The 55,543-nt window shown below is 61.4% G+C and carries 57 protein-coding genes and 1 tRNA gene (2 of these 58 only partly in view); 35 read left to right on the top strand and 23 right to left on the bottom strand.

Annotation, left to right across the window (positions count from 1 at the left end; translation table 11 throughout):
- Positions 1–1,373 carry the 5' portion of an NAD(P)H-hydrate dehydratase gene (locus ACKLNI_RS11570; RefSeq protein WP_413719223.1) on the bottom strand. Its footprint begins 238 nt before the window's first position, so the window shows 1,373 of its 1,611 coding nt (coding positions 1–1,373); it begins with the start codon at positions 1,371–1,373; its stop codon lies off the left edge, out of view.
- 215 nt (positions 1,374–1,588) lie between these two features.
- Here ACKLNI_RS11570 and ACKLNI_RS11565 point away from each other — a divergent pair, with 215 nt between their 5' ends.
- The 8 genes from ACKLNI_RS11565 to ACKLNI_RS11530 all read left to right on the top strand — a co-directional run bounded on the left by ACKLNI_RS11565 (position 1,589) and on the right by ACKLNI_RS11530 (position 8,488).
- Positions 1,589–1,927 (top strand): P-II family nitrogen regulator, encoded by a 339-nt coding sequence (locus tag ACKLNI_RS11565; RefSeq protein WP_413719222.1) that lies wholly within the window; start codon positions 1,589–1,591, stop codon positions 1,925–1,927.
- 51 nt (positions 1,928–1,978) lie between these two features.
- Positions 1,979–3,385, top strand: a complete 1,407-nt coding sequence (gene glnA, locus ACKLNI_RS11560; RefSeq protein ID WP_413719221.1) for a type I glutamate--ammonia ligase — start codon at positions 1,979–1,981, stop codon at positions 3,383–3,385.
- Between the two features lie 476 nt (positions 3,386–3,861).
- A complete protein-coding gene (locus ACKLNI_RS11555) occupies positions 3,862–4,110 on the top strand; it encodes a hypothetical protein (protein WP_413719220.1) in 249 nt (82 codons plus the stop codon).
- 1 nt (position 4,111) lies between these two features.
- Positions 4,112–4,522, top strand: coding sequence for a helix-turn-helix domain-containing protein (locus tag ACKLNI_RS11550; protein WP_413719219.1), 411 nt, complete (start codon positions 4,112–4,114; stop codon positions 4,520–4,522).
- The gene (locus tag ACKLNI_RS11545) at positions 4,522–4,995 is read left to right on the top strand and encodes a hypothetical protein (protein ID WP_413719218.1); all 474 of its coding nucleotides are present in this window, start codon (positions 4,522–4,524) and stop codon (positions 4,993–4,995) included. The genes ACKLNI_RS11550 and ACKLNI_RS11545 overlap by 1 nt, the downstream gene beginning before the upstream one ends.
- Before the next feature lie 796 nt (positions 4,996–5,791).
- Positions 5,792–6,883 (top strand): acyltransferase family protein, encoded by a 1,092-nt coding sequence (locus ACKLNI_RS11540; RefSeq protein WP_413719217.1) that lies wholly within the window; start codon positions 5,792–5,794, stop codon positions 6,881–6,883.
- A gap of 504 nt (positions 6,884–7,387) precedes the next feature.
- Complete coding sequence (locus ACKLNI_RS11535) at positions 7,388–7,699, top strand: DUF1330 domain-containing protein (RefSeq protein WP_413719216.1); 312 nt, start codon at positions 7,388–7,390, stop codon at positions 7,697–7,699.
- A 384-nt stretch (positions 7,700–8,083) separates the two neighbouring features.
- Complete coding sequence (locus ACKLNI_RS11530) at positions 8,084–8,488, top strand: hypothetical protein (protein ID WP_413719215.1); 405 nt, start codon at positions 8,084–8,086, stop codon at positions 8,486–8,488.
- A gap of 183 nt (positions 8,489–8,671) precedes the next feature.
- On the opposite strand, the gene ACKLNI_RS11525 is transcribed toward ACKLNI_RS11530, so the two are convergent.
- Positions 8,672–9,142, bottom strand: coding sequence for a nucleoside deaminase (locus ACKLNI_RS11525; RefSeq protein WP_413719214.1), 471 nt, complete (start codon positions 9,140–9,142; stop codon positions 8,672–8,674).
- 489 nt (positions 9,143–9,631) lie between these two features.
- Between ACKLNI_RS11525 and ccoG the strand changes: the two genes are divergently transcribed.
- The 5 genes from ccoG to ACKLNI_RS11500 all read left to right on the top strand — a co-directional run bounded on the left by ccoG (position 9,632) and on the right by ACKLNI_RS11500 (position 15,453).
- Positions 9,632–11,047, top strand: coding sequence for a cytochrome c oxidase accessory protein CcoG (ccoG, locus tag ACKLNI_RS11520; protein ID WP_413719213.1), 1,416 nt, complete (start codon positions 9,632–9,634; stop codon positions 11,045–11,047).
- Entirely contained in the window at positions 11,044–11,499 is a 456-nt protein-coding gene (locus ACKLNI_RS11515) for a FixH family protein (RefSeq protein ID WP_413719212.1), read from the top strand. The genes ccoG and ACKLNI_RS11515 overlap by 4 nt, the downstream gene beginning before the upstream one ends.
- A 1-nt stretch (position 11,500) precedes the next feature.
- The gene (locus ACKLNI_RS11510) at positions 11,501–13,660 is read left to right on the top strand and encodes a heavy metal translocating P-type ATPase (RefSeq protein WP_413719211.1); all 2,160 of its coding nucleotides are present in this window, start codon (positions 11,501–11,503) and stop codon (positions 13,658–13,660) included.
- Positions 13,660–13,818, top strand: coding sequence for a cbb3-type cytochrome oxidase assembly protein CcoS (gene ccoS, locus ACKLNI_RS11505; protein ID WP_413719210.1), 159 nt, complete (start codon positions 13,660–13,662; stop codon positions 13,816–13,818). Before ACKLNI_RS11510 ends, ccoS begins: the two co-directional genes overlap by 1 nt.
- 243 nt (positions 13,819–14,061) lie before the next feature.
- Positions 14,062–15,453 carry a DegQ family serine endoprotease gene (locus tag ACKLNI_RS11500; RefSeq protein WP_413719237.1) on the top strand — a complete coding sequence of 464 codons (1,392 nt, stop codon included), beginning with the start codon at positions 14,062–14,064 and terminating at the stop codon, positions 15,451–15,453.
- An 80-nt stretch (positions 15,454–15,533) separates the two neighbouring features.
- Here the strand turns inward: ACKLNI_RS11500 and ACKLNI_RS11495 are convergent, their stop codons facing one another.
- Positions 15,534–16,367: an N-formylglutamate amidohydrolase gene (locus ACKLNI_RS11495; protein ID WP_413719236.1), complete on the bottom strand. Its 834-nt coding sequence runs from the start codon at positions 16,365–16,367 to the stop codon at positions 15,534–15,536.
- 171 nt (positions 16,368–16,538) lie between these two features.
- Between ACKLNI_RS11495 and ACKLNI_RS11490 the strand changes: the two genes are divergently transcribed.
- The 4 genes from ACKLNI_RS11490 to ACKLNI_RS11475 all read left to right on the top strand — a co-directional run bounded on the left by ACKLNI_RS11490 (position 16,539) and on the right by ACKLNI_RS11475 (position 18,662).
- Positions 16,539–16,613, top strand: a tRNA-Val gene (locus ACKLNI_RS11490).
- Positions 16,614–16,692: 79 nt separating this feature from the next.
- Positions 16,693–16,818: a type B 50S ribosomal protein L36 gene (gene ykgO / locus ACKLNI_RS11485; RefSeq protein WP_005850168.1), complete on the top strand. Its 126-nt coding sequence runs from the start codon at positions 16,693–16,695 to the stop codon at positions 16,816–16,818.
- Positions 16,819–16,910: 92 nt separating this feature from the next.
- Positions 16,911–17,687 carry a methyltransferase domain-containing protein gene (locus tag ACKLNI_RS11480; protein ID WP_413719209.1) on the top strand — a complete coding sequence of 259 codons (777 nt, stop codon included), beginning with the start codon at positions 16,911–16,913 and terminating at the stop codon, positions 17,685–17,687.
- 288 nt (positions 17,688–17,975) lie between these two features.
- Positions 17,976–18,662 (top strand): hypothetical protein, encoded by a 687-nt coding sequence (locus ACKLNI_RS11475; protein WP_413719208.1) that lies wholly within the window; start codon positions 17,976–17,978, stop codon positions 18,660–18,662.
- A gap of 48 nt (positions 18,663–18,710) precedes the next feature.
- Here the strand turns inward: ACKLNI_RS11475 and pnp are convergent, their stop codons facing one another.
- Entirely contained in the window at positions 18,711–20,849 is a 2,139-nt protein-coding gene (pnp, locus tag ACKLNI_RS11470; RefSeq protein WP_413719207.1) for a polyribonucleotide nucleotidyltransferase, read from the bottom strand.
- A gap of 216 nt (positions 20,850–21,065) precedes the next feature.
- Positions 21,066–21,485, bottom strand: a complete 420-nt coding sequence (locus ACKLNI_RS11465) for a DUF3775 domain-containing protein (RefSeq protein WP_413719206.1) — start codon at positions 21,483–21,485, stop codon at positions 21,066–21,068.
- Positions 21,486–21,561: 76 nt separating this feature from the next.
- On the opposite strand from ACKLNI_RS11465, the gene ACKLNI_RS11460 reads away from it, so the two are divergent.
- Positions 21,562–22,308, top strand: a complete 747-nt coding sequence (locus ACKLNI_RS11460) for a hypothetical protein (protein WP_413719205.1) — start codon at positions 21,562–21,564, stop codon at positions 22,306–22,308.
- Between the two features lie 7 nt (positions 22,309–22,315).
- Here the strand turns inward: ACKLNI_RS11460 and ACKLNI_RS11455 are convergent, their stop codons facing one another.
- From ACKLNI_RS11455 to rbfA, 8 genes are all read right to left on the bottom strand, one after another.
- Positions 22,316–23,419, bottom strand: coding sequence for a THUMP domain-containing class I SAM-dependent RNA methyltransferase (locus ACKLNI_RS11455; RefSeq protein ID WP_413719204.1), 1,104 nt, complete (start codon positions 23,417–23,419; stop codon positions 22,316–22,318).
- A gap of 76 nt (positions 23,420–23,495) precedes the next feature.
- Positions 23,496–23,765 carry a 30S ribosomal protein S15 gene (gene rpsO, locus ACKLNI_RS11450; RefSeq protein WP_413719203.1) on the bottom strand — a complete coding sequence of 90 codons (270 nt, stop codon included), beginning with the start codon at positions 23,763–23,765 and terminating at the stop codon, positions 23,496–23,498.
- 173 nt (positions 23,766–23,938) lie between these two features.
- Complete coding sequence (locus ACKLNI_RS11445) at positions 23,939–25,879, bottom strand: phospholipase D-like domain-containing protein (protein ID WP_413719202.1); 1,941 nt, start codon at positions 25,877–25,879, stop codon at positions 23,939–23,941.
- A 62-nt stretch (positions 25,880–25,941) separates the two neighbouring features.
- On the bottom strand, positions 25,942–26,805 hold the full coding sequence (locus tag ACKLNI_RS11440) for a YiiX/YebB-like N1pC/P60 family cysteine hydrolase (RefSeq protein ID WP_413719201.1): 864 nt from the start codon (positions 26,803–26,805) through the stop codon (positions 25,942–25,944).
- Positions 26,806–27,383: 578 nt separating this feature from the next.
- Positions 27,384–27,929, bottom strand: coding sequence for a DUF1643 domain-containing protein (locus ACKLNI_RS11435; RefSeq protein WP_413719200.1), 546 nt, complete (start codon positions 27,927–27,929; stop codon positions 27,384–27,386).
- On the bottom strand, positions 27,926–28,831 hold the full coding sequence (gene truB / locus ACKLNI_RS11430) for a tRNA pseudouridine(55) synthase TruB (RefSeq protein WP_413719199.1): 906 nt from the start codon (positions 28,829–28,831) through the stop codon (positions 27,926–27,928). The genes ACKLNI_RS11435 and truB overlap by 4 nt, the downstream gene beginning before the upstream one ends.
- Before the next feature lie 52 nt (positions 28,832–28,883).
- Positions 28,884–29,630 (bottom strand): phosphodiester glycosidase family protein, encoded by a 747-nt coding sequence (locus tag ACKLNI_RS11425; protein ID WP_413719198.1) that lies wholly within the window; start codon positions 29,628–29,630, stop codon positions 28,884–28,886.
- Entirely contained in the window at positions 29,596–29,994 is a 399-nt protein-coding gene (gene rbfA / locus ACKLNI_RS11420) for a 30S ribosome-binding factor RbfA (protein WP_413719197.1), read from the bottom strand. Before rbfA ends, ACKLNI_RS11425 begins: the two co-directional genes overlap by 35 nt.
- Before the next feature lie 91 nt (positions 29,995–30,085).
- Between rbfA and dapB the strand changes: the two genes are divergently transcribed.
- Positions 30,086–30,898: a 4-hydroxy-tetrahydrodipicolinate reductase gene (gene dapB, locus ACKLNI_RS11415; RefSeq protein ID WP_413719196.1), complete on the top strand. Its 813-nt coding sequence runs from the start codon at positions 30,086–30,088 to the stop codon at positions 30,896–30,898.
- 58 nt (positions 30,899–30,956) lie between these two features.
- On the top strand, positions 30,957–31,313 hold the full coding sequence (locus ACKLNI_RS11410; RefSeq protein WP_413719195.1) for a dihydrodipicolinate reductase: 357 nt from the start codon (positions 30,957–30,959) through the stop codon (positions 31,311–31,313).
- Between the two features lie 12 nt (positions 31,314–31,325).
- Here ACKLNI_RS11410 and ACKLNI_RS11405 read toward each other — a convergent pair whose 3' ends face one another.
- Positions 31,326–31,505, bottom strand: coding sequence for a DUF1674 domain-containing protein (locus tag ACKLNI_RS11405; RefSeq protein ID WP_413719194.1), 180 nt, complete (start codon positions 31,503–31,505; stop codon positions 31,326–31,328).
- Between the two features lie 70 nt (positions 31,506–31,575).
- Between ACKLNI_RS11405 and ACKLNI_RS11400 the strand changes: the two genes are divergently transcribed.
- The 9 genes from ACKLNI_RS11400 (at position 31,576) to ACKLNI_RS11360 (ending at position 41,903) form a co-directional block, all read left to right on the top strand.
- Complete coding sequence (locus ACKLNI_RS11400) at positions 31,576–32,829, top strand: RsmB/NOP family class I SAM-dependent RNA methyltransferase (RefSeq protein WP_413719193.1); 1,254 nt, start codon at positions 31,576–31,578, stop codon at positions 32,827–32,829.
- A gap of 134 nt (positions 32,830–32,963) precedes the next feature.
- Complete coding sequence (locus ACKLNI_RS11395) at positions 32,964–34,664, top strand: heparinase II/III family protein (protein WP_413719192.1); 1,701 nt, start codon at positions 32,964–32,966, stop codon at positions 34,662–34,664.
- Between the two features lie 22 nt (positions 34,665–34,686).
- Positions 34,687–36,276 (top strand): bifunctional phosphoribosylaminoimidazolecarboxamide formyltransferase/IMP cyclohydrolase, encoded by a 1,590-nt coding sequence (gene purH / locus ACKLNI_RS11390; protein WP_413719191.1) that lies wholly within the window; start codon positions 34,687–34,689, stop codon positions 36,274–36,276.
- Positions 36,276–36,773: a signal peptidase II gene (gene lspA, locus ACKLNI_RS11385; protein ID WP_413719190.1), complete on the top strand. Its 498-nt coding sequence runs from the start codon at positions 36,276–36,278 to the stop codon at positions 36,771–36,773. The genes purH and lspA overlap by 1 nt, the downstream gene beginning before the upstream one ends.
- Positions 36,774–36,800: 27 nt before the next feature.
- The gene (locus ACKLNI_RS11380; protein WP_413719189.1) at positions 36,801–37,322 is read left to right on the top strand and encodes a DUF3035 domain-containing protein; all 522 of its coding nucleotides are present in this window, start codon (positions 36,801–36,803) and stop codon (positions 37,320–37,322) included.
- 96 nt (positions 37,323–37,418) lie between these two features.
- Positions 37,419–38,762 (top strand): M16 family metallopeptidase, encoded by a 1,344-nt coding sequence (locus ACKLNI_RS11375; protein WP_413719188.1) that lies wholly within the window; start codon positions 37,419–37,421, stop codon positions 38,760–38,762.
- Complete coding sequence (locus ACKLNI_RS11370; RefSeq protein WP_413719187.1) at positions 38,759–40,072, top strand: M16 family metallopeptidase; 1,314 nt, start codon at positions 38,759–38,761, stop codon at positions 40,070–40,072. The genes ACKLNI_RS11375 and ACKLNI_RS11370 overlap by 4 nt, the downstream gene beginning before the upstream one ends.
- A gap of 36 nt (positions 40,073–40,108) precedes the next feature.
- Positions 40,109–41,011 carry an NAD-dependent epimerase/dehydratase family protein gene (locus ACKLNI_RS11365; RefSeq protein WP_413719186.1) on the top strand — a complete coding sequence of 301 codons (903 nt, stop codon included), beginning with the start codon at positions 40,109–40,111 and terminating at the stop codon, positions 41,009–41,011.
- A 79-nt stretch (positions 41,012–41,090) separates the two neighbouring features.
- Positions 41,091–41,903: a universal stress protein gene (locus ACKLNI_RS11360; protein WP_413719185.1), complete on the top strand. Its 813-nt coding sequence runs from the start codon at positions 41,091–41,093 to the stop codon at positions 41,901–41,903.
- A 9-nt stretch (positions 41,904–41,912) separates the two neighbouring features.
- Here ACKLNI_RS11360 and ACKLNI_RS11355 read toward each other — a convergent pair whose 3' ends face one another.
- The 6 genes from ACKLNI_RS11355 to ACKLNI_RS11330 form a co-directional block, all read right to left on the bottom strand.
- Positions 41,913–43,616, bottom strand: coding sequence for an ankyrin repeat domain-containing protein (locus ACKLNI_RS11355; RefSeq protein WP_413719184.1), 1,704 nt, complete (start codon positions 43,614–43,616; stop codon positions 41,913–41,915).
- Between the two features lie 159 nt (positions 43,617–43,775).
- The gene (locus tag ACKLNI_RS11350; RefSeq protein ID WP_413719183.1) at positions 43,776–44,282 is read right to left on the bottom strand and encodes a CarD family transcriptional regulator; all 507 of its coding nucleotides are present in this window, start codon (positions 44,280–44,282) and stop codon (positions 43,776–43,778) included.
- A gap of 266 nt (positions 44,283–44,548) precedes the next feature.
- Positions 44,549–44,884 carry a ferredoxin FdxA gene (gene fdxA, locus ACKLNI_RS11345; RefSeq protein WP_413719182.1) on the bottom strand — a complete coding sequence of 112 codons (336 nt, stop codon included), beginning with the start codon at positions 44,882–44,884 and terminating at the stop codon, positions 44,549–44,551.
- A 51-nt stretch (positions 44,885–44,935) separates the two neighbouring features.
- On the bottom strand, positions 44,936–45,304 hold the full coding sequence (locus ACKLNI_RS11340) for an RNA-binding S4 domain-containing protein (RefSeq protein ID WP_413719235.1): 369 nt from the start codon (positions 45,302–45,304) through the stop codon (positions 44,936–44,938).
- A complete protein-coding gene (locus tag ACKLNI_RS11335; protein WP_413719181.1) occupies positions 45,301–48,186 on the bottom strand; it encodes a helicase-related protein in 2,886 nt (961 codons plus the stop codon). The genes ACKLNI_RS11340 and ACKLNI_RS11335 overlap by 4 nt, the downstream gene beginning before the upstream one ends.
- A 70-nt stretch (positions 48,187–48,256) precedes the next feature.
- A complete protein-coding gene (locus ACKLNI_RS11330; protein WP_413719180.1) occupies positions 48,257–48,811 on the bottom strand; it encodes a TlpA disulfide reductase family protein in 555 nt (184 codons plus the stop codon).
- A 24-nt stretch (positions 48,812–48,835) separates the two neighbouring features.
- Here ACKLNI_RS11330 and argH point away from each other — a divergent pair, with 24 nt between their 5' ends.
- Genes argH through ACKLNI_RS11310 form a run of 4 tightly spaced genes read left to right on the top strand, consistent with a single transcriptional unit; the run spans position 48,836 to position 50,809 of the window.
- The gene (gene argH, locus ACKLNI_RS11325; RefSeq protein ID WP_413719179.1) at positions 48,836–50,224 is read left to right on the top strand and encodes an argininosuccinate lyase; all 1,389 of its coding nucleotides are present in this window, start codon (positions 48,836–48,838) and stop codon (positions 50,222–50,224) included.
- Entirely contained in the window at positions 50,221–50,373 is a 153-nt protein-coding gene (locus tag ACKLNI_RS11320) for a hypothetical protein (RefSeq protein ID WP_413719178.1), read from the top strand. Before argH ends, ACKLNI_RS11320 begins: the two co-directional genes overlap by 4 nt.
- Positions 50,370–50,492 carry an argininosuccinate lyase gene (locus tag ACKLNI_RS11315; protein WP_413719177.1) on the top strand — a complete coding sequence of 41 codons (123 nt, stop codon included), beginning with the start codon at positions 50,370–50,372 and terminating at the stop codon, positions 50,490–50,492. Before ACKLNI_RS11320 ends, ACKLNI_RS11315 begins: the two co-directional genes overlap by 4 nt.
- The gene (locus tag ACKLNI_RS11310; RefSeq protein ID WP_413719176.1) at positions 50,492–50,809 is read left to right on the top strand and encodes a DUF2834 domain-containing protein; all 318 of its coding nucleotides are present in this window, start codon (positions 50,492–50,494) and stop codon (positions 50,807–50,809) included. The genes ACKLNI_RS11315 and ACKLNI_RS11310 overlap by 1 nt, the downstream gene beginning before the upstream one ends.
- Before the next feature lie 34 nt (positions 50,810–50,843).
- Here ACKLNI_RS11310 and ACKLNI_RS11305 read toward each other — a convergent pair whose 3' ends face one another.
- A complete protein-coding gene (locus ACKLNI_RS11305) occupies positions 50,844–52,409 on the bottom strand; it encodes an inorganic phosphate transporter (RefSeq protein ID WP_413719175.1) in 1,566 nt (521 codons plus the stop codon).
- Positions 52,410–52,693: 284 nt separating this feature from the next.
- Between ACKLNI_RS11305 and ACKLNI_RS11300 the strand changes: the two genes are divergently transcribed.
- Both ACKLNI_RS11300 and ACKLNI_RS11295 read left to right on the top strand, forming a co-directional pair.
- Positions 52,694–54,544 (top strand): Na/Pi cotransporter family protein, encoded by a 1,851-nt coding sequence (locus ACKLNI_RS11300; protein WP_413719174.1) that lies wholly within the window; start codon positions 52,694–52,696, stop codon positions 54,542–54,544.
- A gap of 46 nt (positions 54,545–54,590) precedes the next feature.
- The gene (locus ACKLNI_RS11295) at positions 54,591–54,839 is read left to right on the top strand and encodes a hypothetical protein (protein WP_413719173.1); all 249 of its coding nucleotides are present in this window, start codon (positions 54,591–54,593) and stop codon (positions 54,837–54,839) included.
- Positions 54,840–54,869: 30 nt separating this feature from the next.
- Here ACKLNI_RS11295 and ACKLNI_RS11290 read toward each other — a convergent pair whose 3' ends face one another.
- Both ACKLNI_RS11290 and ACKLNI_RS11285 read right to left on the bottom strand, forming a co-directional pair.
- Positions 54,870–55,079, bottom strand: coding sequence for a hypothetical protein (locus tag ACKLNI_RS11290; RefSeq protein WP_413719172.1), 210 nt, complete (start codon positions 55,077–55,079; stop codon positions 54,870–54,872).
- A gap of 53 nt (positions 55,080–55,132) precedes the next feature.
- On the bottom strand, positions 55,133–55,543 hold the 3' portion of the coding sequence (locus ACKLNI_RS11285) for a DUF2267 domain-containing protein (RefSeq protein ID WP_413719171.1). It continues 12 nt past the right edge of the window; only the last 411 of its 423 coding nucleotides appear in the window; the start codon falls outside the window, past its right edge; its stop codon occupies positions 55,133–55,135.

The raw sequence follows: 55,543 nt of genomic DNA, 5'->3' as shown, positions 1-55,543 counted from the left end.
CGCCCGGTCTGGTCGGCGATGACGGTGTCGGGGCCCTTGAAGAGCACGGTGCAGCCTGCCCGCGCCGCGGCCTCGCGCGTGGCGTCGACCTTGGAATAGGCGGGGCCGGCGGTGGCGGGGGCGTCGAGTTTCGCGGCTATATCCGGGAATATGCGGCGGAACTCGCCCGCGTGGGGCGTCAGCACGCAGTTTTCATGCAGCGCGTCGAACAACACTTCGGGGTTCCGCTCGAAGCGGGTGAGGGCGTCGGCATCGAGAACGGTGGCGCGGCTCGCCTTCAGCGCGGCAAGGACAAGCAGCTGCGTGTCGGCGCCGAGGCCCATGCCAGGGCCGAGGCAGAGCGCGTTGAGGCGGGTGTCTTCCAGAAGCTCCACCAGCCCCGGCGCACCGTCGAGCGTCTGGCACATGATCGCGGTGATGCTGGTCGCGACTTCCCAGAGCGCCTGTTGCGGGCAGGCCAGAGTGACAAGCCCCGCGCCGATGCGGAGCGCGCCACGCGCGGCGAGGCGGGCGGCGCCGGTCTTGCCGGGGCCGCCGGTGAGGATCAGGGCGTGGCCGTGGCTGTATTTGTGGTCGCCCAGTTTTGCGACGTTGAGATCTTCGCGTTCGATAAGCCGGACCGTTTGGCCCGGCGGCACGCCGGGCAGCCCCCGACCGCCCCCCCGGGCGGGGGCTTCACTCCCACCCGGCGGTCGAGGGCTGCCCTTGAGGCCTATTCCCTTGACGACAAGCTTTGCTGCCGCCCGCGGCCCATGCTCCAGGTAATGGCCGAGTTTGCACGCGTGAAAGGTAACAGTGAGCATAACCGGGAAGGGGCGCCCGAGGTCTTGTCCGGTATCTGAACTTAGCCCGGTAGGCATATCGACCGCGACGATAGGAGCGCCCCAGTCTTCGCCAATGTAGTAACCAGTTGCGGCATCCTTCACAGCGTCAGCCAAGAGATGCGGAAGATTTTCCAGTGGCCGGGACAGGCCGGTGCCAAAGAGCGCGTCGATAACCAAATCGGGATTGCTCATCAGCTTGTAGAATTGGTTTTCGTCAAGGTGAGTGGCCCCCAACTCCCTCCACCGCTCATAATTCACCCGTGCATCCGGCGGGAGCTTTTCGGGGTCGCCGTAGAGAAACACCTCCACCTCCCAGCCCCACTCTTTCAATAGCCGCGCAACAACGAACCCGTCGCCGCCGTTGTTGCCGGGACCGCAAAGCACTACCGCACGGTGCGACGTCGCCCGCAACTCCGGCCATTCCTCGAAGATCGCCTCGACCACGCCGCGCCCGGCGCGTTCCATCAGTTCCAGTCCCGTCACCTCGCCACTTTCAATGGCGGCTTGTTCGATGGCGCGCATCTGGGCGGCTGTCAGCAATTCGGTCATGGGCGCATCCTCCGACATCACTATTGAGAAATCCCTGACGCCGCCGCAAGCCGATGCAACCTGATTCATTTTTCGATGCATTTGACAGCGAGATGCACAAAATTTAAGCAGCACATGTCGAAAGACGCGAGCGATCGGGGGAGTCGGGGGCAGCATTGATTGTGGCCCCGCGCCGCCCGTGGTCTCACGCCTGAAAACCCAAGGGAGTCGGAGCCATGAAGAAAGTCGAGGCCATCATCAAACCGTTCAAGTTGGACGAGGTGAAGGAAGCTCTTCAGGAAATCGGCGTTCAGGGCCTGAGCGTCCTGGAGGTCAAGGGCTTCGGCCGTCAGAAGGGTCATACGGAACTGTATCGCGGCGCGGAGTACGTGGTCGACTTCCTGCCGAAGGTGAAGATCGAAGTCGTCCTGGGCGACGACCAGGTCGACGCCGCTATCGAGGCCATCATCGCGGCGGCCAAGACCGACAAGATCGGCGACGGCAAGATCTTCGTCTCGGACGTCAGCCAGGCCATCCGCATCCGCACAGGCGAGTCCGGCGAGGACGCGCTGTAATTCATCAATCGTAAGATTAACGGAACACTCGAAAGGGAAGAGGGTTATTCCATGAGCAAGAAGGACGTCTTGAAGACGATCAAGGACGAGGACGTCGAATACGTCGACATCCGTTTCACCGACCCGCGCGGCAAACTGCAGCACGTGACCGTTGTGGCGGACCTCGTGGACGAGGATTTCCTCGACGAAGGCTTCATGTTCGATGGTTCGTCCATCGCGGGCTGGAAGTCGATCGACCAGTCCGACATGAAACTGATGCCGGACACGACGTCGGTCTACATGGACCCGTTCTTCGCCGAGAAGACGATGGCGATCCACTGCAACGTGGTCGAGCCCGACACGGGCGAGCCCTATGAGCGCGACCCGCGCGGCACCGCGCTGAAGGCCGAGGCCTATCTCAAGTCCTCCGGCATCGGCGACGCGGCCTACATGGGTCCCGAGGCCGAGTTCTTCCTGTTCGACAACGTCAAGTACTCGATCTCGATGAACAAGGTGTCCTACGAAGTCGACGCGATCGACGGCGCCTGGAACACCGACACCGACTACGAGATGGGCAACATGGGCCACCGCCCGGGCGTCAAGGGCGGCTACTTCCCGCTCCCGCCGGTCGATGACGCGCAGGACATCCGCGCCGAGATGCTCTCGACCATGAAGCGCATGGGCATGAAGGTCGACAAGCACCACCACGAAGTGGCGTCCTGCCAGCACGAGCTGGGCCTCATCTTCTCGACGCTGACCGACCAGGCCGACCAGATCCTCAAGTACAAGTACGTCATCCACCAGGTCGCCCACGCCTATGGCAAGACCGCGACCTTCATGCCCAAGCCCATCGCGGGCGACAACGGCACCGGCATGCACGTCAACATGTCGATCTGGAAGGACGGCAAGCCACTCTTCGCGGGCGACAAGTACGCCGACCTCTCGCAAGAGGCTCTGTGGTACATCGGCGGCATCCTCAAGCACGCCAAGGCGCTCAACGCCTTCACCAACCCGGGCACCAACAGCTACAAGCGCCTGATCCCCGGCTTCGAGGCCCCGGTTCTGCGCGCCTATTCCGCCCGCAACCGCTCCGGCTGCGTCCGTATTCCGTGGACCGAAAGCCCGAAGGCCAAGCGCGTCGAGGCCCGCTTCCCCGATCCGTCCGCGAACCCCTACCTGGCGTTCTCGGCGCTCCTGATGGCCGGCATCGACGGCATCAAGAACAAGATCGATCCGGGCGAAGCCATGGACAAGGACCTCTACGATCTGCCGCCCGAAGAGCTGGCAGGCATCCCCACCGTCTGCGCGTCGCTGCGCGAGGCGATGGAGGAACTGGAGAAGGACATGGACTTCCTCCTGGCCGGCGACGTCTTCACCCGCGACCAGATCGAGGGCTACATGGATCTCAAGTGGGAAGAGATCTACGCCTTCGAACACACGCCGCACCCGGTGGAATTCAAGATGTACTACAGCTGCTGAGCTCTCCCTCTCGGCAGAGGTGCGATTGGGCGTCCCTTCGGGGGCGCCTTTTTTGTTGGGGGATCAGCGCTGTTTGCGAAGCGCAACGAGGCGCGGAATCAAGGCCGAAGGTCGCCGCTTTGGAGGCCCCGCGCTGACCTCCGACAGAAGAGGGACGTGGCCGGGACAAAGCGAACTGCTCAGGTGTCGCAGCGATCAGTTGGGCAGATTCTCTAGCTTTCCTTGACGTCTTGAGGCAAGGCTGTTGCATTAATTGCAACGATTTCTGCGGCGTTTCGGAACATCTTACTAACAACCCGTTGACTCGCCGCATATGTTGTTTAGCTATAGCTTAACTGAAAGTCGGGTACTCTGATTTGTTAGATGGATTCGTTAAGGTTGCTGAGGGAGCTTACTGTGAGGTTTGGTTTTCGCCCAAGACGTTGAAAACGTTCAAATCTGCGCCAGCCAATGACAGGGCGCGCATGGAGCGAATCTTGGACGAACTGAGTGAAGTCGGCTTTCGTGACTTGAATGAAAAGCAGTTCAAGACGGAGGGTCGGTTCCCGAGCGGGAATGGAGCCAACATTTTGATATACGCTGCAAAATCCTATCAGCTTCGCATTTATGGCGGTTTCACGAGCGGCACACCAAGGAAGTTTGTGTGCCCCGAAGGGGCGATTAAGAAAGACAACAAAGCAGACCAAAAGCAGCTCAAGAGAGTTGCTAAGAAAGTGGGAGAATAAAATGGCCATCAATAGTGAGTTTCTTGGGCCGCAAAAAGGAGAAGAGGAAGTCTATGCGATTGAAGCTTTGGTCTTCTCTACGCAGGTAGCGCTTCAAAGGGCGATGAACCGTAAAGGAGTAAGCAACAAAGAGCTGGCAGAACGCTTGGGAATGACTCCTGCGCGTGTATCGCAGATCTTCTCGACCAATGGCCCGAATTTGACCTTGAAGACGATCGCGCGGATCGCTCAAGCGCTTGGTGAAGATTTCGAGTTCGTACGTAAGCAGGAATTGAGAACTTCGCTTCCTGAGGAGAAGGCTAAAGGCTTTCGGTCGGTTGTGTTGCACATCAATCGTGGACTCACCCCTGCTATTTGGCAGGAACGCGCTGCCAACGCACCTGGCAACCGTGGACGGAAGATGGCGGCGTGATGGTCGATTCGAAAGAAAACGAACTGGTCTCGGCGGAGGAATCCGCCGAGTTCGACAATGGTGTCTACGCGGAAATCACAATAGCTGCCCGTCTACGGGACATCAGGCTGATTTCCTCGGAGTACTCGATTAAGCCTGAAGTATATGAAGCGCTGGAAGACCTCGAGAATATGGGGTTCTTCGGAGAACCTAGTGGCTATCATTTTGACATCGAAGCGGGGGTGATGATCGGCCATTATCAGTGGACCGCAGAGGTGAAGCTGGGACGAAAAAAGGTCCTCAAATTCACTTCCGAGTACCTTATTGCGTATTCGGGTTTGGCCGGCTTTGATGAGGATTATGTGAGGTTCTTTTTTCAAAAGGTGGGTCGGTTCGCGACCTACCCGTACTTCAGATCCGATTTTAGCCATCACATCTCGTCTTCCGGGATCATGCTCCCACCGCTCCCATCCCTGAACGAACGAGTGAACTGAAAATCGCCAAACAACAAATCTGGTGTGCGGCAGGCAGTTTTGCCTGCCGCTTTTTTCTTGTTCGCTCTAGCTTACGTTCTGTTCTCCAAATTCTCTCTCTCTCTCTGAAGGCGTCAAGCTCGCGCGTTGAGGCACAACGCAAGTCGTTGCACCTCGCCTAGTCTTTGGGGCGCCTATTGCCTCCCAAGCTGCTTTCAACGAGCGCTTGCCCCAAAAATCCCATTCACCCCCCATTAACCTTCCCTAACGCCAAACCACATCTGGTACCTGGCTCCGGCTCTGCCATACGGGTGCCATACGTCTTGCCGACGGTTTGCCGACGCTTTGCCGACCGGGGTTTGTGTCTGTTCCCCAATGAAACAAGGCCGATAACCCTTTGACCGTTCCCCGGAGTCCCCGCCCGCCGGACGTTGCCTGCGAACGCCCGGTTTTCCCTGCCTCTCAAGAATTAATGGGCAATGGACCAAACAGGAGGCCAGGTGTCGGGAAACGGTTCGGAGGGAAGTCCACGGCGCTTTCTTTCAGCGCGTCGCGCATTCCGGTTTACCCATCAGAAGAGATCGATGACGAGAGCGCAGGTTTCCATTTCTTGGCTCGATCAGATGTTGGAGCCGGAAGTTGAATCCGACCGACGTTAGGGGATGCATCACGCCATCCATTGTCACGCTCTTGAACGGTTCCATGAATTGCTCTATCCACCGAAATAGTAACGGGTTTTTCGGTATTTCCAGGATTGTTGGGCAGGGTCAGCTCCCGGGCAAAACGGTATGGAAACCGAGTAGAAGGAGGCGCACTTTTGGAACGCGAGACAGTTCTTGTGGAGCGCTTCTTCTGGGTCGATGCACTTCGCGGTCTCGCGGCGGTAGCCATCGTTGTCTTTCACTACCACCATTTCTACCTCGCCGATGCGTTTGGCCGGGGAGACCTGCCGCCGGTCGAGAGCTTTCCCTATGCCACCCTGCTCAAACCGCTTTACGGCCCCTGGGCCGCCAACGCGGTCGAGCTGTTCTGGCTGATCTCGGGCTTCGTCTTCGCGCATGTCTACACGCGCCGGGCGGCCACGGCCTGGGAGTTCGGCGTGGCGCGGTTCGCCCGGCTCTACCCGCTGCACCTTGCGACCCTGTTGTACGTCACAGGCCTGCAATGGGTCAGCCTTGCGCAGGCCGGACATTGGCAGGTTTACGGCAACAACGACCCCTGGCACTTCATTTTGCAGCTTTTCATGGCCTCGAACTGGCCGACCTTTTCCTGGGGGTTGAGCTTCAACGGGCCGATCTGGTCGGTCTCGCTGGAGGTGCTGGTCTATTGCGGGTTCTTCCTGTGCCTCGGGCTGCTGCGGCAGGCCCCGCTTCTGGCTTCTGCGGTTCTTTGTGCCCTTTGCTGGTGCTGGTTCTGGTGGCAGACCGAGCCGACCTTCTACCTCTCGCGCGGGGTCTTTCGCTGTGCCGGGTATTTCTTCCTCGGTGCGACGCTTTACGCGCTACGGCCCCATGCAGGGCTCGCCCGGGCCGGACTGCTGGCGGCGGTGGGGGCCGCAGCTGCAGTGGTAGGGAGTGTCTACGCGGCCGAGCAATGGATTATCGTCGGGGTCTCTGTGGCGGTGCTGTCGCTCTTTGCGGCGATGGACAGGGTTGCGCCAATGGCCGGGGAGCGGCTGAGCGCTTTGGGCGACATCAGCTACAGCCTCTACCTCGTCCATGTGCCGCTTCAGATGACGGTCCTGTTGCTGGCCGACCTCGCGTTCTCGGGGACTCGCGCCTTCTCGGACAGCCCGCTGACCTTGCCGCTCTACCTTCTCGCCTCTATCCTCACGGCACATGCTGCATATCGCTGGTTCGAGCGCCCGGTCGGCACGCAGATCCGCAGGCGGCTGTTGCGCGTTTCTTGACGCCCTTGTGAAGGCGACCGGTAAACTGCATCAGACCACGGGTCTGTCGACAACCTTCATTCCCCTTGAACAGCGTGACGATTTTTCCGGCATAGTCCGCTTTCTTCACTTACTGCGCATGCTCTTCAAGTAATGCCGGTGTAGTTCTGCGCGTTGCTTCTGATTGAACGAAGGAATTCTGGTCCGGACAAGAATAGGTCGAAACCGCAACAAGTTTGGGAAACCATCGTCATAACCCATTGATCGTGGCTGACTGCATTCGACGGAACGGAGTGCACCCTTCTCCGAGTTTTGTTGGGGTTTCTGGCCTTTTGGAAGCTTCCTGCGGACTGCCACATTTGCTGAAGCGGACCTGCCCGGCATGGCAACTTTGTCCCGCTGAGCGGTCGCTAGCCTGATTCCAAGGAAGGGCCGCTTCGAGCCCAGTTCACAAATTCCCAATTTGCCGGACCCGCGATATCGATCTAGGCTCCGCGCCATCGAACCAACCGAATGGGATGCACGATGTCCGCCTTTCTGATCGCCGACGAAATCATCACGGACCCCGATGTCTTTGAGGAGTACAAGCGTGCCGTTCTTCCGCTGATCATCAAGTTCGGTGGGCGCTTCGTATCCCGCGGGGGCGATTTGGAAGTACTGGAAGACGGGAAAGACTGGTCTCCGGGGCGTATGGTCATCATCGAGTTTCCGAGCATGGCGGCGCTCAGGGACTGGTATCATTCCGATGAGTACGCTCCGGTTCGGGACATTAGACTTCGCTCCGCCACAAGTACTCTGGTGGCCCTGGATGCAGGCTCTGCCGCGCCAGGGAGCTAAAGGCGGGAGCGTAGCGCCCCAATAAGAAGTGCACCAACACGCGCGCTGTCCACGAACGGGCCATGGTGTTGCCCGCTATCGATGCACTTACGGCTATCGCTCTGCTTCGAGTTCGGAGCCCGAGGAATTTGGATACGTTTCTGTCGCTCTGTATATGACGGAAATCGAGGCCTCTCTGGGATATCCATTAAGCAGCTGACGAAATGGTTTGATGCGCATCAATGTGCCGGGAGACTGCTTGCATTAAAGAGTCCACGTTCGGCGTTGATGCATGAAGCAAGAGCGTCGGTAAGTCTTTGTCGAGCTTGGCTTCTGACATGACGACGGCAGCGTCCCCGGAGTGCGGCGCGGTGCCGTACAGGGGATACTTTGCGGGAGGTTATCATGCCGCAAGTTTCTCAGCACTACTTCAAGGCCTCCGCTCTCTTTCTCCTCGCCAGCATCGCCATCGGCCTGCAAATGTCGATCAGTGGCGAGCACAATGTCGCTGGGGCTCATGCCCATATGAGTCTGCTCGGTTGGGTATCATGCGCGATCTTTGGGGCTTACTTTGCCCTGAACAAGGAAAAAGCAAAGTCTGTTTGGACAGCGGTGCAGTTTTGGATCGTTGTCGTGTCCTGTGCCGTTATGACGGGAGCGCTTTATCTTCTGCTTCTTGGCAATACGGCAATGACACCAGTCGTCGCCGCGGGTTCGATTGCCTACGCCGTAGGGGCGACCTTGTTTGCTTGGATCGTCTTTTCTCGTCAGGAGGGAGATGTGGCAGTAGGCGGTCACGCACACGGCTGACATTCGGCAGTAGACTCAGTGAGCTGCCTTCCTCCTGGATCGGCGGCTCACTTTGTTGTGCAGCAAAATCTCTCGAATTCCTGATGGAGCGAAGTGCTGCTTCGTTCCCCATTGCGGTCTAGCGACTGGAACCATCAAACAACGGCCCTGAGCCCTCGCACAACTTTCTAGATGACCCGCCTGCTAGCGCCGCCAGAAATCGCGATGCGGGCCGAGAAGCTGGTCGTAAATCTCGGGAAAAGGTCCGTGCACCTCGATCTTCTTTTGGCCATGGCTCAGGACGGTGCGCGAGGGTAGGTTTATGGTCGGATTGGCCGGATGATCTCCCGTCAGTTCGAGGAGCTTCACTTCTTCGAAACCAAAGACCAAGCGACCGATGTTGGCCCAATAGAGCTTCCCCGTGCACATGGCGCAAGGTTCACCAGTGGAAACCAATGTGCACGTCCACAGGAAATCGGGAGCGTACTCGGCTGCGGCGCGGCGCGCGAGCTCGGTCTCGGCATGATGGACCGTGTCGATGTTACCCTGCCGCATCAGGATTGCGTCGTCGGGGCCGACCAATACAGCCCCAAACGGGTGGTGGCCATGTGATGCGGCCGATTTTGCAACCTCATTGGCTGCATGAATGTGGATAATCATCTGGTCGCGGGTCAAGTCTAGCCTTCTCTATTGCTACGGAAGAGCCCGAAACGTGACCTCCAGAGGCCAGCGTGACGACACAAAAACTAACGATTGCTGAGATTACCAAAGTGGATGGGATCTCAATATCAGAAAGTTGGTCCTGCACATAGCCAGAATTAAGCTAATCAATCGATTGAAAGAACACAGATTGCCATCGCATAGCGAAAAGTCCGCTTTCCCTAATTCAGCCTCCGCTAACCTTCCCTAACGCCAAACCACATCTGGTACCCGGCTCCGGCTCTGCCATACGGGTGCCATACGTTTTGCCGACGGTTTGCCGACGCCTTGCGGACCGGGGTTTGCGCCTGTTCCCCAACGAAACAAGGCCGTTAACCCTTTGACCGTTCCCCGGAGTCCCCGCCCGCCGGACGTTGCCTGCGAACGCCCGGATTCCTTGACCCAAATCAATGTCCGGGGGGGCGGGACCTGACAGAAAACACTCGCGAACAGAGTCAGGTTTTCATGTCAGTCGATCAGCCCGAAGTCCTTTACGCCGCCCGCGAACCTGTCTTCCCGAGACGGGTAAGTGGCCGTTTTCGAACGCTTAAATGGTGGATCATGGGCATCACGCTCGGCATCTACTACCTGACACCCTGGATCCGCTGGGACCGCGGGCCGAACCTCCCTGATCAGGCCGTGCTGATCGACATGGCCGGGCGCCGCTTCTATTTCTTCTGGATCGAGATCTGGCCCCACGAATTCTACTTCGTCGCCGGTCTTCTGATCATGGCGGGGCTCGGCCTTTTCCTCTTCACCTCCGCCCTGGGCCGCGTCTGGTGCGGCTACGCCTGCCCCCAGACCGTCTGGACCGACCTCTACATTCTCGTCGAGCGTTGGATCGAGGGCGACAGGAACGCCCGCGTCCGACTGTGGAAATCGAAATGGGATCTCCATAAGTGGCGGTTAAGATTGACAAAATGGACAGTCTGGCTGCTGATCGGCCTCGCCACCGGCGGGGCGTGGGTGTTCTACTTCACCGATGCGCCAACGCTCGCCCGCGACCTCGTCACCTTCAACGCGCACCCCATCGCCTACACCACTATCGGCATCCTGACGGCCACCACGTTCCTCTTCGGCGGCCTCGCCCGCGAACAGGTCTGCATCTACATGTGCCCTTGGCCTCGCATCCAGGCGGCGATGATGGACGAGGACACGATCACCGTTGCGTACCGCGACTGGCGCGGCGAGCCGCGCGGCAAGGGCAAGGACCGCGAGAACCTCGGTGACTGCATCGATTGCAACGCCTGCGTGAACGTCTGCCCCATGGGCATCGACATCCGGGACGGCCAGCAGCTTGCCTGCATCACCTGCGCTCTGTGCATCGACGCCTGCGACGACGTCATGGACAAAATCGGCAAACCGCGCGGTCTGATCGACTATATCGCCCTGACCGACGAAACCCGCGAACGCGCGGGCGGGCAGGCCAAGCCTATTTTCCAGCATGTTCTGCGCTTACGCACCTTGGTCTACACTGGCCTCTGGAGTGCCGTCGGTCTTGCCCTTCTGTTCATGCTGTTCGTGCGCGCCGAGATCGACGTTACCGTCGCGCCAATCCGAAACCCGCAATTCGTCACCCTCTCGGACGGCTCGATCCGGAACGCCTATGATATCCGGCTGCGCAACAAGCACGGTGATGACAGGCCCTTCCGTATTCACGTGACAGGCGACCTCGCCTTAAGGGCCGAACTGGAAGGAACGCTTTACGACTCCGTCACGGTCCCGGCGAACGAAACCCTTCTGCAAAGGGTGTATGTGATCGCGCCGGGCGGCTCCGCTCCAGCTACCTCCGAGCGTACCGAATTCCGCTTCTGGGTCGAGGATCTCATCTCGGGCGAGCGGGTGCACAGCGATACTGTCTTCAACGGAGCAACTCAATGACAACGCGCGAAATCACTGGAAAGCACGTCTTGATCGGGATGGTCGCCGCGTTCGGCGTCATAATCGCCGTGAATATGACACTTGCCTTCAAAGCCGTCGGAACTTTTCCCGGCCTGGAGGTCAAGAACTCCTATGTGGCAAGCCAAAGTTTCGACGCCCGCCGTGCGGCACAGGATGCCCTTGGCTGGGACGTCGCTGCGGAAATCGATGAAGACATGCTGACGATCAAGATCGTTGATTCCGACGGTGCACCCGTCGAGCCACAGACGATCTCGGCCATGCTGGGACGTCCGACGATCGCAAGGGACGACCAGGTTCTCGACCTGCAGGGCGCGCGTGGCGTTTTCCTTGCAGAGGTTCAGCCCGAACCCGGTGCATGGACAATCAAGCTCAATGCGACAAGCGCATCCGGCGTCGAGTTTTCCAAACGGCTGGAGCTTTGGGTGCGCTGAGATGAGCCTGGCCGAACATCCCTCACTTTCGGCCTGTCCGGCCTGTGCTGCGGCCCCGGCGGCGCAGCAAATGAATGGCTCGATCACGAGCCCGAACATCCAGTTGTCGCTCCCGACGATCCATTGCGCGGGTTGCATTTCGGGGGTCGAGCGTGCACTTTCGTCGGTCGATGGTGTCAGGGAAGTGCGGGTCAATCTGACCCGAAAGCGGGTTCAGGTTGCGGCGAATGCCGATATCAGTGCCGAGGAACTGGTCGGCGTGCTGGCGGATGCCGGATACGAGGCGCATGAGTTGGACGCCGACGCGGTAATGTCCGGTTCCGGAGACGGCGCGGCACGCGACTTGCAGATGCGCCTCGGCGTTGCCGGCTTTGCGATGATGAACGTAATGCTGCTTTCCGTGGCCGTTTGGTCGGGAGCGACAGAGGCCACGCGCGACCTGTTTCACTGGATCTCAGCGCTCATCGCTCTTCCCACAGTCGCGTTTTCCGCCCAGCCATTTTTCAAAAGCGGTTGGGGAGCGCTGCGGGGACGGCGCCTGAATATGGATGTCCCGATTTCGCTGGCTATCCTCCTGGCCTCCGGCATGTCCTTGTACGAGACGGCCTATGGTGGCGAGCACGCCTATTTCGACGCAGCCCTGTCGCTGACCTTCTTCCTGCTTGCCGGTCGCTACCTTGATCAGCGCACCCGGCTTGCCGCACGGTCGGCAGCAGCCGAGCTGACCGCGCTGGAGGTGCCGCGTGCTCTTCGTGCGAACGGCCAGACTGTGGCAGTGTCGGACATCCGGGCCGGAGACGAGATTCGCGTACTTCCTGGGGCGCGCTGTCCGATCGACGGAGTCGTTGTTGAGGGTATAAGCGAGGTTGACCGTTCGCTGATCACGGGAGAAAGCCTGCCCGAACCGGCCGCCCCCGGGCAGTCGATCAACGCGGGCGAGACGAACCTTACAGGACCGCTTGTCGTGCGGGCTACCTCGGCCGGCACCGATACATCGCTCAGGCGCATGGCCGACCTTGTCGCAGTCGCCGAGAATGCGCGCAGCCGATATGTCTCACTGGCGGATCGCGCTGCCCGGATCTATGCCCCCGCAGTTCATCTTCTGGCGCTGATGGCGTTCATCGGTTGGATGACGGCCACGGGCGACCTGCGGCTTTCTCTGAACATCGCCGTTGCCGTGCTGATCATCACCTGTCCCTGCGCCTTGGGCCTTGCCGTGCCGGCGGTATCCACCGCCGCTTCCGGTCGCTTGTTCCGGCACGGGCTTCTCGTCAAGAACGCGACCGCTCTGGAGAGGCTGGCCGAGGTCACCCATGTCGTCTTCGACAAGACCGGCACGCTGACCGAAGGTCACCCGCATCTGGATGACCATGACGCCACCAACGCGCAGGCATCCGTCGCCGTCGCGCTGGCCGAGGCTTCGGCGCACCCGCTTGCGTTAGCCTTGCGCAACGGACTCAGGCTTGCACCAGCCAAAGTCACTCAACTGCGCGAGGTGCCGGGATACGGCGTCGAAGGGCTTTGGCAGGGGCAGCCCGTTCGGCTAGGGCGCGCCGATTGGGTCGGCGCCCAGGCCGGCGGTGGGACTGCAACATGGCTGCGCATCGGCGACACGAGGTCCGTGGCGTTTCGCTTCCGTGACACACCGCGCAAGGGAGCTGCCGAGGCGGTGGCGGCATTGCGGAAAGCGGGCTGTGAGATCGAGCTCTTGTCGGGCGACACGGCCGAAGCGGTCGCCGACTTGGCGGACACGGTTGGAATCGACAACTGGAAGTCCGGTCTGCGGCCGGAGGACAAGGTCGCCCGTGTGCGCGCGCTTGCCGCAGCCGGTGCGCGTGTCCTGATGGTCGGCGACGGGTTGAACGACACGGCCGCTCTGGCCGAAGCTCATGCCTCCATTTCTCCCGCATCCGCCCTGGACGCCAGCCGCACGGTCAGTGACATCGTGCTCTTGGGTAGCGATCTTTCGGGAATCGGAGAAGCGGTTACCACAGCGCGTTCCGCGACGCGGCGGATAATCGAGAACTTCGCGATCGCCGCCATGTACAACCTTGTCGCCATTCCGCTTGCGCTGGCTGGTTTTGCCACCCCGCTTGCTGCCGCATTGGCCATGTCCGGTTCTTCCATTATGGTGACCTTGAACGCGATGAGGTTGCGCTGATGGACGTGCTTGTCTTCCTGATACCCGTTTCTCTCGGTCTTGGCCTGCTGGGCCTTCTCGCGTTCTTCTGGGCGCTCAAGACCCGTCAGTTCGAGGACCCCGAGGGCGACAGGCATCGGGTGCTGCGCAACGATTACGACGATCATCCCAAGCAGTGAACCCGGAGTCAGATGCGCGGTATCCCGCCGTCTGGAGCCGCACACGGGAAGTTCACAGCGAGGTGAAAGTGCGCGATCACTCTTTGGCTTGTGCGTCTTTGCACCTATCTATCTACTCAGACTTCAGAGACGCGCCACGTTGGCGCTCCCGAGCAGACACAGGAGGTTGGAGTGAACGCAATTGCACTCTCTCGTCGCCGGACAGTACAGCATACACAGTACATCTGGCTCTTTATCCTGAGCATGGCCTTCGTCATCGCCCAGGCTTTGACGGCTGCGGCTCAGTCACGGCCGGACACCTTCGCCGATCTGGCCGAAAAGGTCAGCCCGGCGGTCGTGAACATCACCACGTCTACAACGGTTGCGGCCTCGACCGAGCCCGGTCCGATCGTCCCGGAAGGGTCTCCGTTCGAGGACTTTTTCCGCGACTTCATGGACCGTAACGGCCCGAACGGCCAAAGCCCCCGCCGCAGTCAGGCTCTCGGCTCCGGGTTCGTGATTTCCGAAGATGGCTTCATCGTAACCAACAACCACGTCATTCAAGGCGCGGACGAGGTTCTGATCGAGTTCTTCGAAGGGTTCGAGCTCGACGCCAAAATCATCGGCACCGATCCGAACACCGACCTCGCCCTTCTCAAGGTCGACTCCGACAAACCGCTCAAGTTCGTCAGCTGGGGTGACAGCGAGGCGGCCCGCGTCGGCGATTGGGTCATGGCCATGGGCAACCCGCTTGGCCAGGGCTTCTCGGTCTCCGCAGGCATCGTGTCGGCGCGTGGCCGTGCCCTTTCAGGCAGCTATGACGACTACATCCAGACCGACGCCGCTATCAACCGCGGCAACTCCGGCGGCCCGCTGTTCAACCTGAGCGGCGAGGTGATCGGGGTGAACACGGCGATCCTGTCTCCGAACGGTGGCTCGATCGGCATCGGCTTCGCGATGTCCAGCCGTGTGGCCGAGAACGTCATCGCACAGCTTCGCGACTTCGGTGAAACCCGCCGTGGCTGGCTGGGCGTCCGTATTCAGGATGTCACAGATGACCTCGCCGAAGGGCTTGGACTGGCCGAAGTTCGTGGCGCACTGGTCACCGATGTGCCTGAAGGTCCGGCCCTTGAGGCAGGCATGGAGGCGGGCGACGTGATCCTGTCCTTCGACGGTGTCGAGGTCGACGATACCCGCAGTCTCGTGCGTCAGGTGGGCGAGACCACTGTGGGCAAGGAAGTGCGCGTTCTCGTCTTCCGCGACGGCAAGACTGAAACCCTGCGCGTGACCCTCGGCCGCCGTGAAGACGCCGAGCGTCCGATCCCGGCCTCGGTGAACTCGACCGATCCTGTCACGGGAGATATCCTGGGCCTCACGGTCAGCAACATGACTGATGAACTGCGCGAGCAACTGGGGTTGTCCGACGACGCCGAAGGCCTCGTGGTCGCAGATGTCGCGGAAGACAGCGAGGCTTACGAAAAAGGCCTTCGTGCGGGCGATCTCATCACCGAGGCTGGGCAGGAAAAGGTGGCCAGCGTGAAGGATCTTGAAGACCGCATCGAGGAAGCTCGTGAGGCGGGCCGCAAGTCGCTTCTCCTTCTCGTGCGCCGGGACGGTGATCCGCGCTTTGTGGCTCTGTCTCTAGAAGACAGCTGATCGTAGTGCTACATGCTGAAAAGGGCGTCCGTTCGGGCGCCCTTTTCATTTCAGTCTATTGATGCTCGTCAGCGCGCCTGTCATTCGGCGGCGAGCGCAACATCCGCGCGACCAATGTTAGTTATCGATTCGACAACCTTGTCGATGACCGACTTGAAGGCGTCGAAGTTGGCGTTCGGCCGTATCGCCTGTTCGTTCATGTAGAGCGCACGGTCGATCTCGATCTGGATCGCATGCTGTCCTCGGCCTGGGCGTCCGTAATGCTGCGTCACATAAGCGCCGGCAAATGGTGCGTTGCGGGCGACCCGAAGTCCTGCGGCCTCAAACGCGGCTTCCACGCGATCGACAATCTCGGACGATGCCGCAGCGCCAAACCTGTCGCCCAAGACAATATCCGGACGGCGACCTTGCGGGTGACCGATGGACTCGATCGCTTCATGCGGCATCGAATGGCAGTCGATCAGAATAGCCTCGCCAAACATGACCAGGCTGTCTCGGAGCAACTGGTCGATCGCGTCGTGCCATGGCTTCCAGTGGGTGTCGATTCGCGTCTGCGCCTCGCGAAGCGTGATCTTTCCGCGATAAATGGCGCGGCCGTTGGCAACCACGCGCGGCACCACGCCAAGCCCCGAACTGACGCGCGGGTTGTGCGCGGATCGGCTTATGCCTTCGATCAGCGATGGGTCCAACTCGTCGGAGGAGCGATTGACGTCGATCCAGGCGCGCGGTGCGGTCGCCGCGAGAAGTGGTGCACCGCAAAGAGGGGCGCTCTCGAACAGCCTGTCCACGAAAGCATCTTCGGAAGACCGAAGGGTCTTTTCGTCGAGAACCGATTTACGGACGAAATTCCAAGGATAGTCCCTGCCGGAATGCGGAGACGCAAAGACGACACTGGTCGTCCTGATATCCGGCATGGTCAATCGGTAAGCCAAGTCACGCGTCTCCTTTCAGGCTGCAGTATAAGCGACAAAATACGGACGCCAAAAGCCCTTGAAGTGCTTTCTGGTTACGATTATAGAGCCACGAACCGGCGCGGGGCCTGCCCCGCGTCTTGTTCTTTTGAACAGGACGGACGCGACGGACAAGGGCGATTAGCTCAGCGGTAGAGCACTTCGTTGACATCGAAGGGGTCACTGGTTCGATCCCAGTATCGCCCACCATTCACCGCCTTTTCCCCAAGGGGAATAGGCAGAACCGAAACAAAGGCGCAAATCAGCGCCGCGACAGAGGAGAGGACCCATGAAGGTTCGCAACTCGCTCCGCTCGCTGAAGAACCGGCACCGCGACTGCCGCGTCGTGCGCCGCAAGGGCCGTGTCTACGTGATCAACAAGACACAGCGTCGGTTCAAGGCACGTCAGGGCTGATTCGTCCCAGGCATCGGAAAAAAGGCCGCCCAATGGGCGGCCTTTTTTGCTTTTGATCCGTCTTTGGGTACAATCGCTACCGGAGGCCTCGGATGCTGAGATTCGATGATGCGACGACGGCGGTCCTTGAGCGAGCCTATCAGGGTGCCGACTTCCGAAACCGCAGGCAGGCATCCTTTGATGCTCTCGCGCCTGTCGCGGGCGAACGTTTGATAGATATTGGCTGCGGAAACGGTCTTCTTACCCGTGAACTCGCACTGGCCGTAGGACCAGAAGGACAGGTCATCGGCATAGACCCAAGCGCCGAGATGCTGGCGCTGGCCGAGGACCGGATCCGAGACCTCGAAAATGTTCAAATCATCGAAGGCACTGCCGAAACGCTCCCTTTGGAGGATGGTTCGCTTGATGGAGCGCTGTCGCTCCAGGTGTTCGAGTATCTTGAAGATCCTTCGATCAGTCTCCGGGAAACTCACCGCGTGCTCCGCCGCGGCGGTCGCCTTGTGTTGGGAGACATGCATTTTGGCACACTGGCGTGGTACAGTGACGACCCGGAAAGGATGGAGCGGATGTGCAAGTCGTGGGATAGGCACGTCGCAGACAACGCTTTGCCGGCGAAGTTGCCGGGGCTCCTCCGAGAGGCGGGATTCGAGATTGCCTCGGTGGAACCACTCACATTCGTGGACACAACGCTCCGGCCTGACGGTATAGCCCGAATGATGATGATTCTGATGGAGAACTACGCCGTTTCAAACGGCCACGTTCCCGCCGACGAGGCCAGGGCCTGGGTTGAAGAGCAGGAAGACCTCGCCGCTCAAGGGCGGTTCTTTCAGACGCTCACCCACTTTGTCGTTTCCGCGCGCAAGCTCTGATCCGGAAGGTCTGAAGGACACCTGCGCGCCCCTTTCCTCGTCCTTGTCCGCGAACGTGGCCTTTTTCGCTTCGGCGCAGGAGATCGCGCGCCGGTTCGCAAAAAATGTCCTGCAAAGAGAGCTGTGAACGGGAAGAATCCGCTGCGGACAATCTCCTGATGTTCTGCGCGATCGGTCAAAACCCATGAACTTTGAGTGAACACACGTCCACCAACGTTTCGGTAAAGTCTGAAGTTCTGAGGCGTTCTCGGCCATTTTTCCGTCACAATGCTGGCCTAGCCAGCTCTCATGACCAGAAAATTCGAAATCGGCCTTGGGTTGCTCGCGCTTCTTTGTTTCGTCGCCGCGGCGAATGCGCGTCTGGGCTTCTGGGGCTCTGAAACCGGAAGCAGCGGTGGCACGCATGCATCGTTGTTCCTGGCCGCGGGGCTTGCCTTTGCCGGCTTTGCCGTGTCTTCCCTCGAGATCGCTCCGCGCCTCAGGCAGCGTGGCCTTTCACGTCCCGAAGGTCTGGAACGAAGGCGGCTGATCGTGGCCATCGTCTATGTTGCACGGTCCTGCGATGGTGCATCGCCCCGCGACGTTGCCGAAGTCTACAAGTCGGTTACCGGAGAGGAGCTGGAAAAAGGCGAGGTCGCCAAGGCCGTCGCTTTTCTGCGTACAGCAAGGGGGGCGCCGCTTGAGCGGATTCTCTCCAAGATTGCCGACAAGGAAGAGAAAGAGCGCATTCTTGCGGGTGCCTGCCAGCTCTGGTTCCACCATGGCGCCGAGTCCGAAAGAGCGACGCGGGCAATCGAGAGGGTTGCAGGTGCGCTCGGTTTGGAAGGCAACGATATAAACGCGGCGTTGGATGCCCCCTGGTCCACCGATGCGTCGCGCCTGTTCCGGGATATCGAAAGCATCGCTCGTCGTACCGTCAGCCGCGCGACATCCGAGGCGCAGCGCATCACGACGCGTATCCGCGGCATAGGGTAGAATCGAAAAGGCCCGCCGAAGCGGGCCTTTCCGGTGGAGTTGCGGGGGTTATTCCGCGTCTTCCTTTTCTTCTTTCGCGACTTCCTCGCCGGTCGCCTGATCGACGACCTTCATCGACAGACGGACCTTGCCGCGGTCGTCGAAGCCCAGAAGCTTGACCCAGACCTCCTGGCCCTCCTTCAGAACGTCGGAAGGATGGTTCAGGCGCTTGTTCTCGATCTGGCTGACGTGGACCAGCCCGTCGCGCTTGCCGAAGAAGTTCACGAAGGCGCCGAAATCGACGATCTTGACGACCTTGCCCTTGTAGACCTTGCCCTCTTCCGGCTCAGCCACGATCGAATAGATCATGTCATAGGCCTTCTGGATGGCTTCGCCGTTCGGCGAGGCGATCTTGATGACACCGTCGTCGTTGATATCGACCTTGGCGCCGGAGGTCTCGACGATCTCCCGGATCACCTTACCGCCCGAGCCGATCACTTCGCGGATCTTGTCGGTCGGGATAGTCATCGTCTCGATGCGCGGCGCATGCTCGGAGAAACCCTTGGCGCCGGAAAGCGCCTTGTTCATTTCCCCAAGGATGTGCATCCGACCATCTTTCGCCTGCGCGAGAGCGGACTTCATGATCTCGGGCGTGATGCCCGCAACCTTGATGTCCATCTGCAACGAAGTGATGCCGTTCTCGGTGCCCGCGACCTTGAAGTCCATGTCGCCCAGGTGATCCTCGTCGCCCAGGATGTCGGTCAGAACGGCATAGGACCCGTCCTCTTCCAACACCAGTCCCATGGCCACGCCGGCAACCGCCGACTTCAGAGGAACACCGGCATCCATCATCGACAGTGAACCGCCACAGACTGACGCCATCGAGGACGACCCGTTGGATTCGGTGATCTCCGAGACCACGCGGATCGTATAGGGGAAGTCCGTTGCCGGAGGCAGAACGGCCTGCAGTGCGCGCCAGGCCAGCTTGCCATGGCCGATTTCGCGTCGGCCCGGAGGGCCAAAGCGGCCAACCTCGCCGACCGAGTAGGGCGGGAAGTTGTAGTGCAGCAGGAAGTTCGAACGGAAGTTGCCGTGCAGCGCGTCGATGATCTGCTCATCGTCGCCGGTGCCCAGCGTGGTGACCACGAGGCCCTGCGTCTCGCCACGGGTGAACAGCGCCGAACCGTGGGTCCGGGGCAGCAGGCCCGTTTCGGCCACGATCGGGCGAACCTGATCGGTGGCGCGGCCATCGATGCGGCGACCGTTCTTGACCACGTCGCCCCGCAGGATCGACGATTCCAGTTTCTTCAGAGCAGTACCGAGGTTCTTGTCCTCAAGCTGCTCTTCGGTCAGCGCGGCCTTGATCGCTTCCTTGGCGGCGGCGACTGCGGCAACGCGCTCCTGCTTGTCGGTGATCGCATATGCGGCACGCATCTGATCTTCACCGGCTGCCTTCACGGCTTCGTAGATCGCCGAGTAGTCCGGCGGGGTGAAGTCGAACGGCTCTTTCGCTGCGTCCTCGGCCAGATCGATGATCAGGTCGATGACGGGTTGAATCTGCTCGTGTGCGAACGTGACAGCGCCCAGCATCTCGTCTTCCGAAAGCTCATAGGCTTCCGACTCGACCATCATGACGGCGTCCTTGGTACCGGCAACCACCAGGTCCAGACGCTGGTCGGGGGTGTTCCGAAGATCATGCATGTCGTCGACCGTCGGGTTCAGAACGTACTCGCCATCCTCGAAGCCCACGCGGCAGCCCGCGATCGGGCCCATGAATGGTGCGCCCGACAGCGTCAGAGCGGCGGAAGCGGCGATCATGGCGACGATATCGGGATCGTTGACGAGGTCGTGCGACAGCACGGTGCAGATCACGAGGACTTCGTTCTTGAAGCCGTCGACGAACAGCGGACGGATCGGGCGGTCGATCAGGCGAGAGGTCAGCGTCTCTTTTTCGGTCGGACGGGCTTCGCGCTTGAAGAATCCACCGGGGATTTTACCGGCAGCGTAGTATCTCTCGTTGTAGTGGACCGTCAGCGGGAAGAAGTCCTGGTCGGGTCTTGCTTCCTTGGCAAAGGTCACGTTGGCCATAACGGAGGTTTCGCCATAGGTGGCGATGACCGAACCGTCGGCCTGGCGGGCGATCTTGCCCGTTTCCAGTGTCAGCGTTTCTTCGCCCCACTGGATGGATTTCTTAACTTGGTTGAACATCTATCGTTTCCTGTTTGGGCCGGCTCGGCGGTCCGAGTGCCCGTTTGAATGGCGGCCCCATTGCCGCCGACCCCTATCCTTCGCATCACGCCGGGGTCCGTGCGTCACGTCTCAGATAGGCGCGCCATACAGGAGTTTGGTGCGATTGGAAACACAAACACGCACCCTTTTCGCGAAGAGGGCTTGGCATGTGTTGTGCCGGGGTCGGGCTCCGGCTCAGACGTTCAGTTCGTTGTAGCCCGAGCAATCCCTGCCGATGCGGGACAGACCTTCTTCCAGGTAGTCGGCCAGCAGCGGCGTTCCGACAAGATATTGCGCCGTGTGATCGTTGTGTTCGTCGGTCGCAATCTGCTGTGCTTCGGCCCAGTCGTCCGGTCCCTCGTCGCGGCCCAGCCACATGATCGCGACCAGATCGATCTGCGCGCCCTGGTTCAGGTCGGAAATGTAGGAAATCATCTCCGCCTCCGCAGGTCCGGTCCCCACCCCGAACTGATGTGCCTTCGAGATGATGAAGCATACGGTATCCAACGGAACGCGAATCTCCGGCTGTTCGATGTCGGGTGTCTGGTGGCTGAGTGTCATGTGCGCGTCCTCCGATCCTGTCGCAGCATGGCTCAGCTTTATGTCCTGCGGCATGACGCAGGTCAAATTATTGCGGGACCGGGCGCAAGGCGAGGCTCGACATTTTTTCCCAGGTGCCCATCATTATTGAATGCTGCGGTTCCTAATCGTCCTTCTTGGGTTCACATACGCCGCGACCGGTCATGCCGACGCGACCCGTTCACGTGCCGAGGCGTCCGAACGCCCCGTGCTGATCGTGGATCGCAGGCCTCAGTCGATCTCGCTGTATTTCTCGGTGCCGGCCTCTGACCTTGAATCGGTCTTTGGGGCGGGGGCCGAGGGGCTCTTGGGTAGCGATGGCACCGTTGATATCGAAGGTCTCTACGAAGGCACCTTTGTGCTTGCCGATGAGGTCTTTTCTTCCGTTCAGGCCAGCATCGAAGGTACGCCCGTGCCCTTCGAAGGCATCTCCATGATGGTGCACGATCCAGACGCGCTTCCGGCATTCGAGACGCCGTGGGATGGCGAGACATCGATCGCGGTTTGTACCTCTCCCGAGACAGTCGACAAGATGGGGCTCGAAGAGCTTCAGGCCTATCTCGGTTACTTCGCGTGGAAAGTGAACAGCCTCGCGCCGCTCGTTCTGGTCTTCCCGAAACTCGGCTCCGCTGAACGCGAGATCGAGATCCGTGAATTCTGGAACATGCAGCACATCGGTACGCGCGTGGAGACGCATGAGGACGGCGGAACACTGGTGCTGGAGCCGGGGCAGGGCCAAAGCCTTGGGTTCATCACACTCTGGCTTCTTGCCTTCGCCAGCCTGAGTCTCGGATCTCTCTTGCTCGTCATGCACTTCCGGCAACGCGGCAAACAGACCGGCGGAACGGGCGCGACTTGAAGATCGGCTAAAGAGGGTCCGTACGGTACAGTCTGATCTTGGTGCCACCGTGATCGACGACGGGCCCCGTATCCGCCCACTTGAGCCCCGTGGCGCGTGCTAGGCCCGGCTCGGAGGTGATCAGGCCGACACGCCATCCCTTGAACGACTCGCGCATGCGCTGTCCGAATGCGGCATAGAGACCGTGAAGGGGCGCCTTGCTGCCAATCCTGCCGCCGTAAGGGGCATTCACGATCACGAGTCCGGGCAGTCCTTCGGGCGGCGCGGCTTCACTGATGGGGACACAGGCGAACTCCGTTACCAACTCCACGCCGGCACGGGCCGCGTTGGCCTCGCTCATGCGGACCGCACCCTGATCCCTATCGGATCCCTTGAACCGAAGCGGCGTGATCTTCGGGGCTGACGGTACGCGCATGGCTTCCCACGCAACCCGGTCGAACGAAGCGAGCTTCTCAAAAGCAAAGGTTCTCTCACGGCCCGGCAAAAGTCCAAGTGCGATCTCTGCGGCCTCGATCACGAAAGTGCCCGAGCCACACATCGGATCGCAGACGGGTTCCGAACCGTTGTATCCCGCCGATCTCAGAAGCAGCGCTGCAAGCGTTTCCCGCATCGGCGCCTTGTTCACCTGAACCTTCAGGCCGCGCTTGTGGAGGCTCTCTCCCGAACTGTCGACGCTGATGGTGCAAAGATCGTCTTCTATCCGGACTTTCAGGACGATAGAGGCGTCGGCCGAGAGCGGGAGTCCTGCGGCGCGGAGCGCACCCTCGATGCGCTGCGCCGCAGCCTTGTCGTGATAGATCCGGGATTTCCGGCAGGTGGCTTCGACCCGCACGGGCGCGTCAGGGCGCAGCCAATCGCCCCACGGCAGTTTCTTGGCGCGCTTGTCCAACTGTGCCAGGTGCATCGCCCGGAACTCGGCCAACCGCACCAGGACTCGGGTCGCGCCACGGAGTGTCAGGTTCGCCCGCCAGACCTCGGACCAGGCACCGCGCAGGGTAACGCCCCCGGGTACCGCGCCGACGACGGCAAAGTGGGCGTCGCGGGCCTCATCGGCCAGCCAGGGTTCAAGTCCGGGCGCGCACACCAAGAATATGTCGAACTCTTCGCTCATCGGACTCTTATGCCATCCCTGAAATCAAAAAGGCCACGCGCGATGCGTGGCCTTTTCGGAAATCTGTCTTTTTGCCTTAGCGGCGCAGACCCAGACGCTCGATCAGCGACTGATAGCGGGCCTCGTCCTTGGCTTTGACATAGTCGAGCAGCTTCCGGCGCGTGGCGACCATCTTCAGAAGGCCACGGCGTCCGTGGTTGTCTTTCTTGTGGGTCTTGAAGTGCTCGGTTAGCGTCGCGATGCGCGACGACAGGATGGCGACCTGAACCTCTGGCGAACCGGTGTCACCGTCCTTGAGGCCGAAATCCTTGATAAGCTTTGTTTTTTCTTCAGCAGTAATCGACATCGGGGTCCCCTTTCGAAAGAGTGATGGCGCAGGCCGGGATGTCGTCCAGCAGGGCCCTTGGAGTAAGAAGCCGCCTATAGGACAGCTTTGACCGGTTTGAAAGCCTTTTTTTCCTTGGGCTGCGCTTTGGCAATAGCAAGACCGATCGGAACTTCGTGCGAAGCGGAACTTAATCAGAATACCGAACGCAGCCAGCGCCAGTTATAGAGCGCATCACTGAGAGGATGCTTCGGTTCATCCGGCGTCAACCTCCGTGCGGACTTTCTGTACTCCTCGACGACGTCGAGAAGTGCCGTGACTTGCGGAGTGTCAAGAAAGACCAGCCCGTTCTCTGTATCATGCCAGAAAGCGCGATGATCGAGATTGGTGCTGGTTGTGACGGCCAGTCTCCTGTCGATCACCATCATCTTCGTATGCATCATGAGCGGCCTGGGAAAGTATTCCTCGATCTCGAACACTCCGGCGAAGTTCGCCGCATATCGGCGGTTCAGCGCGGTGATGACGAAACCGGCAGGGTCCGTCGATTCAAGCCGCACCACCATCCGCACCGGCACGCCGCGCTGTCGCGCCCTGAGGAGAGCTGCCTGGATCTGCTCGGGCGGGTTCAGATAGGGCGTGACGATCAGTACCTCTTCCGATGCGGCATCTATCGCGTCGGCGAACCAGCGTATCTGGTCGCGTCCGTCGGCCCAGGGGAGCGACAGGTAATGCCGCATCCCGCGAACCCGCTCCGTGCGCCCGGGCCGGAAGGGTCCGACATGCTGCGTTTCAGCGTCGCGGTTCCACAGGGCCAGGTGATGCGCGGCTACGCTGCGTACGGCCTCGTCATCGCGCAGCTCGACCTCAAGGTCCTCGTAGACCGAATAGAACCCGACGTCCTGAAAGCCTTCCTCGTCATAGGTATGAAGGTAGGGCCAGTCCGTCAGATCGAACGGGCTTGAAAAGAAGAACCCGTCATGGAGATTTCGCCCTCCGAAAATGTATCGTGAGCGCCCTTTCTCCGGGGACAGAACAAGGAAGGCACGGGTGTGCTGAACCCGGTGAAACCGGTTGACCAGGTCTCCGGGCCTGGCAAGCCCGGGATTGCGCCACTTGTAGTATTGAATCTGGATATTCGGGTAGCGCGCCGAGAGAGAGTCGTAGAATGCGCGGTCCTTTTCGGTCATGACCAATCTGGTCACAAGGATTCGTACCTGCGCTCCCCGCATCGCGTGGTATGCCAGCATGCGTGCCGTCAGATATCCGACGAAATCTGCCCGCACATGCAGGTAAGACAGCTGGATCACGTCAATCTTGGGTGCACGCGAGAAGTCGAGGGGCAAATCAGGGTTCCCGCTGGCAAGAAGGTCATGGGATACCTTGCTTCCCGTTAAAGCTTCGATCCGCGCATTCAGCGCGTCCAGCGGGTCGCCGTGCAGACTGACGCGACCTGGGGCAATTGGGCAGGTCTGAAGCATCGGGCCTTCGTCGAGAAATACCCGCTGAAGGGGATCCAGCCGAAGCTCCGGGTCTGCCCGGCACCTGAGCGGAGCACGCGTGACATCCGACAACTCAGGCAGAACTTCGCTCTCTGGCCGAAGGGTAATCTTGTACCCATCTCCCCATTCCAAATGGCAGGTCCCGGTTTCCGGTCGCCAGTCAATCGTTGTTGTTCGGGCTCGGCGTGGCGGTACATCGACTTTCCGTGTCCTGCCGGGAAGCAAGTGAAGCCTCGATAAGTTGGCACGGCGTAGCGCTGCGGGCCCTTCGCAGCGCAACTCGACCGAGATTGGCTGGCGCGATAGGGCTTCGAGCCGAACCATGGAGCGGTCCGCATTTGCGTCCGGTATCACGAACTGCGCATCTTGGCGCTTCGGTCCTTCCGGCGACAGGTAGACCGTCCCCTCGCTTGTGCGCCAGGCGCCCCCCGCCTTTGAAGGTACGCCGCCTTCGAGGATTCCATATCCCTCGCGCGGAGAGCATCCCATCACCGACACAAGCAGCACCGCAGCCAGCGTCCCTATCAAATGACGGGGAATCACGGCCGCCGACGTTGCACGCGGTCGCGCTGCAATAACGCGATATCCGGCGTGGCCCGTCTCACCTGTCCAGCCATTGGGAGACCTGCGGCGCAAGAGGCTTTCTCTTCGGGTCAAAAGCTCGTCTCGAACGGCGAGGGGATTGAACCAAACCCGGATCACTGTTCCACAACCTGCTCTACGCCTGGCCACGCCCGCCGCACGTCCCAAGCAAGTTCCTGCGCTGAAAGCACGCGCACGCCGCCCCTCGCCGTCGCCTTCACATAACCGACCATTCCAAAGGCCAGCTCGCCCGAAAGTGCACCCGCAGCGATTGCGTCGATCAATATCGTCTCCCGCCCGATGACCTCCGTTCGGGGAAGATTGATCTCCGGGAACATCAGTTCGATCAACTCCGCACAGAACAGCGCTGAGGGATCGCTCGCATCAAATCGCATATCGAATGGAACACCCATTTGCCCAATGCCCCGGCGCAACGCGTCCTTGCGGTCGATTCCGCGCGGTCTCAGGGCCAAAAGGGCATCGGTATTCAGGACAATGTCCGGTTGTGCAAGGCGGACGCCGCCGTCGACCGCTTCAAGGAAGACCGCCCCACCGGAGATTTCGCCCTTCCAGGGCGCAAGTGCGGGTAGACCCCAAAGTCCCGACGCCCGAAGTTGGTCTTGGGTCCCCAGGTAGATTGCGCCGTGGGTGAACTGACCCGGTATGAGAACCCCGGACATCCGGTTCTTGGAGTTCATGAACACGACGTCCAGCGGCCGGAGATTGTCCAGTATCATTTCCTGCGCCCTGTGATGTCGCTTCAGGCGTCCGGGTCGCAGTTGCAGGCTGCCAAGCCTGCGCATGACCTCTGAATTGTTGTCAGCGGTCCTGATCACCCAATCGGGATAGAAACCGGCCCGGTCGCAGCATCCAGCGACAATCTCCGCAGGGGACTGCGTTGAAGGTTCGGCAACCGGGATACTCCTTGACGCTCCGCACCCCGACAGCAGGATCGCGAGGATCAAGGCAACGGGGCGCATCAGGAAAACCTCGGCCGATGGCTTGCCGAACCGGGCATAGGACCTCTACCGCTGTCGCCCGCAAGAACGAGAGGTCTGGTCTGACCGAAATCATTCCGCCAAGCGCTGGAAACTCGATCCATGATCTTCCCCGGAATTGAACTTCATCTCGAAGTTGCGCGAATGGTGGGGGTATCCAAATGCACTCGTATTTCCCAATTGGCTTGCCTGGGCTGGCACCAGTTTGTTGCCAAAGGGAGCGTTGCCTTGATCAAGCGTCAGCAATCACGCCATCAACCGCTTTGATATGCATAGTTGGCATTTACAAGAAAATTCATTGAATTTCCCGCATATTTTCTTCCGAAGAATAGCTCGGCTCCTTCATCAGGTTTCATTTCTGCGAAATTGTCGGCCAAGAAAACGAATGCGGTCCGGCGCTTCCCGAAAGGTTTTCTACATCTCTTTGGGATAGACAGGGTCTCAGCCGCGTGGGGCGGCCGCTCCAGAAGGGATGCGAAAAACCTTGGAAGGGGCGGCGGACCCGCGATGCGGGATGGCAAAGCCGGTGGTGTCTTGGGCGGCGTGACGCGGAGGGTTTGTCACGTCGTGCCCGGCCACCGGCCCGCCGTAATCGCGTTCCAGTCCACCGGCTGTGCCGAATAGGGCATGTAAAGCGGGTGGCGCGGATGCCCGTCCTTCGTCAGGCCAAGCACCTGAACCCGTTTGGGACAGGCGGCCAGAAGCCCGCCGAACCATTTGTCCTGATCCCGGTGCACACCGTGAACGCCCCAGGCGCAAAGGATGTCGTCCGCCCAATCGAAGCCTTCCCGAAGCTGCGCCTCATTGTCAGGCCCCACTGGCCGGCGCGCGCAACGCAGGCGCGCCGGATTCGTCTCGCGCAGCGCGAACAGATTGCAGACCCGGAACGACCCGTAGCCCAGAAGCCGGGCGCGCCGTTCACAACGTTCGATCGTGGGATCGTTCGCCAACTCGGTGGCCTTCGAAGGGTTCAGCATGACGTAAAGCAGTCGCGATCCCTTGGCATCCCACGCGCGGGTCAGCGAATAACGATACTTTTCGCAAGGAGAATATACCGCTTCGCTTGATGTGCCTCCGGCGGCGTGGGTCCGAAGGATCAGGCTCACAGGTTGAAGACGCGGGACGGATGCAATTCTCCGGCCCTATAGGTGCCGACAGCCACGGGTTGACCCTGGTAGGAAGCCCAGGCCAGTTCGCCATAATCGACGTCGGCAGCCAGAACCATGCCCGGATTGCCGTTGCGCATCCGCGCCGCGCCCTCGGCAGTGGCCGGGAGTTCCGGCAAATCGGTCAGCCCGGCCTCCAGTGGCAGCAGCAGCCCATTGATGTCCGGGGATTTCGCCAGCCGTTCGACCTCCTCCAGCGTTACAGCATCTTCCAGTTCGAACGGACCCGACCAGATTCGGCGCAGCGCGGTCACATGGCCCAGGCAACCCAGCATCTCGCCAAGGTCTCGCGCGATCGAGCGAACATATCCGCCTTTGCCGCAAACCATTTCTAGAACGGCATGATGCGGGTCGGTGCGCTCCTCCAGCGTAAGGCTTTCGACGAAGAGGGGACGGGCAGCGATCTCGACCTCTTCGCCCGCGCGTGCCAGTGCATAGGCACGCTCGCCATCGATCTTCACCGCCGAAAACTTTGGCGGCACCTGCATGATGTCACCCTCGAACGCCGCCAGCGCGTCGCGGATTTCTTGGTCCGATGGCCGCTGCTCTGACGTGGCGATGATTTCGCCCTCGGCATCGTCGGTATTCGTCGCCGCGCCGAAGCGCACGGTGAAACGATAGGCCTTCATGGCGTCGGTGATGAACGGCACTGTCTTCGTGGCCTCGCCGAGCGCAATCGCAAGCACTCCCGTCGCCGCCGGGTCCAGGGTTCCGGCATGGCCCGCCTTGTTCGCGTCAAAGGCCCACCGTACCTTGTTCACTACGGCTGTCGACGTCATCCCGTACGGTTTGTCCACAACCAGCCAGCCGGAAATGTCCCGTCCTTTTTTTCGCCGTCCCATGACATGACCTCTTTCTCCGAGGGGCGTCTGCTAACGCCCGCCGCACCGCGCGTCAATCGGCGCGCTTCAAGACGCCAAGGATCGGGCCCATCGGAAATCCGATATCGTGCCGGTCCAGCTCGGGAGCATAGAGCCGTGAGACCTTGCCATCCATGTAAAGCGCGTTCGGAGTCTTCAGCACGTCCCGGAAAAAGCGCGCGAAGCGATGAAAGTTTACGGGGCGGTTCGCGATCACCGCGAAAAGCCGTCCGGAAGCATCCACCCCAACGCCGTTTCTGATGAAGCGCGACGTCGAGTTTGGCAGGAACCTCGGGTGTAGGGCACCGTCGATCACCAGCATCGGTCCGGACTGGGAGGCATGCAGGCAGGCGGGCCGCTCCCGGTCAAATGCGCGGCTCTCGAGGACCCGGGCACGGGCTTCGGTCAGGCACAGCACCCCGTTCGGCAAAAGGCCAAAATTCCCCGGCCCCTCGCGCGTCACGATCCGGCTCACTTCCTGCCCGTCCTCTACATAAAGCCCAACGGGCCGCCGGTCCGGATGGTACATGCCCGCGTTCATCGCGAAGGAAAGCGTGAGGTTTCCAGCCGACACAGCGGCTTCAACATTGTCGAAGGTTCCAAGCGGACGGCCTTCCGCGTCGTTCAGGAACAGGCGGACGGTTTCGGTCGCGGGGTCTGCCTCGCACACCGTGAACGGCGTACTCTCGAAGGACAGGTCACGGCAACCTGCAGCGCTCGCGGGTAGGGCCGCGAGCATGGCCAGGCTAATCGCTGTCCAGATCGCGGCGTACATTGTCATCTGCGAACATCCGGCGGGTCTCGTCCAGCCGGTCATAGGTTTCATCGATAGCGAACCGGATATCGGGCGCGAATTTCAGCTGCAGTCCCTTCGACAGCACGCGCCGGATCTCCGACCGGTTCCGGCGAAGAGCATCCAGCGCCTCTTCCCGGTTCTGACCTCCGAGCGGCAGAACATAGGCCGTCGCGATCTTCAGATCGGGTGTGCAGCGCACCTCGCCGACAGTGATCGACATGCGGTTTAAATCCGGGTCGTGTATATCGCCCTGATTCAGCACATCGCTCAGCCGCCGCCGGATCAGCTCCGATACGCGAAGCTGCCTTTGAGACGGGCCGGGACCCTCGTTGAAACGTGATTTTGCCATACCCCGCACTTAAGCTTTCGCCGCCTTCGCGGCAAGCGATGCTTTCAAAGGTTCCGGCATCCGCGTAAGGAGAGGGGCGAAGGAGAGAGCGATGGAAGAAATCCCTGGTATCGTCATCACCGGCGTCTCGGGCCGCATGGGCCAGATGCTGGTCGCCGAAGTTGGAGCGTCCGAGGCGGCGGAACTTGTGGGCGCGTTGGAACGCCCCGGGCACGACTGGATCGGCAAGGATCTGGGCGAGGCGATGGGTGGCAAGGCGCTGGGCGTGATCGTCACGGACGATCCGCTCGAGGCGATGGCCAATGCGCAGGCCCTGATAGATTTCACCTCTCCCGAAGCCACGGTCGGGAACGCGGCGATCTGTGCGCAGGCCCGCGCCGTGCACGTTGTCGGCACCACGGGTCTGTCGGATGATGATCTCGCGAAACTGGATGCGGCAGCGCGCCACGCAACTATCGTCCGCGCCGGGAACATGAGCCTCGGTGTCAATCTGCTGGTGCAGTTGACCCGCAAGATCGCAAAGGCACTGGACGAAGATTTCGACATCGAGATCGTCGAGGCCCATCATCGCCACAAGGTCGATGCGCCGTCCGGCACCGCTCTCATGCTGGGCGAAGCAGCCGCCGAAGGCCGTGGGGTCCGGCTCAGCAACGTGTCGGATCGAGGACGCGATGGCATGACCGGTGCGCGTCAGCGCGGCCATATCGGCTTTTCCGCGATTCGTGGCGGAGACATCGTGGGCGAGCACGATGTGATCTTCGCCGCCCCCGGCGAGAGGATCGTGCTGAGCCATGTCGCAACCGATCGGCGGATTTTTGCACGCGGAGCGCTCAAGGCCGCGCTATGGGGGCAGGGACGCGGCCCTGGCGCCTTCGACATGATGGATGTTCTTGGCCTGAAGTGATCCGAATGCGACCGGCCTGCGTACATGAGGCGTAGGTCGAAAAGGAGAGCTTCGGAACATGCGCACTCTTGCATTCGGAACGGTCATCTGCGCGCTTCTCGCCTCGCCCGTCCTTGCGGAAGGGTTTCAGCGCATCGAAGACGAGCGCGGCTTTCTCTCTCTGGTCGAGGACAAGGAGCTGAAGCGCCTGGGTATCCGGCTGAAAGTCACCGATGACGGGCGCATCATGGGGAAGGCTTTCGGGCGTCCGGTGACTGGGGCGTGGCGTTGGGATAGCGGTTATTTTTGCCGTGATCTCGAAGTCGGCGGCGATCCTCTTGAATTCAATTGCCAGCTTGTCCAGGTCAGCGGACGGACGATGCGCTTCACGTCTGACCGTGGCGAAGGCATCTACGCCGATCTGAAACTGGACTGATCCGACCGCAGATCAGAAATCGATCGCCAGCCCTTTCTTTTCCCAGTCGCCATAGCGCACCGGCTCGGGGCCGTCGCGGCCACCCAGTTCAGTGGGAAGCTTCATGTCGTCGGCCTTCTTGCGGCGCTCTTCCGCTTCGGCCAGGGCGCGCTTCGCCGCCGGCGGCAGGTCTTCGCGGGTGTCTTCGGTCATGCGCTTGGTCCTTGTCTCAACCTACCCTCTGATATACGGGGCCGGGACGGTCAGACAAGGTAAGGCACAGATGGAACAGGCGGGATTGAAAGCCCGGGCCGCTGCGGCGGCGCTGATGACAGCCGTCACGGCCGATGGTCAGCTCCTCACCGCAGCCCTGCCTGCCATCGTCGAAGCCCTGCCTCCGGAAGAACGGGCGCGGGCGCAAAGGCTGGCGACCGAAGCCTTGCGCTGGGCACAGCGGTCGGATCGCCTGCTAGGTCCGTTTCTCCGCAACCGTCCCGAAGATCCTGTGATGAACCTCATGCGTCTTGCGCTCTACGAGATCAACGTCGAGGGCGCCGCGCCGCACGGTCCGGTCAATGCCGCAGTATCGTTGGCTACGAAAAGCAAGGCGGGCATGGTCAATGCCGTTTTGCGGAACGTGCTTCGGCGCGGGACGGACTGGGCATCGCTGCCGGTTCCGACATTGCCGAAGTGGCTCCGGAAAAAGCTGCTGGCGGCCTGGGGAAAAGAGGCCGTGACAGCGATGGAGGCCGTCCATGTCGCGGCTGTGCCGCTCGACATCACGCCACGCGATGACGCAGCGGAATGGGCTGCCAAGCTTGGTGCAGAGGTCTTGCCGACAGGAAGTCTGCGCCTGTCTCAGTTCGGGCAGGTTTCAAAGCTGCCGGGATATGCCGAGGGCGCGTGGTGGGTGCAGGACGCCGCGGCCGCAATCCCCGCTAGGCTGCTCGGGACGAAGCCCGGCGAAACGGTCCTGGACCTCTGCGCCGCTCCGGGGGGCAAGACCCTGCAACTGGCGGCTACCGGTGCCGACGTGACCGCTCTGGATATATCCGGGACGAGAATGGAACGCGTCGCCGAAAACCTTGCCCGGACCGGACTGAAGGCCAGCCTTGTGACGGCCGACGCGTTGAACTGGGTGCCCCAGGCAGCCTACGACGCCGTCCTTCTCGATGCGCCCTGTTCTGCGACAGGCACCCTCCGGAGGCACCCTGACCTCGCTTTTGCAAAGGCGGAAACCGGCCTCGAAGGATTGTACGATCTGCAGGCAAGGCTTTTCGATCGCGCATTCGGCTGGCTGAAACCGGGTGGCCGGATGGTGTTCTGCACCTGCTCTCTCTTTCCCGAAGAAGGCGAAGACCAGTTGGTGGCTGCGCTGTCCCGAAACCCCGACCTCCTGATCGAGACACCCGATGCGCAAGGTCTCGACCCCAAATGGAGTTCGCCCTCGGGCGGGCTGCGAATCCGCCCCGATCACTGGGCGGACAGGGGCGGGATCGACGGGTTCTTCATCGCGCAGGTTGCAAAACGCCGATAGCCGGCATTTTGCGATGACAGATCACGACCTGTCCGGTATCCTTCCTGCCAATCGGCCCGAACGAATGGGCGGCAAGAGGCAGGGCGACGACGTTGTCCAGAGACGAGAGTTGGTCGGCGCGCAGGACGCGCTGGATGAATGGCCTACATGCCCGGGCGGCGTCGCTTTCGCGCCCGGCAACCGCGTTCACCTCCACCCCTGAACCGCGCACGATCGGCACATTCGCCCGCGGACGCCAGATCACGGGCGGCAATTTCCTGTTCTCCGGATACCTTGTGCAGGCCCCCGGGACGATGATCTGGGACCTCCCCATGCCCGACGACGGGTTCGAGGCCGACTTGCACGGCTTTACCTGGCTCGACGATCTTGCGGCTGTTAGCGATGTACATGCGACGCGCCGCGCTCAGGAATGGACCCACGAATGGGTACGCCGCTTCGGCCGCGGCACCGGCCCGGGCTGGACCCCGGATCTCACCGGACGCCGCCTGATCCGCTGGATCAACCACGCCATACTTCTCTTGAACGGGCAGGAGCGCGCGACCAGCGAAGCCTATTTCCGTTCGCTGGCAAGCCAGACGATTTTCCTCAGCCGCCGCTGGCGTACCGCGTCACACGGGCTTCCACGTTTCGAGGCTCTGACGGGCCTGATCTACGCGGGCCTCGCACTCGACGGGATGGATCGGCACGTCGGGCAGGCGATGCGCGCGCTGGAGGTCGAATGCAAGCGCGAGATTGACGATCAGGGCGGTCTGATCACCCGGAACCCCGAGGAACTCCTGGACGTGTTCACGCTGCTCAACTGGGCTGCGGCTGCGCTTCAGGATACCGGAAGGATGCCGGGCAAGTCACTCTTGGATACCATCACCGCGATCGCTCCTGTCCTGCGGGCGCTCAGGCACTCGGACGGCGGTCTGGCCAGGTTTCACGGGGGAGGTCGTGGTATGGAGGGCCGGCTCGACCGGGCTCTTGCGACATCCGGGGTGAAGAGCGCGGCCGGTACCGGCCTTGCCATGGGCTATGCAAGGGTCACGCACGGCCGCACCAGCCTGATCATCGACGCTGCCTCTCCGCCGCCGGTTCCTGCCTCGGCAAACGCGCATGCATCGACGCTGGCGATGGAATTGACCTCGGGACGCCGGCCCGTGATCGTGAATTGCGGCTCCGGCGCAACCTTCGGCCAGAACTGGCGCCGGGCCGGGCGGGCAACGCCCAGCCACTCGACACTCGGGCTCGAAGGGTACTCCTCTTCGCGCCTTGGTCCCGCTTCGAGCAGCACCAAGGAAGAGTTGCTTGTCGATGCGCCACGGGACGTCCGGTTCGAGAGAACGGAGGTCGAGGGCGGCACGCGCCTCGTGGTCGGGCATGACGGCTATGTTGCCAGCCACGGGCTGACACATGTGCGCACGCTTCATCTCGGCTTCGACGGACGCTCCCTTCGTGGTGAAGACGCCTTGATTGCCATGTCGTCTCAGGACCGTCGACGGTTTGACCTTTCCTTTGACAAGTCCAAGCTGAAAGGCACGCCTTTCACGGTGCGCTTCCATCTGCATCCGGATGTGGACCCGCGGGTCGACATGAACGGAGCCGCGATCTCGTTGGCCCTGAAAAGCGGAGAGATCTGGGTATTCCGCGCGGCGAATGGCACGCATATTGCCTTGGAAAGCAGCGTCTACCTAGAAAAAACCCGCCTCAGCCCCCGTGCGACCAAACAGATCGTTCTATCTGGCCGCGCCTTGGAGTATTCCACGCGCGTCAGCTGGTCCCTGTCCAAGGCCCAGGAAACCCCGACGGCCGTCCGTGACTACGGGATAGAGGATATGCTGGCGACAGATTGAGACAGCAGGAACTGATCCAGACATGACAGATATTCAGCCGGTGCGCCGCGCCCTTCTCTCCGTTTCAGACAAGACCGGACTCGTTGAATTCGCCACACAACTCTCGACACGGGGCATCGATCTGGTCTCCACCGGTGGGACTGCGAAGGCGCTACGCGACGCCGGGCTCGCCGTGCGCGACGTGTCAGAGCTTACCGGCTTCCCCGAGATGATGGACGGTCGGGTCAAGACGTTGCACCCCGCGGTGCATGGCGGGCTTCTGGCGCTGCGTGACGATGCCGGTCATGTTGCGTCGATGGAAGAGCACGGCATTGGCGCGATCGACCTGCTGGTCGTCAATCTCTACCCCTTCGAGGCTACGGTTGCAGCCGGTGCCGACTACGACACGGCGATCGAGAACATCGACATCGGCGGGCCGGCAATGATCCGCGCGGCCGCGAAGAACCACAAGTTCGTCAACGTCGTCGTGGATGTCGAGGACTACGGGGCGATGCTGGCCGAGCTCGACGCCAATGGCGGCGGCACCAGCTACGCGTTTCGCCAGCGCCTCGCGCAGACCGCTTATGCCCGTACGGGCGCCTATGACGCCGCAGTTTCCACTTGGATGGCGTCGGCCATAGGCGAGGCAACGCCGCGCCGCCGGGTGTTCGCGGGCACTCTGTCCCAGGGGCTCCGTTACGGCGAGAATCCACATCAGGCGGCGGCGTTCTACACCGACGGCTCCGCCGAGCCCGGGGTCGCGACGGCTGTTCAGCATCAGGGCAAGGAGCTCAGCTACAACAACATCAACGACACCGATGCCGCCTTCCGCCTGGTCGCTGAATTCGCACCCGAGGATGGCCCCGCATGCGCGATCATCAAGCACGCCAACCCCTGCGGAGTGGCGCGCAGCGCAAGTTTTGCGGCGGCTTTTGCGAGTGCATTTGACTGCGACCGCACCTCGGCCTTCGGAGGGATCGTCGCCCTGAACGGCACGCTCGACGGTGACACGGCCCGCGCCATCTCGGAGATATTCACCGAGGTTGTCATTGCCCCGGACGCCACCGATGAGGCCAAGGAGGTCTTTTCGGCAAAAAAGAACCTGCGGCTTCTGACAACCGGAGGTCTTCCTGATCTGCGTGCTCCGCGCCTTGCCGCAAGACAGGTTTCGGGCGGCTGGCTGGTTCAGGACGACGACAACGGGCACATCGCGGCTTCTGACCTGAAGGTGGTCACCAGGAAGGCGCCCACCGATGCCCAGGTCGCTGATCTTCTTTTTGCCTGGACCGTCGCCAAACACGTCAAGTCCAACGCCATCGTCTATGCCAAAGGCGGACAGACCGTCGGCATCGGCGCGGGCCAGATGAGCCGGGTCGATAGCTCTACCATCGCCGCACTGAAGGCCGGGCGCATGGGCAAGGAAATCGGCCTCGATCAAAGCCCCGCCATCGGTTCGGTCGTGGCATCCGATGCCTTCTTCCCGTTCCCCGACGGCCTGCTCGCGGCGGCGGAGGCGGGCGCAACCGCCGTGATCCAGCCCGGAGGCTCCATGCGGGATGACGCAGTTATTGCAGCGGCAGACGATGCAGGGCTTGCCATGGTCTTCACCGGCATGAGACATTTCCGGCACTGATGCCGACGCTTGCGATCATGACCCGCACGGCGATTGTCGTGTTTGTCCTCGACCAGCTAACCAAGCTGTTCGTCGTGCAGTATCTGGATCTCAAGACGCGCCAGACGATCATGGTACTCGATCCCTTCCTGAATTTCCGCATGGCGTGGAACCAGGGCATCAATTTCGGGATCGGAGCGGGCCTTGACATGCGCTGGGTCCTCGTCGGCCTCGCGCTTCTGATCAGTGCATGGATTGTCTGGTGGATGCGTCGCGACCGGCCGGGCCTCTGGGTGCAGATGTCCGCGGGACTCGTTCTGGGCGGGGCGATCGGCAACGTGATTGACAGGATCGTGTACGGCGCGGTTGCCGACTTCCTGAACATGGCCTGTTGCGGCTTTGAAAATCCCTGGTCCTTCAACGTGGCGGATATCTCGATTTTCCTCGGCGCCATCGGCCTGATCTTCCTCACGGGTGAGGCACCAAAGGACCGTGACGTCGAGGGCGGGACCGGGTAAGAGGGGAAAAAGGCCTCGGGAGGCACGATGCGACCACTGATACTCATGGCAATGGCGTTTCTGACGCTCGCTGCATGCGGCGGCTCGGATGAGCCGAACCTTCTCAACATCAGCCAGCCGCGCTCCGAAGGCCCCGACGAGTTCGCGATCCTGCCGGCCAAGCCGCTTGAAATGCCTGCGGACATGGCCGCGCTGCCCGATCCGACGCCCGGCGGGACCAACCTGACCGATCCTACGCCCTTCGCCGACGCGGCAGTGGCAATGGGCGGCAACCCCGAGGTACTGACCCGCCGCTCGGCCGACGGAGCCCTTGTCGCCTATGCTGGCCGCTATGGCGTCGATCCCGCGATCCGCGCTGATCTGGCGGCCGCCGATCTCGAATACCGTCGCCAGAACGATGGACGCCTGCTGGAACGGCTGTTCAACGTGAATGTCTATTTCCGCGCCTACGAACCCCTGGCCCTCGATCAATACGCCGAGCTGGAACGCCTCCGCCGGGCCGGAATTCGCACATCCGCAGTACCACCTGATCCGGCCGAAGACGAATAATGGGCCGGCGCTTCGCTCACGTCCGCGTAAGCGGAGCTTGAAGAGCGCCAATATCGCCCTCATTTCTACCAGGTAAACGAACGGAGAAGAGTGTCGATGCGTCAGTTTCTTGCCGCCCTGATCCCCGCAGTGCTCAGCATGGTCTTGCCCCTGCAGGCTGCTGAAGTGACCGATTTCAAACTGGACAACGGCTTGGAAGTCGTCGTGATCGAAGATCACCGTGCGCCCGCCGTCGTGCACATGGTCTGGTACCGTGTCGGCTCCGCGGACGAGCCCCCGGGGCAGTCGGGCATCGCTCATTTCCTTGAACACCTGATGTTCAAGGCCACGGACGAACTGGAATCCGGTGAGCTCTCCGAGACTGTCGCCCGAAATGGGGGCAGCGACAACGCGTTCACTTCCTATGACTACACAGGCTATTTCCAGCGCATCGCGGCGGATCGGCTGGAACTGGTTATGCGCATGGAGGCCAGCCGCATGGACGGTCTCGCCCTCGTCGAGGACGATATCGCCACCGAGCGCGATGTCGTCATCGAAGAGCGCAACCTGAGAACCGAAAACGATCCTGGCGCTCTTTTCGCCGAGCAGCGCAGCGCCGCGCAATACCTGAACCACCCCTACGGCATCCCGATCATCGGTTGGAAACACGAGGCGCACAGCCTGACGCTCGAAGACGCGGTTAGCTTCTACGAACAGCACTACGGGCCGAACAACGCGATCCTCGTCGTCGCTGGAGATGTCGAACCCGAACAGGTGCGTGAGTTGGCTGAGACCTATTATGGGGTGATCCCACCGAACCCCGCCGTGAAGCCGCGCAAAAGGGTCGTCGAGCCGCCGCAACTGGCCGAACGTCGTTTGGTGTTCACGGATCCAAGGGTCGCCGATCCTTACGTGGTCCGAACCTATCTCGCGCCCGAGCGTGATCCCGGTGCGCAGGAAAAGGCGGCAGCGCTCACGATGCTGGCTCAGGTCCTCGGCGGGTCGCCCCAGACGTCCGTCTTCGCCGAAAAACTGAATTTCGGCCCGCCAAAGGCGATCTACTCCGCTGCGTGGTATTCGGGCCAGATGCTCGATGACACGACCTTCGGCCTGGCGATCGTTCCTGCTGAGGGCATGTCACTTGAAGAGGCCGAGGCGGCCATGGATCAGGCGGTCGCGGAATTTCTGGAAGAAGGCGTGGATCCCGAGGATCTTGCACGCATCAAGATGCAAGTCCGATCCTCCGAAATCTATGCGCTGGACGACATCTCGACCGTCGCGAACCGTTATGGCAGCGGCCTGACCAGCGGCTTGACCATCGCCGATATCCAGGCCTGGCCTGCGATCCTGGAGGCGGTGACCGAAGAAGACATCATCGCCGCGGCGCATGAAGTGTTCGACCGTCGCAACGCGGTGACAGGCTATGTCATGCCCACGGACGCCGCGGAGGTGAGCCAATGATCCGCGCCTTCCTCGCGTTCGCTACCGCTCTCTTCCTGTCGGGTCCGGCGCTTGCTGCTGTCGAAATCCAGGAGGTCACCACGCCTCAGGGTTTCGAGGCCTGGCTTGTCGAAGAACATTCGATCCCGTTTGTCGCCATCGAAATCCGCTTCAAGGGCGGCGCCTCGCTCGATCCGGAAGGCAAGCGCGGTGTCACAAACCTGATGACCGGTCTCATCGAGGAGGGGGCCGGCGACATGGACGCGCGCGCCTTCATCGCGGCACGGGATGCACTGGCTGCCAGCTACTCATTCAGTGTCCATGACGACGCGCTCACCGTATCGGCGCGCTTCCTGACCGAGAACCGGGATCAGGCCGTCGCGCTTTTGCGCGAAGCCCTGGTGAATCCGAGGTTCGACGACGAAGCGATCGAGCGTGTCCGCGCACAGGTGCTTTCCGGTATCCGCTCGGACGAGACCGACCCGAACAGTATCGCCGGACGCACGTTCGACCAAATGACCTTTGGCGACCACCCCTACGGATCGTCCAGGGACGGCACACTGGAAAGCGTTGCCGCGTTGACCCGTGACGACATTCTCGCCGCGCACAGGGCGGTGATGGCGAAAGACCGTGTCTTCATAGGCGCCGCCGGTGACATCACTGCCGACGAACTGGGCGCTATCATCGACGCGCTTTTGTCCGACCTGTCGGAAACCGGTGCCCCGATGCCCGAAACGGCAGAATTGGCTCTGACAGGCGGCGTTACCCTCGTACCGTTCGAAACCCCGCAATCGGTTGCCCTGTTTGGACATGTGGGCATCGATCGGGACGATCCCGATTTCTTCGCCGCCTATGTCGCGAACGAGATCTTCGGCGGCAGCGGGCGGCAGTCTCGACTGTCGGACGAGGTGCGCGAGAAGCGCGGACTGACCTATGGTGTCGGAACCTTCCTCGCCGATTACGACTATGCCGACCTCCTGCTTGGCCAGTTCGCGACTGCGAACGACCGGATGGCGCAGGCGATCGAGGTGGTAAAGGACGAGTGGTCGCGCATCGCGCAAGAGGGCGTCACCCAGGACGAACTCGACGAGATCAAGACTTACCTGACCGGTGCCTATCCGCTTCGTTTCGATGGAAATGGCCCTATCGCGCGGATCATGGTGGGCATGCAGATGCAGGGGCTGACACCCGACTACATCAATACCCGCAACGATAAGGTGAACACGGTGACGCTGGATGACGTCAAGCGTATCGCCGAGCGGCTCTTTCGTCCGGAGGAGTTGCGGTTTGTCGTTGTCGGCCAGCCCGACGGCGTCGAGAATGTAAACTGAAGACCCGGGGATACCCGGGCAGAAGGAGGGAACATCATGCGCATTCTTTTCACCGGAGGCACCGGCAAGGCCGGCCGCCATGTAGTCCCGTATCTCATGGCCAAGGGGCACCGCGTCCTGAACGTGGATCTCAAGCCCCTCGACCATCCGGGCGTCCTGAACCGGATCGCCGACATCACCGATCCGGGACAGATGTACGACGTGATGACGAACTATGCGGATTTCGACGAACTTGAACCCGGCACCGGAATGCCTTCGTTCGATGCCGTCGTTCACTTCGCGGCTGTGCCTCGGATCATGATCACCTCGGACAACGAGTGCTACCGGGTGAACACGCTCGGCACATACAATGTCATCGACGCCGCTCTGCGGGCCGGGGTCCGAAAGGTAATCTTCGCGTCATCCGAAACGACCTATGGCGTCTGCTTTGCCGATGGCGAGCGCAAGCCCGAGTACATCCCCGTCGACGAAGAACATCCGACCGTGCCACAGGACAGCTACGCCATGTCCAAGGTTGTCAACGAGGTGACGGCGCGCTCGTTCCAGCGCCGCAGTGGGGCGGATATCTACGGACTTCGGATCAACAACGTGATCGAGCCGCACGAGTACAAATCCATGTTCCCGGATTTCATCACCGAACCCGAAAAGCGCCGTCGCAACATCTTTGCCTATATCGATGTGCGCGACCTGGGCGAGATGGTGGAATGCTGCCTGCAAACCGATGGTCTGGGATACGAGGTGTTCAACGTCTCGAACGACGATCACTCGGTCGCCGCGACGACCGCCGAGCTGATCGGCACGTTCTACTCCGGTGTACCGATCACAAAGGACATGGGCGAGAACGAGACATTCTACTCCAACGACAAGGCGAAGCGTATGGTCGGGTATCGCCCGGCGCACAACTGGCGCATGTATCTCGACGACCCGACGCGCGCCTGAACATCGGTTTGATCCGGGGCAAGGTCTGGCCTGACGAAATCGGTTAGCTTTCGTCTGTCTTCGACAGAAGGGGGCTCCAATGAGAAAGATTGTCGTTGCAACGGATCTGTCGGAACGCTCCGACCGCGCGGTCGAGCGGGCGCTTCGCCTGTCCTCAGAGCTGAACTCGGAATGCATCGTCATTTCGATCATAGATGACGCCATGCCCGAGTCGCTCGGGGTAGAACTCGGAACTCGCACCGAGACCCGGCTTCGGGCCATGCTCGACGCCCATGGCGGCACGAACGCTCTCCTGGATGTGCGGCGGGGCGACGTGGTTCCCGGTGTTCTCGGCCTGGCGGAAGACTATGATGCCGATCTCCTCGTGCTCGGTTTGCATCGCCGCCGGGATTTCTTGGACGCCTTCCGGGAAACGACGATGGAGCGCATCGTGGCCCTATCGGCCCGCCCGGTTCTTCTGGTCCGGGATCCGGTAGATCGCCCGTACGAAAAGGTTCTCGTCGCGATCGATTTCTCTCGCGCCTGCGCCGAAGCGGTATCCGCGGCCAACAGGATTGCGCCCGGAGCGGAAGTGGCATCCATCCACGCCTACCACGTCCCGTTCTTCGGGCTGACCGGCGGAGCGGACACGGAGATGGCGCGTGCGGTCAGGCGCGAGACCGAGGAACTCGCGGCGGCATGGCAGAAGAACCACGGTGTGCTGGGCAATGTGCCCGAGGTCGTCGCGGGTAGTTTCCGGGAAGTCCTCGAGCGCAAGCTGAAATCCTACCGGCCGCAAGTGCTTGCCATCGGGGCGCATACGAGGTCGGGCATCGGGCTTCACAAACTTGGATCGTCCACCTCGTCACTCATGCGCGACCCGCCCGCTGACCTGCTGGTCGCTCTCGGTTGATCCCGGCGATCAGCGTGCGTCGAGAAGCAACAGCGACTTGCCCAAAGCGCGATGGCTTCGCTTCAGGCGACGCATCAGGTTGCCCGACATGTTACCGCGTTCCAGGTCGGCCTCGGTCGCGTTCATCCCGCTTTGCAGATACGTCACCAGCGTCCGCCCTTCACTGTCGCGGCAATCGGTGTCGGCACCGTGGCCCAGCAACAGGCGAAACACCCGCTCGTCCTCGGCAGCGGCGAACAGCAGGGGTGCAATGAAGCGACGGCCCCACATGGTGCCCCATTCCAGCGTCACGTTCGGGTTCGCGCCCAACTCGAGCAGAGCCGCGGCCTCGACCGCGTGTCGTGCCGCCACCGCACATGCCAAGGGGGTCTTGCCGTCATATTGCCGGGCTTCCAGATCCGCCCCTGCCTGCACCAGCATCCGGGCGATGCCGAGTTGCTCCTCGGCATCCTTGCGACCGTCCATGGCAAAGATATGCAAGGCTTCGCCGTTTCCCGGCGCGCCCTTCACCGAGGCGCCCGCCGATAGCATCAGCCAAAGCTTCTCCAGCCGATCCTCGGATGCCCGGATCGGCCAGTAAATTGGGTGATCCCCCCTCAAGTCGAAGGAACCGACTTCGACACGGGCCAGCGCCACGCGGAACTCGTGCAATGTCTCGGCATTCTGAATCGACTGGAACACCGCCGGTTCTTCCTGCCATGTGACCTTTCGGCCTGCCCCCGCCTGCTGGTATCCGGGAAGGGCGGCGATCATGGCAAGCGACCGCTCAAGATTGGAGACGATCTGCGCATGGAAAACGCCTTTCGCGCCGCCTTTGAGGGCATCCTCGGCATAGCTTTTCCACGTGGCGATCTCGCCCCGCCACCACCCGCCAAGCCCGGCGGCCATCCGAACCCGTTCGGCGTCATCGCCGATTTGGTCCAGCAACAGCCGCAGCTTGTCGGGCTTTTGGACCGCACGCTTCAGGTCCACGTCGCGAACCCTGGAGCCGGCCGCCAGGAAATGGCCCACGTCCTCCGTGCTGCCCATCTCGACCGCGATGGTCAAAGGAGTTCGGCCGTGAATGTCCGGCGCCTCCAGGTCGGCGCCCTTGAATACCAGAAGCCGCAGGATCGGCAGCCGGACGGCGGCCTTGCGGTTCATGGCCGCCATCTCATGCAGAACGGTGCTGCGCAGACGCGTGGCCAGATCAAGCCGGGCGCCGGCCGCCAGCATCAGTTGCACCCGTTCCAGCGGCTTCTCCCGCGCCGAAATCGCCCAGATCAGAGGGAAGGGGGAAAGCTTTCCGGCGGTTGTGCCATGAAGTCGGTCAAGCTCGACGCCAGGCATCGCCGCGCAGAATTCCTCGAAGCTTTTTGCCTTGTAAAGCCGCTCGGCGGGGTACGAGAACTTCAGAAACGCGGTGATTTCCTTGATCCTGGCCTGTAAGCCCCGGATCTCCTCCCGCCGGGCGTTCGTCTCGACCGGGCTTTCGGACTCCTCGGCCTCGGCCGCCTTGCGGCAGGCATCGTAATACGCCTGGACCGTTTTCGCATAGTCCAGGTAACGCGCGCGGACATCTTCGGTCAGGTCGGCGCCGCAGTCTTCGATGATCCGGTCGAGAGCATTCCGAAGGCCTTCACCACGCGCCGCCGAGGGCGTGTCTTCCGTCAACCCGACGAACAACTGGGCAATGCGGATGTCGATGTTCCTGCTGGGGTCGAAATGGGCCATGCCTGAAGAACCTGATAGGGAAATGAATTCCTAAGCCTAGTTCCGGTTTGGGGCGTAAATTTGACCGGTCGATTTGCCCGTGTGCCAGTCGTTTACCGATTGCAAAACAAAAAAACCGCGCCCGAAGGCGCGGTTCCAGCAAACTCGAAGCGTAGTCGATCAGGCAGCGCGCCCCATCAGCACCTCGTCCACCTCTTTCTGGGCGGAGGACTCGTCGGCGCCGCTGACGGCCGCGACTTCGCGGGTCAGGCGTTCCAGCGCGGCTTCGTAAAGCTGACGCTCGGAATAGCTCTGTTCGCGCTGGTCGTCGGCGCGGTGCAGGTCGCGCACCACTTCCGCGATCGCGATCAGGTCGCCCGAATTGATCTTCTGTTCATATTCTTGGGCGCGGCGTGACCACATTGCTTTTTTCACGCGTGCTTTGCCCTTAAGCGTCGACATCGCTTTCGACACAACGTCGGGCGAGGACAGCGTGCGCATGCCCACGTCTGCCGCCTTGTTCGTCGGAACGCGCAGGGTCATTTTGTCCTTTTCGAACGAAATCACGAACAGTTCCAGCTTGATGCCGGCGATTTCCTGTTCTTCGATCGATACGATCTGGCCGACCCCGTGAGCGGGATAGACAACAAAATCGTTGGGACGGAATTCCATCTTCGTCTTGGTCATTCAGTTTTGGTCCTCTGCAACACGATGCCATCAAGCGGCAGAAATACGCCGGGAACACACACATCCTCCCGTCGCTTTTGCCCTGTCGCTTGACGCAGCCCCGGTCCGCATGACGCGGAAACCGACGATTGATCGCTTATGTAATAAGAATATAGCAGAAAAACCGCCCGATTCCAAGTTTTTCCCCAGTTTGGGTTCAGAGCGTCAAGGAATACACGACAATCTTTGAATATATCCCGGAGCGTAAACCGCCGCGGACTGTCGAATCACCCGCCTTCGCCAGGGTTCCCCGAGAAGAGCTCCATTTTCCCTTCCTTGCCGTCCATCTCGTCGGCATTCGGCAAGGGGTCCTTCTTGGTGATGATCACCGGCCACTCTTCCGAGTACTTCCGATTGAACTCCACCCATTTTTCCATATCCGGCTCCGTGTCTGGGCGGATGGCGTCGGCGGGACACTCGGGCTCACAAACGCCGCAGTCGATGCATTCGTCAGGGTGAATAACTAACATGTTCTCACCCTCGTAGAAACAGTCCACCGGACAGACTTCCACGCAGTCAGTGTACTTGCAGGCGATGCAGTTATCCGTGACGACATATGTCATTTGCGGCTCTCTCGGTCGATCAACATTGGTGACCTAGACCGGTCTTTACGCCTATTCAAGACGATGTGGGTCCGAAAGACCAAGACTGCGGCGATCTTTCTTCGTCGGGCGACCTTTTCCCTCGTATCGCGGGTTGGCCGGAACATCGGTTTCGGGTTCAGGGCTGAGATCGGTGTAAAGCGTCTGCGCTTCAGGGGCGGGGCCCCGCCGCGTGGCCAGCTTCTCGACCCGCACGACACGGATTCGGCGGGCCTGCGGGAAGGTCAGGGTCATGCCCGGGCGAAGGGCGAACGCTGGCTTGGCGACATGTGCTCCGTCCACGCGCATCTTCCCGCCAGAAACCAGCTTTGTCGCCAGCCCGCGCGTCTTGAAAAAACGCGCGTGCCAGAGCCATTGGTCGATACGCTGGGTCTCGCTCAGGAGTTCCTGTCCCTCAGGCCCATCAAAGCCTGTGCAAACGGATTGTCCGGGTCGATTGCCTTTTCCTTGCGCGGCGGACGCGCTTCGAAGTTGCGCGGTTTCTGTCCACCATCGCCCTTTGGTCTCGGTTTGCCCTTGCCCTTCGGCTTTCCTTTCTGAGCCTGCGGTCGGCCTCGGTTCTGGCGCTGCCCACCCCGGTTCCCGCCCCAGGTGAAGGTATAGAATACTTCCATCTCGACTTCGGATTCGGCGCCTGGTGTCGCTTCGGCTTCGCTTGCACCTTCCGCGCCTGCGTGAGCCACATTTGACTCCAAAGCGCCGGGTGCTGCCGAAGCATCGGCTTCGCTGGCACCTGCAGTGTCCACGTCCAGGGGCTCGTCTGTTGCTCCGGGTACGGCTTCGACCGTGCTGGCTCCACTCGAGCCGGGATGTGCCTCCATAGCTTCGGCTTCGCCCGGAGCCTCGGTCGCGGTGGCCTCGCTGGCGCCGGCCACCGAGGCTCGGGCCTTGGCGCGTTCACCCTTCTCGGCCTTGTAGCCAAGACCTTCCATGAGGTTCGCGAACTGATCCAGAGTCATGCCGGTTATCGAAAGCATGTCCGGCTTTGCTTCAAAACCGCTCCGGCTGTTCTCGGCGCGCAGCAGGTCGGCCAGCCGCTCCAGCATGTCGATGCGGATCGCGCGGTCACCCGCGGGCTTGTAGCCCGACATCAGGTAAATCTGGGTGTCGATGTCCGGGATCGACGGGATGGTCACCAGTCCGGGCGGCGGGCTTTCCGGGAATTCGTCAAGATTCCGCGCCAGCGACCACAGAACCAGCCGCAGCCGGGTCGGAGCCGGCTTCAGGAGCGCAGGCATGAAGACGGTGAACTGGCCGAAACGGATGCCGTGCTTGCGCAAAAGCGAGCGGGCGTCCTGATCCAGGTCCTTGACTTCGGTGGCAACGACGCGACGGTCGATGATCCCAAGCGCCTCGACGATCCGAAATCCAAAACCGCGTGCCAGTCCGGTCAGCGTCTCGTCCCTCTGGATGTTCACCAGCGGTTCGAACAGCGCGGCGATCTTGCGGTCTATGAAGTGCTGGAGCCGGCGCTGCACCTTTTCGGCGACATCGGACCCGGCCTCGTCATCGACGAAGGCGCGGACCTGGGGCTTCATCGGGGAATCGCCCACGACCAGCTTGCCGACGGCATGCTCGCCCCACATCAGGCCACCCTGTTCGGTGAAGTCCAGTTCCGTGTCCGGCGCATTGTAGAACCTGTCCGCCCGAAGATGGAACTCGGGTCCAAGCGCGGCCATCGCCGCCTGTTTGACAGTCTTGGCCTCGTCGCCGGTTGCCGTCGCGTCCTCGTGGAAACGGAACCCCTCAAGACGACCGACGAATTGCCCTTCGACCGTCACTTCACCCTTATCGTTCACCTCGGCCACAAGGCCCTCCTTTTGCTTCAACCGGCGCAACAGCACAGAGGTGCGCCGATCGACAAATCTTTGTGTCAGAGCATCATGTAGCGCATCCGACAGGCGGTCTTCTACCTTGCGAGTCGCCTCACGCCAATCGCTTTCCTCGTTGGTCCAGCCTTTCCGCTGCGCCACGTAGGTCCATGTGCGGATATACGCCAGCCGCTTCGACAGGGTATCGATGTCGCCATCGGTGCGGTCGATCCGTTTGACCTGTCGCGCCAGCCAGTCGTCCGGGACGCGCCCGTACTCGTGCAGAAAGCCGAAAATCCGTTCAAGAAGCTGCGCATGCTCCTGGTGGCTGATGCCCCTGAAATCCGGCACGCGGCACACATCCCACAATAGCCTGACCGACGGACCGTCCGAGCCGCGGGCGCGCACCTCGGCTACCTCGGACATTGCTTTCAGGGCGATCAGGTCGTCGGCGTCCCGGGCGCGGACAAGCCACTCGTCTTCGGGCGCGGCTTCAAGCGACTGGATCAGCCGGTCGATCGAACCGAACTCCAGCCGGGGGTTGCGCCACTGCAGTTTCTTGATCGGCGTGAAGCTGTGCGAGGTGATGGCGTCGACAATCGGGTCGGGCAGGGGAGAGGCCTCGCCGGTGACCCCGAAGGTGCCCGGACTCATGTACCGACCCGCGCGCCCCGCGATCTGGGCCAACTCGTTCGGCTGCAGGTCGCGCATCCGTCGGCCGTCGAATTTCCTCAGGCCCGAGAACGCGACATGGTCGATATCCAGGTTGAGCCCCATTCCGATGGCATCTGTAGCCACGAGGTAATCGACCTCGCCCTGCTGGTACATCTCGACCTGCGCATTGCGCGTTCGCGGCGATAAAGCCCCCATGACCACGGCAGCGCCGCCCTTCTGGCGCCTGATCAGCTCGGCGATGGCATAGACGTTCTCGACCGAAAACCCGACGATCGCGGCGCGCGGCGTCATCCGGCTGATCTTCTTCGATCCGGTATAGGTCAGTTCGCTGAACCGTTCGCGGCGCTGGAACTGCACGCCGGGGATCAGCGCGGCAATCGCGCCCCGCATCGTGTCCGAGCCCATGAACAGCGTCTCGTGCAGGCCGCGTGCGCGCAGCAGCCGGTCGGTAAACACGTGACCCCGCTCGGGATCGGCGCAAAGCTGGATCTCGTCTACGGCAAGGAAGTCGCAACCCATACCCTCGGGCATGGCCTCTACCGTGCAGACCCAGTACTGCGTCCGCTCCGGCACGATCCGTTCCTCGCCCGTGACAAGAGCGACGACCGAGGGGCCGCGCACGGCGACAATCCGGTCATAGACCTCCCGCGCAAGAAGGCGCAGCGGCAGACCGATCACGCCGGTGCGATGACCGAGCATCCGCTCGATGGCATAATGCGTCTTGCCAGTATTCGTAGGGCCGAGGACGGCCGTTACGTGGCCTTTGCTCTGGGACATCGGGAGAATGCTCGATTGCCGGGCTGCGACGGGGCTTAAAACGTATGCGGATCAGCGGGGCAAGGGAAGATCAGCCTTCCAGCCCGATCAAGGCGCGAATCACAGCCTTCGCGCTGTCGGAATTCCATTCGGCATCGCCGCGCATCCGGGCGATCTCGCGGCCCTCGGGGTCAAGAATCACCGTGATCGGCAGGCCTAGCACACCCATGTCCCGGCCAAGCGCGGACTTTGGATCGAGGTAAAGGGGCAGGTTGTCGACGCCGACCTCCTCGAAGAACTTGCGGATTCCCGGAACCGAGTTCCGCCCCGTCGCGATCGTCAGAACTTCGAACGTCTCCCCGCCAAACTCGCGTTGCAGTTCCGAGAGCATCGGCATTTCCTTGCGGCATGGCGCGCACCAGGTCGCCCAGAAATTCACGACCACGTGCTTGCCCCCGAAATCCGAAAGCCGGAATTCGCCGCCGTCGGGGTCCGTGAATGTCTCGCCCGAGACCTCCACAGGGTCCGAGAACAGAAGTTTCTTCATCGTGCCTTCCCGCGCCGCCTCGGCGGCGGCCACGTCGGCAAGAGCGGCGTTTGCAGTAAACGCGAGGGCCGTGTAGAGGACGGCAAGAAACTTCAGCATGGTCCCTCCAAAGGACGAATTCACATGACCGACAGCGCAAACAAGATGTGGGGCGGCCGCTTTGCCGCCGGACCCGATGCCATCATGGAGGCAATTAACGCCTCGATCGGCTTCGACAAGCGGCTTGCGCGTCAGGACATCGAAGGTTCACGCGCCCACGCCGCCATGCTGGCTGCGCAGGGTATCATTACGGATAGCGACGCAGAGGCCATTCGGGAAGGTCTGCTCACGGTCTTGTCAGAGATCGAGGGCGGAGAATTCGCTTTTTCCACCGCCCTCGAAGACATTCACATGAATGTCGAGGCGCGGCTGAAGGACCTGATCGGAGAGCCCGCCGGCCGGCTTCACACCGCGCGCAGCAGGAACGATCAGGTCGCCGTCGATTTCCGCCTCTGGGTCCGCGACCAGTGCGATGCCGTCATTGCCGGGATCGAGGCGTTGCAAAAGGCGCTTCTCGGGCAGGCGGAGCAGGGTGCCGACTGGGTCATGCCCGGCTTCACTCACTTGCAGACCGCGCAGCCGGTGACCTGGGGTCACCACATGATGGCCTATGTCGAGATGCTGGGCCGCGATGCCTCGCGCTTCGCTGACGCCCGCGCCCGCATGAACGAAAGCCCCCTCGGCGCCGCCGCGCTGGCCGGCACGTCCTTCCCGATCGACCGGCACGCAACCGCCAGGGCGCTGGGCTTCGATCGCCCCTCGGCCAACTCGCTCGACGCGGTGGCCGACCGCGATTTCGCGCTCGAGTTCCTCGCGGCCGCCTCGATCTGTGCCATGCACCTCAGCCGCTTCGCCGAAGAACTCGTGATCTGGTCCTCCGCGCAGTTCCGTTTCGTCCGAATGTCCGACCGGTTCTCGACCGGCTCCTCGATCATGCCGCAGAAGAAGAATCCCGACGCCGCCGAACTCGTGCGCGCCAAGATCGGCCGCATCCTGGGCGCGACAGTGGGTCTTTTCACGGTGATGAAGGGTTTGCCGCTCACCTATTCAAAGGACATGCAGGAGGACAAGGAACAGGTCTTCGACGCCGCGGACAGCCTGATGCTGGCGCTCGCCGCAATGGAAGGCATGGTCAAGGACATGTCCGCCAATCCCGACGCCCTTCGCGCGGCTGCATCCTCGGGGTTCTCCACGGCCACCGACCTTGCCGACTGGCTTGTGCGCGAAGCGGGGCTTCCGTTCCGCGACGCGCACCACGTCACCGGCCGCCTCGTCGCTCTGGCCGAAGACCAGGGCTGCGACCTGCCTGACCTCAGCCTCGATCAGATGAAATCCGCCCATCCTTCGATCACCGAAGGCGTCTATGACGTCCTGGGTGTGGACAACTCCGTCAGAAGCCGCACATCCTACGGAGGCACGGCACCCGACCAGGTGCGCGCGCAGATCGTCCGCTGGAAGGAACGTCTGGAATGAAGAAGCTGGCTTTTGTCGTCCTCATCCTGCTCCCGGCTTGCGAGGACCCGTCGCTGAACGCCGGGCTCTCGATCAGTTCGAGCGGTCTCAGCGTCACCCCGTCGGTTTCAGGGCGTGTCGGCGGCGTCGGCGTGGCGGTCAGCCCATGAGGTGGGCGATCCTCATCCTTGCCCTCGCGGCCTGCGGAGCCGACGGCGAGCCTGAGCCAGTCGAAACCGGCGTGACCGTGTCCGGCGAAGCGCGTATCGGGGTCAAGGGAACGCTCTAATGTCGCCCCTGAGGATGATATACTTGGCCCTCGCGGTCTGGGGCGCAATACACCCCATGTACTGGTTCGTGACCTACATGCGCGAAACCGGCACCGGTCTCTCGGGTCTGATCGACGCTTGGTACGTGAACGCCTCGACAACCGGCCTGACCTGGGATCTGACCATCGCCGCGACCGCGTTGACCGTCTGGATCATCGCCGAGACCCGGGTCCGCCGGAACTGGTCCGCCCTCATCGCGATCCCGGCAACCTTCTGCATCGGCGTCAGCTGCGGCCTGCCGCTGTACCTGTTCCTCAGAACAAGGCCGGTGGGCTAGGGCACGCAGCAACCCGGTTGCCTCGGCTTGCCCGTCAGGGCAGCAACATCCCGCGTATCATGAAGAAAAACATTGCCGAGAGGACAGCGGCAATCGGAACCGTGATGATCCACGCCGCCGCGATGCGCAGCAGAAGGTTACGCTTGACCAGTTCAACCCTGTGAACCCGCCCAAGCCCGCGTCTTTCCTGTTTCCCAAGTAGACGCTCTTCGGCGGCCTGTGCCTTCATATTGCGCAGCATCTCGCCCTTGGTGGCCACGTCGGCGGCCTCGAAACGCGCAAGAAACGCTTCGACGGCCTCTGGGTCGTGGTCGGCGTGATGCTCCCGGATCTGGTCCAGCATGCGCGCATAGCTGGACTTGATGTACTCGCGTAGGAAGCCAACGCCAAAGACCCCACCGACCGCGATATGGGTGGAACTGACCGGAAGCCCCAGTTGCGACGCGATAATCACCGTGATCGCAGCCGCCAGTGCGATGCAGAAGGCCCGCATCTTGTCCAGTTCGGTGATCTCGCTTCCGACCGTCTTGATCAGCTTGGGACCGTACAGCGCAAGCCCAAGAGCAATCCCGATTGCGCCTACCGCCATGATCCAAAGCGGGATCGACGCGCGAGCCGCTACTCCCCCGGCCATGATGGCCTCGTTGATTCCCGCAAGGGGACCGACGGCGTTCGCTACGTCGTTCGCTCCATGTGCAAAACTCAGAAGCGCGGCGGCGAAGATCAGCGGAATCGTGAAGAGGTCGTTGACGCTATGCTTGCGGTTTTCCAGCGTCGCCGTTTTCCGCGCGATATAGGGCCGCATGATCAGGAAGACGGCAACAGCCATGACAACCCCGATAAGAAGCGCAACGGGGAAAGAGACCGAGACGATCTTCTTGACGCCCTTCAGCATCAGGTATGTCGCAAAGGCCCAGGCCATGATCGCGACCAGAACGGGAACCATACGGTTTGCGGCAGCCAGCACATCCTGCTTGTAGGTGATCGTGTGCTTGATGAGATAGAGAAACCCGGCAGCGATTACGCCACCCATGACCGGAGAGATGATCCAGCTCGCGGCGATCTGGCCGACCACGGACCAATCCGCGATTCCCCATCCGGCGGCGGCGATCCCGGCTCCAAGAACGCCACCGACGATCGAATGGGTGGTGGATACGGGAGCGCCCACTGCGGTCGCGAAATTCAGCCAGACCGCAGCGGCGAGCAGAGCGGCGATCATGAGCCAGATGAACGTATCGCGGTCAGCGACAAGGTCGGGATTGATGATGCCGCTCTTGATCGTGCCGACAACATCACCACCCGCGATAAGCGCGCCTCCCGCCTCGAAAAAGGCGGCGATCACGATCGCGCCCGTCAGCGTTATGGCATGCGATCCGACAGCCGGGCCAACATTGTTGGCCACGTCGTTCGCGCCGATGTTCATGGCCATGTAACCGCCAATCATCGCAGCGGCGACCAGAAGGATACCGTCGATCCCGCCGTCCGTCCGAACGATTGTGAACAGCATGATGCCGATGACGAAGATCAGTGCAGTTCCGAAGCGGAACAATTCGTCCCGGTTCCGCTGCACAGCGGTTTCGATGTTCTCCGTTCTCAACAAGGCGCGATCCCCCTGGCTTGCCTGTCTCCCGTATGGACGCGGTTATCTTCAAGCCGACACGCCCCACGCCAATGACACAGGTCAAGGACCGGGCTTTGTGCGACGTGTTGTATCGGGGCGGTAACACCAACTGCGGCGGTTACCAGTCGTTGAAGCCATCGGGAGCAAGGAATGCCTGAGCCGCGGCAGAAAGCCGCTATCGCCCGGAAAGCGAAAACGGGTCACGCAAACCGTGTGACGCGGTCTCCCGGTCTTGAAAAAATGCACTTCGGAGTACCGCGAACATGAAGCGGTACTATCTTCCCGTCGCCATAGGGGCTCTCATCTTGACGTTCTGGGTCAGCCCCGATGCCCAGGAGATAGCGGCGGGTGTCGCGATCTTCCTCTTCGGCATGCTGATGCTTGAGGACGGCTTCAAACTCTTTGGCGGGGGATTCCTCGAACGCATCCTGGAGCGCGCAACGGGTTCCACGCTTCGGGCGATGAGTTTCGGCATCGTTTCGACAACGCTGCTCCAGTCAAGCTCGCTTGTTTCCGTCATTACCATCTCGTTCCTCAGCGCCGGGCTGATCTCGCTGGTCGGAGGCGTCGGCATTATCTTCGGCGCGAACATCGGCACGACTACTGGGGCATGGCTCGTCGCAGGGCTCGGTCTGAAGGTGAATATCGCGGCCTACGCGATGCCGATGATCGCGCTCAGCATCATTCTCGTGTTCCAGAAGTCCAAGGGGCTGCGCGGCATCGGATACGCGCTGGCCGGCCTCGGCTTCCTGTTCCTTGGCATCCATCACATGAAGGAGGGCTTCGAGGCATTCAAGGACCAGATCGACCTGACGCGCTTCGCCCTCGCCGGCATCGCTGGCCTTGTCGTCTATACCGTCGTCGGGACGGTCGCCACGGTGATCATGCAGTCCAGTCACGCAACGATGGTTCTCATCCTGACGGCGCTTGCGTCGGGGCAGATCAGCTACGAGAACGCGCTCGCGCTGGCCATCGGCGCCAATATCGGAACAACGATCACGGCGGTCATCGGATCGCTCAGCGCGAATTTCCAGGGCAAACGACTGGCGCTGGCCCACACCATTTTCAATGTCGTGACTGCGGGCGTGGCATTGGTCTTCATCGCGCCTCTACGGGACGCAGTGGACTGGATCAGCGCCCTTGTCGGGATCGCTCCCACCGATTTCGCGATGAAACTGGCCGTGTTCCACACGGTATTCAACGTGCTTGGCGTCGCCCTGATGCTCCCCTTGCTGAAAAGGCTCATCGCGTTTCTGGAAGGGCGTATCGTCGAGCCCTTGCCAGATGTGAGCCGCCCGCATTTCCTGAACGAAGCCGTCGACGAGTTCCCACAGACGATGGAGATCGCCCTGCGCAAGGAAGTCCTCCATCTCTACGAGAATGCCGCGGAACTGATTTTTCACGGGTTGAACCTGCACAGGCAGCAAATCTTCGCGACCGATGACATCGCCGGAGCCGTGGCGCGAAGCCGAAGGCCCATCGATCTCGACATCGACGAAGGCTACGAGCACCGGGTCAAATCCCTGTATTCGGCGATCGTGGAATTCACCACGCGGGCAGGCGATAAACGCATGGCGCCCGAGATCGCTGACCGGATCTACGCGCTTCGGGATGTCTCCAGCGACATCGTGCAGGCGGTCAAGTCGGTCAAACACCTGCGCAAGAATATCCTGCGCTATACAACCCGCCCCCAGGGTGCCGTCACCGAGTTGTACGACGGGCTGAGAACGGAAATCGCGCGGATCGCAGTGGAAATCCGCAAATTGGGCATTGCGGCGCCCGAGGATCGTAGCGCGCTCTGGCTCGATCAGGAACGGGTCCATATCGAAGACGCCGCGCGTGCGACGACACAGCAGGTCGACGCGCTGATCCGCAGCGGAAGGCTCAGCCCGGCGGCCGCAACCTCGTTCCTGAACGATTCAAGTTATGCCTACAGCGCCATGCGCGACCTGATCGATGCGGCGCGGAGCTATTACGTCGAAAGAGACAGCGCCATGGCCGAAGTCGAACGGCTCCTGTCGCTTGAAGATGAAGAATTGGATGAAACCTTTACCACGCCCGACGCCGGAAAAGAGGCGCAATCGCCTGAAGGAAGCGTTACAAAAACGTCATGAAACGGCTCTATTGCCGTAAGTCAGGGCAACCATCGGAGATGAGTACATGGGTCTGAAGAAACTTGCCGCGAAGGTTGTCGAATACAATGAGCGCCGCGACAGCGGCAAGGCAAGCGAGATAAAGCCCTCCCATGTGAAGAAGGTCCTGAACAAGCTCCAGAAGAAATCGGAGGAACTCGAGGCCGAGATCGCCGAGGTGAACTCCGCGGAAAAAAAGGCTCGTCTCGAGAAGAAACTCGAAGTGGCCCGCGCCCATGTCGAGCGTGCGGAGTGGTTGCTGAAGGAACTTGGCTAAGGCGTCATGCCCAAGGGCTGCGCGGTTGTCCTAGCTTTCCGCCACGCGAAACGCGTCCGCGATGATCTGCGCGCCTTCATGTTGCATCATTGCGGTGGCAAGAGCGATCGCCATGCCGGTATGGGTATGCTCCGTCGCAGGCCCGAATTCGTTCATGACCATGCTCTTCGCGATGTGAAGATATGCCTCTGCTCGGGCCTGAGACAGGTCCATCATCGCATCCAGTTGTGCTGAAGACATCCGCCGCCGCTCCTTTCGTTTCCCGAAATCCTCCGAACCGTGTTGCCCGCCGATCAGAAGATCGCACGGATCTTCTTGGTGAACGTCACCCTCACCTGATCCATCTCGCCTTCCGAGATGTGAGCATCCAGCACATCGAACACAGCCGCGATCGCATGCTCCGCATCTCCCAGCGGATCGGTTTCGAAGGCTTCCTGCACACGGGCAATGAACCCCTCGGGCTTCCGCTCCGTGACCGGTGTTTTCGACGGGTTCCAACCTTCGTAATAGATGCCCCGGATCAGCGTCGGCAACTGAGCGCCAAGTTGCGCTGCTTCATCGGCGCTCAGGTGATCCCGAACGACATGCAGAACCTGCCGGAGCAGCCGGTACGATCGCTGCTTGTTACTCCAATCGGTTCTGTAGTCGACTTCATTGATCCACGCATTCGCATCGTGAACCGCGGTGTCGATGATCTTCAATCC

Origin of the sequence: Silicimonas lutimaris (assembly GCF_047314965.1) — a bacterium.
Classification (GTDB): Bacteria; Pseudomonadota; Alphaproteobacteria; order Rhodobacterales; family Rhodobacteraceae; genus JAVJUV01.
This window is presented reverse-complemented; position numbering and strand designations above follow the sequence as displayed.

Coding starts and splice junctions, on each gene's coding strand:
- ACKLNI_RS11565 (WP_413719222.1), top strand. CDS start 1,589: ATGAAGAAAGTCGAGGCCATCATCAAACCGTTCAAGTTGGACGAGGTG.
- glnA (WP_413719221.1), top strand. CDS start 1,979: ATGAGCAAGAAGGACGTCTTGAAGACGATCAAGGACGAGGACGTCGAA.
- ACKLNI_RS11550 (WP_413719219.1), top strand. CDS start 4,112: ATGGCCATCAATAGTGAGTTTCTTGGGCCGCAAAAAGGAGAAGAGGAA.
- ACKLNI_RS11545 (WP_413719218.1), top strand. CDS start 4,522: ATGGTCGATTCGAAAGAAAACGAACTGGTCTCGGCGGAGGAATCCGCC.
- ACKLNI_RS11535 (WP_413719216.1), top strand. CDS start 7,388: ATGTCCGCCTTTCTGATCGCCGACGAAATCATCACGGACCCCGATGTC.
- ACKLNI_RS11530 (WP_413719215.1), top strand. CDS start 8,084: ATGCCGCAAGTTTCTCAGCACTACTTCAAGGCCTCCGCTCTCTTTCTC.
- ccoG (WP_413719213.1), top strand. CDS start 9,632: ATGTCAGTCGATCAGCCCGAAGTCCTTTACGCCGCCCGCGAACCTGTC.
- ACKLNI_RS11515 (WP_413719212.1), top strand. CDS start 11,044: ATGACAACGCGCGAAATCACTGGAAAGCACGTCTTGATCGGGATGGTC.
- ACKLNI_RS11510 (WP_413719211.1), top strand. CDS start 11,501: ATGAGCCTGGCCGAACATCCCTCACTTTCGGCCTGTCCGGCCTGTGCT.
- ccoS (WP_413719210.1), top strand. CDS start 13,660: ATGGACGTGCTTGTCTTCCTGATACCCGTTTCTCTCGGTCTTGGCCTG.
- ACKLNI_RS11500 (WP_413719237.1), top strand. CDS start 14,062: ATGGCCTTCGTCATCGCCCAGGCTTTGACGGCTGCGGCTCAGTCACGG.
- ACKLNI_RS11495 (WP_413719236.1), bottom strand. CDS start 16,367: ATGCCGGATATCAGGACGACCAGTGTCGTCTTTGCGTCTCCGCATTCC.
- ykgO (WP_005850168.1), top strand. CDS start 16,693: ATGAAGGTTCGCAACTCGCTCCGCTCGCTGAAGAACCGGCACCGCGAC.
- ACKLNI_RS11480 (WP_413719209.1), top strand. CDS start 16,911: ATGCTGAGATTCGATGATGCGACGACGGCGGTCCTTGAGCGAGCCTAT.
- ACKLNI_RS11475 (WP_413719208.1), top strand. CDS start 17,976: ATGACCAGAAAATTCGAAATCGGCCTTGGGTTGCTCGCGCTTCTTTGT.
- pnp (WP_413719207.1), bottom strand. CDS start 20,849: ATGTTCAACCAAGTTAAGAAATCCATCCAGTGGGGCGAAGAAACGCTG.
- ACKLNI_RS11465 (WP_413719206.1), bottom strand. CDS start 21,485: ATGCCGCAGGACATAAAGCTGAGCCATGCTGCGACAGGATCGGAGGAC.
- ACKLNI_RS11460 (WP_413719205.1), top strand. CDS start 21,562: ATGCTGCGGTTCCTAATCGTCCTTCTTGGGTTCACATACGCCGCGACC.
- ACKLNI_RS11455 (WP_413719204.1), bottom strand. CDS start 23,419: ATGAGCGAAGAGTTCGACATATTCTTGGTGTGCGCGCCCGGACTTGAA.
- rpsO (WP_413719203.1), bottom strand. CDS start 23,765: ATGTCGATTACTGCTGAAGAAAAAACAAAGCTTATCAAGGATTTCGGC.
- ACKLNI_RS11440 (WP_413719201.1), bottom strand. CDS start 26,805: ATGCGCCCCGTTGCCTTGATCCTCGCGATCCTGCTGTCGGGGTGCGGA.
- truB (WP_413719199.1), bottom strand. CDS start 28,831: ATGGGACGGCGAAAAAAAGGACGGGACATTTCCGGCTGGCTGGTTGTG.
- ACKLNI_RS11425 (WP_413719198.1), bottom strand. CDS start 29,630: ATGACAATGTACGCCGCGATCTGGACAGCGATTAGCCTGGCCATGCTC.
- rbfA (WP_413719197.1), bottom strand. CDS start 29,994: ATGGCAAAATCACGTTTCAACGAGGGTCCCGGCCCGTCTCAAAGGCAG.
- dapB (WP_413719196.1), top strand. CDS start 30,086: ATGGAAGAAATCCCTGGTATCGTCATCACCGGCGTCTCGGGCCGCATG.
- ACKLNI_RS11410 (WP_413719195.1), top strand. CDS start 30,957: ATGCGCACTCTTGCATTCGGAACGGTCATCTGCGCGCTTCTCGCCTCG.
- ACKLNI_RS11405 (WP_413719194.1), bottom strand. CDS start 31,505: ATGACCGAAGACACCCGCGAAGACCTGCCGCCGGCGGCGAAGCGCGCC.
- ACKLNI_RS11400 (WP_413719193.1), top strand. CDS start 31,576: ATGGAACAGGCGGGATTGAAAGCCCGGGCCGCTGCGGCGGCGCTGATG.
- ACKLNI_RS11395 (WP_413719192.1), top strand. CDS start 32,964: ATGAATGGCCTACATGCCCGGGCGGCGTCGCTTTCGCGCCCGGCAACC.
- purH (WP_413719191.1), top strand. CDS start 34,687: ATGACAGATATTCAGCCGGTGCGCCGCGCCCTTCTCTCCGTTTCAGAC.
- lspA (WP_413719190.1), top strand. CDS start 36,276: ATGCCGACGCTTGCGATCATGACCCGCACGGCGATTGTCGTGTTTGTC.
- ACKLNI_RS11380 (WP_413719189.1), top strand. CDS start 36,801: ATGCGACCACTGATACTCATGGCAATGGCGTTTCTGACGCTCGCTGCA.
- ACKLNI_RS11375 (WP_413719188.1), top strand. CDS start 37,419: ATGCGTCAGTTTCTTGCCGCCCTGATCCCCGCAGTGCTCAGCATGGTC.
- ACKLNI_RS11370 (WP_413719187.1), top strand. CDS start 38,759: ATGATCCGCGCCTTCCTCGCGTTCGCTACCGCTCTCTTCCTGTCGGGT.
- ACKLNI_RS11365 (WP_413719186.1), top strand. CDS start 40,109: ATGCGCATTCTTTTCACCGGAGGCACCGGCAAGGCCGGCCGCCATGTA.
- ACKLNI_RS11360 (WP_413719185.1), top strand. CDS start 41,091: ATGAGAAAGATTGTCGTTGCAACGGATCTGTCGGAACGCTCCGACCGC.
- ACKLNI_RS11355 (WP_413719184.1), bottom strand. CDS start 43,616: ATGGCCCATTTCGACCCCAGCAGGAACATCGACATCCGCATTGCCCAG.
- ACKLNI_RS11350 (WP_413719183.1), bottom strand. CDS start 44,282: ATGACCAAGACGAAGATGGAATTCCGTCCCAACGATTTTGTTGTCTAT.
- fdxA (WP_413719182.1), bottom strand. CDS start 44,884: ATGACATATGTCGTCACGGATAACTGCATCGCCTGCAAGTACACTGAC.
- ACKLNI_RS11335 (WP_413719181.1), bottom strand. CDS start 48,186: ATGTCCCAGAGCAAAGGCCACGTAACGGCCGTCCTCGGCCCTACGAAT.
- ACKLNI_RS11330 (WP_413719180.1), bottom strand. CDS start 48,811: ATGCTGAAGTTTCTTGCCGTCCTCTACACGGCCCTCGCGTTTACTGCA.
- argH (WP_413719179.1), top strand. CDS start 48,836: ATGACCGACAGCGCAAACAAGATGTGGGGCGGCCGCTTTGCCGCCGGA.
- ACKLNI_RS11320 (WP_413719178.1), top strand. CDS start 50,221: ATGAAGAAGCTGGCTTTTGTCGTCCTCATCCTGCTCCCGGCTTGCGAG.
- ACKLNI_RS11315 (WP_413719177.1), top strand. CDS start 50,370: ATGAGGTGGGCGATCCTCATCCTTGCCCTCGCGGCCTGCGGAGCCGAC.
- ACKLNI_RS11310 (WP_413719176.1), top strand. CDS start 50,492: ATGTCGCCCCTGAGGATGATATACTTGGCCCTCGCGGTCTGGGGCGCA.
- ACKLNI_RS11300 (WP_413719174.1), top strand. CDS start 52,694: ATGAAGCGGTACTATCTTCCCGTCGCCATAGGGGCTCTCATCTTGACG.
- ACKLNI_RS11295 (WP_413719173.1), top strand. CDS start 54,591: ATGGGTCTGAAGAAACTTGCCGCGAAGGTTGTCGAATACAATGAGCGC.
- ACKLNI_RS11290 (WP_413719172.1), bottom strand. CDS start 55,079: ATGTCTTCAGCACAACTGGATGCGATGATGGACCTGTCTCAGGCCCGA.